This is a genomic window from Cupriavidus sp. 05N40 (assembly GCF_056397305.1).
This window is the reverse complement of sequence record NZ_JBFTND010000020.1, coordinates 1-49,250: the sequence shown is the minus strand read 5'-3', so window position 1 is coordinate 49,250 and position 49,250 is coordinate 1. Positions and strand designations below refer to the sequence as shown.

Below are 49,250 nucleotides of genomic sequence, written 5' to 3'. Positions count from 1 at the left end.
GCCTTGAGGTCGCTGCCGGTACCCGGCTCGGTCATGCCGATGGCCAGGATGGCTTCGCCCGAGCACACCTTGGGCAGCCAGCGCTGCTTTTGCTCGTCGCTGCCCAGGCGGTTGATGTACGGGGCAATGATGTCGGAATGCACGCCGAAGCCCAGGCCGCTGACGCCGGCGCGCGCCAGTTCTTCGTTGTAGATCGCGCAATGGCCGAAGTCGCCGCCGCCGCCGCCGTACTCGGTCGGCAGCGTGATGCACAGCAGGCCTTCGCGGCCGGCCTTGAGCCAGGTTTCGCGGTCGACCACGCCGGCCTTGTCCCATTTGGCCTGGTGGGGAACGCACTCGCGTTCGAGGAAGCGGCGCACCGTGGTGCGGAACATTTCGTGGTCGTCGCGGAAGACGGTACGGGTGACTTGCATGGAAAGCTCCGGGAAGATGGGGTAAGGGGCTCGATACGGTGTCAGCGCACGCAGGCGATGTGCGCCGCGGGTTCGGGGTGGAACAGTTGTTCGACGAGATGGGCGCGGCGCGCGCGGGTGGCGGCCTGGTTGACATAGCCTTTGTCGGCGATCTCGTTGGCATCCATCGAAGGCGGCTCGGCCATCAGCATCAGGCGCTGCACGCTCAGGCTGCTGGCGCCGCCGCCCTGGGCGCGCAGCCGCTCGCTGAGCGTGTTCACCACCAGCGGGTGGCGCACCAGCGCTTCGGCGTCCAGGTCGGCCAGTGCCGGGTCAAGCTCGCGGCAGGCCGCGAGGTTGGGCCAGGCCAGCGCGGCCAGGTAGTCGTGATCGTGGCCGCAGACGACGGCATCGCTCAGCAGCGGCGCGCATTTGTCGACCAGTGCCAGGCGCACCGCGCCGGTCCGCACCCAGGTGCCGTTGGTCAGCTTGAAATCCTCGACCACGCGGCCGGCGAACGTCAGGCCGCGGGCCGGATCGGCGGGATCGGCCAGGCGCACGGCGTCGCCCAGGCAGAAGTAGCCTTCCTCGTCGAAGGCCGCGGCAGTGAGGTCGGGACGATTGACATAGCCGGCAAAGACGAAGGGGCCGCGCATGCGGATCTCGTAACGTCCGTCGCCGCCGTCGAGCGGCACCAGCTTGACTTCGGCGCCCGGCATCGGCACGCCGACATTGCCGACGCCGTCGGTGGCCCAGCTGCAATACACGCCCATGCCGGTGGTCTCGGTGGAGCCCAGGCCGGAGCAAAAGACAATGCGCTCGCCCACGGTCTGTTCGGCCGCGCGCTGGATGCGTTGCCACACGTCGCGCGGCAGGCTGGCGCCGCCATAGCTGAACATCACCGCGTTGGCGAACAGGCTGCGCGCGAGCGCCGGGTCGCGTTCGATCTCGGCGACCAGCACGGCCCAGGCGGACGGCACGCTGGTGAACACGGTGGGCGAGACCTCGCGCAGGTTGCGCACGGTGCGCTGGAACAAGCCGGGCACGGGGCGCCCGTCGTCGATATGGTGGGTGGCGCCCAAGGCAACGGCGCGCGTGAAATTGAGCACGCCGCCCAGGCCATGGTGCCAGGGCAGCCAGTCGAGGAACACCGGCTGCCGCTCGACGAGGGCGGCGAGGTTGTTCGCGTAGTAGGCGGTCACGGCCGCGAGATTGCTGTAGGCGATGGCAACCCCCTTGGGTACGCCGGTGGAGCCCGAGGTGAACAGCACGCGCACGGTGTCGGCGGGGCGAATGGCGGCGCGGGCGCTGGCCAGCGCGGCCAGCCGCGCGGGCGTCAGCTCGGTGGCGGTCAACGTGCTCCAGGCAAGCTGGCCGGCCGCCGCGCCCTCCACCGCGATGACCTGCGCCTCGGGGCGTTCGAGGGCTGCGATGGCGCGCTCGAAGGGCGCGGCTGCCTGGACGAAGAACGCCGCCGGCGGCACCAGCCCGGCAATGCCTTTGAGGCGCGCGAAATCGCGGCTGATGGTGGCATAGGCGGGCGACACCGCGGCGGCGGGCACGCCCACGTATTCGGCGGCCAGCAGCAGGACCGCCTGCTCGATGGAGTTGCCTGACAGCAGCATCAGCGGCCGGTCTTGCCCGAGGCCGAGCTCGAGCAGGGCGGCTGCCACGGCCTGGACCTGGTGCCACAGTTCGGTCCAGCTGATCGAGCGCCAGGCCCCCTGCGCATCGCGCTCGCGGAAGGCGGCATTGGCGCCGCGCTGGTCCGCCCATTGGGGCAGGAAGTCGGCCAGGCCTTGCTGCGGGATGACGGCGGGCGGGGTCGCGCAGCGCAGCAGCAGCGTGCCGTCGTCGCGGCGCTCGACCAGCGTGGGGCGCTCGGGAAGCCCGGCGGGCCGGTAGACGGGAACGACGGGACGGTCGGCGGCAGCCGGCGCGTGCGCGGCCATTGGAGTGTTCATTGCACCTGTCTCCTGGGCTGGATGCGCGGGTGCGCGCCAGCCGTTTGTTCTTGCTCTGTGTGTTCCCGGGGCCAGCTATCGATGCGGATTCGCGATGCGGATTCGCGCGATTGCAGCGGGTATTGGCATGTCGCTAAGTTACCGCCAAGGGGGGGCGCGCCATAACCACCCGCGTCAGGTGGTTCCGCCTGCGGCCCGGGTGGCCCTGGGCACGGCAACGGGACGATCGCCGACGGGCCGGGCCGCCGCGCGGGGCGTCAGGGCATGCCAGCGCGGGCCATGCGCGGGCACGCGCCGCCGGCTGGCCGACGGCGGCGCCCGGCGGCCAGGAGGAGAAGGAAAGAGAAGGAAAGGAGCGGGGAAAGGGGAAGGGAACGGCGCGGGGCCGGGGCGCCGCGCGCGGCAGGCTCAGCCGCCCTGGCCAGGCAGGTCGGCGTCCGGGTCCGCATCCAGTGCCATGTCGCGCACGCGCGCCACGGCCTCGTCGCGGCTGCTGACACCGAGCTTGCGGAAAATGTTCCGCAGGTGCCATTTCACGGTTTCCGGCGACAGGCCCAGCGTGCGCGCGATCTTCTTGTTGGGCAGCGCTTGCCCGAGCAGCCGCACCACATCGGCCTCGCGCTCGCTAAGCGCTTCCGCGCCGGTAGCGGCCAGCCCGCCGGCGCCGGCTACCGCAGGTGCGGCGGGTGCGGCAGGCGCGGCGGGCATGCCGGCCGCCTGTGCTGCCTGCGCGGAGGACAGGCGCTCGACGTAGAAGGCCAGCAAGGGATCGAGCGCCTGGTCCTGCATGATCGCGCCGAGCAGGTCGAGTGCCGCCGGCTCCGCATCGAGCAGGCTGCGTACCAGGCCGAGACGATGGCCCCGGCGCAAGGCCGCCAGCAGCTTGTCGCGCGCGGGCTCGGGCATGCCCAGGCGGAAGTCCACCACCGCGCCCTGCCATTGCAGCTGGGCCACGTGGCGCTGCCAGCCACGCGCGTCGCACAAGGCGATCAGCGGCGCCAGGCGCTGCGCCGCGCCCGCCAGGTCGTCGTGCGCCAGGCATAGCTGGATGCGCGCGCGCTCGGCCACCACGCGGATCTCATCGAGTGCGCTTGGCTGCGTGTGGGGGTGGCGTGCGTCGATGACATCGAGCCGCGCCAGCGCGGCATGCGCGGCATCCGGGTCGCCATTCGACAGGTGTCGCCGGACTTGTTCGCCGAGGCTATGGGCCAGCAGGCGGTCCAGGCCCAGTTGTGCGGCGTACTCCTCCAGCCGCTCCAGGTAGGCCGATGCATCGAGCCGGTGGCCGGCGGCCCAGTGGCATGCCGACAACACCATCAGCACGCGCAGCACCGAGTCCGGAATCGAAACCCGCTCGAGCACATCCACGCGGTCTTCCAGCAGCCGGCGCGCGCCAGCGATGTCGTTTTGTTCGTAGAGCACTTCGCCGAGCAGCGCGGCGGCGAAGCAGCCGGGCTCGGCCGCCGCGCTGCCGGCCCTGTCCGCTTCGTACAGGACGTCACGGCAGATGCGCTCGACCTGGATCATCTTGCCTTCCAGGGCGAAGCTGAAGCCCACCACGCAGCGCCCGTTCAGGCTGCCGGAGGCGGTGCCCAGCAGCGGCGTGCCTTCGACCAGCAGCGGCGGCGCTTCGGCCTGGATGCGGCGCGCGCGCTCGTACTCGCCCAGGTGCATGTACAGCCACGACAGCAGGTTGTTGCGCCCGCCCACGGTGGCCGGCTCGACACCGGCGGGCGTCTGCAGCATCTCCGGCAGCAGGGACATCGCGCTGTCGGTGTCGTCGCGCTGCACCGCCAGCCCGAAGCGCAGCATGGTGAGGCGGTAGCGGGCGAGCAGGTCGTCTGGCGCAATGTCGGCAAGCAGGCGTTCGATGCTGGCCGCGGCTGCGTCCAGCTCGCGTGCGAAGGTCTGCATCTGCAGGGTCAGCAGGCGCAGCTTGATGCGGGCCTGGATTTCCTCGGGCGGCAACAGGCGCATCAGCCTGATCAGCTTGCGCTGTTCGCCCCTCGCGCCGAGCGTGCCGGCATGTTCCTGCACCAGGTCGGCGGCCGCGGCGGTCYCGCCCGCCAGCACGGCGTGGCGCACCGCCTCCTCCAGCAGGCGATGGGCGCGGAACCAGTGCCAGGCAGCCGTGTGCACGGCACGCTGCTGGCCTTCGCTGCGCGCGCGGAAGCGCTCCAGCAAGGTCTCGCGCAGCAGCGGGTGCAGGCGGTACCAGGTCTCGCGATCCGGCCCGTCGACCGGGGCGATAAAGAGGTTGTCGCTGTCGAGCCGCGCCAGTAGCGCGACCGCATCGGCCGAGGTTTGCGACTGGTCGCCCAGCGCCACGCACAGCGAGGCGCTGAAGCGCTGGCACGCGGCCGCGCGCACCAGCAGCTCGGCTTCGGCCGGCGCCAGGCGGGCCAGCACTTCGCGCTCGAAATAGTCGGCGAAGGCACCGGCGTCCTGCACATTGGCGCGCACGAAGGCGTCGGCCGACGATACGCCATCGATGAGCTGCTTGCGCCGCTTCCAGCGCGTGGCAAACAACTGCAGCCCGGCCACCCAGCCATCGGTCAGCTCGTGCATCAGGCGCGCGTCGCGCGTGGTGATGTCGCTCAGCTGCGCCTTCAGGAAGCGCTCGGACTCCGCCAGCGTGAAGCGCAGGTCGCGCTGGTCCAGCTCCAGCACCAGGCCCTGGTCACGCAGGCGGCCGAGCGAGAGCGGCACGGTGCCGCGCGATGCCAGCGCGATATGCAGGTTGGCGGGCGCGTAGTCGAACAGCCACTGCAGTGCCTCATGGACCCGCGCGTCGGCAAGATGCTGCAGTTCGTCGAGTACCAGGACCAGTTCGCGCGGATGCGCGGCGATGCCCTGCACGAGCGCTAGCACGGTGCGCTCGACCGCTTCGGGGTCCACGCCGCGCCCGCCCAGCAGCGCCGCTTCGCGCACGATCGCGGGATCRACCCGGGCCAGGCTGCCCAGCAGGGCATCGAGCAAGCGCGCCAGGTCGTTGTCGTCGGCGGACAGGGTCAGCCATGCCACGTCGAAGCCAAGCGTCAGCAAGGCCTGGCGCCACGCCAGCAGCGTCGCGGTCTTGCCGCAGCCGGCCGGGCCTTGCAGCACGATCGCGCGCCGGCGCCGCGCCTCGGTCAGCTGGGCCAGCAGGCGTTCGCGCGCCAGCACCCTGACCGTGTCGCGCGGCGGCTGCAGCTTGGCCTGGCCGGTGGYGTCCGGTGCCGCGCCGGGAAGTGGGCTTGCGCCGGGGGTGGAGGGACTTTGCGGCATAGGTAACCGGTGCCTTCTTGCTGGCCTGGCGCAGGCCATGCCGGCAAGCGCCAGGCGCAGATGAAATGGTGCATTGTACAGCGCACCTGCCGCGGCCCGGGCCTTGCCGGGGCCGGCGCGCACCGCTTTTTTGCGCGGGATTCGCCGCGCTTGCGCGTGGCCTGCGCGCGCGGCCACGGGGGCCACCCGGATCAGGTGGGGGAGCCGGGACAGGGGCTCGCGCAATGCCACCCTAGTATATATTTCGCGCAATCGGCGAAGGTGCGCGTTCTCCCCGGTTACGCGCACCTTCGGGACGCCCGACCTTCACCGGGGCAAGCCGGCCGTACCTTCGCGTGCCGCCCGACGGTCTTGCCGAGAGCCGAAATCCGATGCAACGGTATCATCCTGTTCCCCCTGCCGAAGTGGCGCCGCCACGCCTTGGCAAGCGCCTGATCGTGCGCGAAGCCTTGCTCGCCAGCCTGCACGACGCGCGCCAGCGCAAGCTCGTGCTGATCACCGCCGGTGCCGGCTTCGGCAAGACAACCCTGATGGCGCAGTGGCGCCAGAAGCTGATCCGCGAAGGCGCCAGCGTGGCGTGGCTGTCGCCATGCGCCGGCGAGGATGCGCCGCAGGCATTGTGGGCAGGCCTGCGCGCCGCCTTGCTTCATGCGGCAGGCCCCGGCGCCCAGGCGGCATGTCCGGACGATGCGCAGGCCGCGCCGCAACGCCTGGCTGCTGGCCTGGTCCGGGCGCTGGCCACCGCGCGCGAAGAACTGTACGTAATGATCGACGAGTTCGACCGCGTCGGCGACCCCGCCAGCCGGGCCTTGCTGCAGGCCATCCTCGAAGCGCGGCTGCCCAACCTGCACCTCGTCATCGCATCGCGCAAGGCGCCGGCGCTGTTGCTGGGCCGGCTGCGCGCGCTGGGCGAACTGGGCGAGTTGGGCGGCGCCGACCTGGCATTCTCGTATCCGGAAACACTCGCCTTCCTGAAATTGCATCGCGACGCACGCGTGGACCTGGATGCCGCCACGCGCCTGCACTCGCTCAGCGACGGCTGGCCTGCCGGGCTGCAACTGCTGTCGGCCTCGCTCAAGCAGGGGCAGCGCCATCCCGCTCGCCTGCGCGCACTGGCGCCCCATGCCGATCGCCTGCATGCCTACTTGCTGGAGGATGTGCTTGCCGGCCTGCCGGGCGAGTTGCTCGCCTTCATGCAGTCGGTCTCGGTGCTGCCGCGCTTCAATGCGGCGCTGGCCGCCTTTGTCACGGGCGCCGGCCACGCCGCGGCGCTGATCGAGGCGATCGACGCGCACGGCTCGTTCCTGCTGCCCGCGCACGCGCACACGTGCTCGCCCACGGATGAGGCGGGCGACTGGTACCGCTTCCATCCGATGTTTACCGCATTCCTGGCGCAGCGCCTGGCAGCCGGCCAGGAGGACGTGGCCGCGCTGCATCGCCGTGCCGCCGCATGGTTCGTGCGGCAAGGGGACTTCGCCGAGGCGGTGCCGCACGCGCTGCTGGGCAAGGATTTCGATGCTGTCGCCGGCCTGGTGGAGCGCGCGCTGCCGGCCCTGCCCAGCCTGAGCCAGCTGCGGGCCTTCCGCCAATGGATCGAAGCCGTGCCGTGCGAACGGCTGGCGCCGCATCCGCGCCTGCTGCTGCTTGCCGGCTGGGCCAGCGCCGTGACGGCGCGGCCCGCCGAGGCCGAGGCATGGATGACGTTACTCGAGGCGGCCCGCCCCGGCGCTGGCGTCTCGCGGCATGGCCGGCTGCTGCGTGGCGTGATCGCCCTGCAGCGCGATGACATGGCGCAACTGGAAGCGATCCTGGCCACGCTGGATCACGTCCCGCTGGGCCTGGCGGCGCTGGAGCACATCCGGCTCGGCCTGACCCTGCGCTGCCTGGCCGCGCGCGGGCGCCACGCGGACGTGCGCGATCTGCTTGCCTCGGCCGCGGCAAGCGCGGCGCGCAACGGCACCGGCGAACTGGCGCTGATGGCCCGGGCGACCACGGCCGGCGCGCTGCTGCTCGAAGGCTATGCCGTGCAGGCCGAACGCCTGAGTACGGAGGCCCTGGCCGATGCGGAGCGCCGTCATGGCCGCCGTTCGGTCGGGGCCTGCTTCTGCGCGGCGACGGCGGCGGTGGTCCTGTATGAGCGGGACGACACCGAGGCGGCGCGGCTGGCCCTGGCCGACCGGCTCGACATGCTCAAGCTGTCGTCGCCCGATGTCGTGCTGCGGGCCGCGCGGTGCCATGCCCGCCTGGAAGCGCTGGCCGGGCTGCCGCACGACGCCGTGGCCTACCTGATCGACATGGAAGCGCATTTCCGCGGGCGCGGCATTGCGCGCGGGGTCGCGCACATGGTGTCCGAGCGGCAGCGCATCGTGCTCGCGGGAGGCGACTGGCGGCACGCGCAGTCGCTGCAGGCCGCGCTCGACCTGCTGGCCCAGGGCCATGCGGGCGAGACCATGATCATGGCCGCGCTGGCGCGCGCGCGGCTCGCGCTGGCCATGGGCGAGGCGCAGGGCGCGCTGCTGGCGCTCGAACCGGCGCGCGCTGCGATCACGGGGCTGGGCAGGGAGGCGATGATGGTCACCTCCGATGTCCTGCAGGCCCTGGCGCTGGATGCGCTGGGGTGCCACGTCGAGGCTACCGCTTGCCTGGAGTCGGCGGTGGCCACGGCGTATCGCCTGGGCCTGGTGCGCACGCTGCTCGATGAAGGCGAGCGTGTGGGCGGCTTGCTGGGGCGCCTGGGTCGGCGGGGCGATGCCACGCAGCAAGCCTATCTCGCCAGATTGCAGGGCTTGCCGCCCGCCATGTCCGCTACGTCCGCCACATCAGGGACATCCGCGACCTCCGCAACAGGCGGCGAGCGCGTCGGCACCGCGACGCACGCGCCGGGCAAGACAGGGCTGCCGGGCCTGACCCGCCGCGAGCAGGAGATCCTCGGGCTGCTGGAGCAGTCGATGTCGAACAAGCGCATCGCGCTGGCGCTCAATATCAGCGAGCTGACGGTGAAGTGGAATCTCAGGCAGATCTTCGCCAAGCTCGGCGTGTCGCGGCGCTACGATGCCATCGTTGCCGCGCGCCGGCAGGGCCAGCATACGGGGGCCGGCTGACGGCACCGGCGTGTGCCCGGCGTGTCGGGTATGTCGGGCCGCAGAGGCCCGCGCCGGCTGTCTTGTGGCCAGCCGGCGCGGACGCGGCGCTTGAGTACCGGTCCAGGTCAGGCGCTCACGATAAGCGCTCACGGCGAGCGCTCCGGTCAGGCGTTCAGGTCAGGCGCTCAGAAGATATGGCGCACGCCCATCGTGACGCCGACCATGCCTTTCTGCCCCGTCATCTGCGGATAGTTGAACGCGTAGGCCGTGGTCGCGCTGTCGAAGCTCAGGCCGCCATTGCGCGCATAGCCCGCCGACAGGTAGACGTCCGTGCGCTTGCTGAAGTTGTAGTCGGCGATAAAGCTGTACTGCTGCATATTGGGCGGATTGGTCGACGCCGAGGTCGCCGTGGCGCGCTGCGACTTGACGTCCGCATAGAAGTAGGCGAGCGACAAGCCAAGCGCCGGCGTGGCCTGGTAGTTGACGCCGGCCCAGTAGTAGTCGTCACGCAGGAGCGTGCCGCCACTGGCGAAGTCGGCCTTGTTCCAGCGGTAGCCGCCCGTGAACTTGAGCGGGCCGGTGGTGTAGCTGAGGGCGCCGGCGGCCTTGCGGACCGTGCCTGGCTGCCCGACGTTGACCGCGGGCCGCCATTCGTCGTAGGCAAGCGACGCGCCGAAGCCATTGCTCAGGTACATCAGCGAGCCGCCGAAGGCCGTGTTGTCGCTGAAGTGTCCCGGCGTCTCGCCGGCGCCGCCGTTGGCCAGGGCCGTGCTGGCATTGAGCACCGAGACGCCGGTGCCGAACGAGTAATGCGCCACGGCCTGGAGCCCGCCGAACTGGCCCGTGTACTTGACCATATTGCTTTCGCGGTAGTTCAGGCCCAGCCACCAGATACCGGGCTCATAGGTGGCCGCGAAGCGCAGCGGCGAGAAGTTGGCGAGGCCGTCGAAGAAGCTGGTGTACTGGCGGCCCAGCGTGATCTTGCCGTAGGTGTTGTTCTGCAGCCCGACGAAGGACTGGCGCGAGAACAGCGTGTTCGATTGCAGCGCGCCGGTATCGGGCTGGAAGCCGCTTTCGAGCACGAACAGCGCCTGGTTGCCGCCGCCGAGGTCTTCCACGCCGCGCAGGCCCCAGCGCGATGCGGACAGGCCGCCCACGCTCGGCTGCGCGAAGCGGCTGCCGCCGACCGTCGGGGTCGCGGGCGAGGCGGCCACCCGGTTGACGTACTCCACGGATGCGTCGATCACGCCGTAGAGGGTGACGCCCGACTGTGCAGATGCCGCGCCGCTCACTGCGCTCAATGCCGCCATGGCGACGAGTGTTCTTTTCATGCTGAGTCCTCTCCTTATCGTTGTATGCAGGGCACCGGGCACCTTCCTCCACTGCCGTGCCCGTGATGGCATTAGAGCGTGGGGCTCTTTTTCCGAACCCACCCAAAAAGGAGTGAATCGCGGTGATCGTGGTTTTATTCCCGCTGGAAATCGGCCAGGCGGTCAGTCCCTATTGACGCGCGGCCGCAGACGGGCGGCGGATCAGTCGGCCTTGACGCCGGTCGACCTGATGAGGCGCCCCATCACCGGTTCGAAGGTCTCGAAGTCGCGCTTGAATTCCTGCGCGGTGCTGCCCACCGGCTCCAGCGCGAGCGACTCGAAGCGTTCCTTCATCGGCGCGGAATTGACCGAGGCGCGTGCCTCGGCTTCCAGGCGGGCGAGCACCGGCGCGGGGGTGCCGGCGCGCGCCACCAGGCCGACCCAGCCCGGCGTGGTCAGCTCCTGGTCCTTCAGGCCGGCCTCGAGCAGGGTCGGCACGTTCGGCAGTTCCTTGACCCGGTGCTTGCCGACGATCGCCAGCGGGCGCAGCCGCCCGCTCTGGATCTGCGGGCCCAGCGTGCTGACCGAGCCGATGGCCCAGGCGACGTTGCCGCCGAGCATGTCCTGCACCATCGGCGCTTCGCCCTTGTAGGCGATGTGCGTCATGTCGAGTCCGCGCGACTGGTTCAGGTAGGTGCCCAGCAGATGCGGCATGCTCCCGACCCCGTACGAGCCGTAGCTGACCTTGCCCTTGTTCTGCGCGGCCCAGTCAAGGAACTCCTGCATGTTCTTCACCGGGACCTTGTTGTTGACCACCAGCACGATCTGGCCGATGCAGATCTCGGAGACGAAGGCGAGATCGCGGCGCACGTCGTAGGGCACGTGCGAGTAGAGGTACGGCGTGTTCATGAGCGGCGTGGAGTGCGTGACCAGCAGCGTGTAGCCGTCCGGCGCCGCGCGCGTCAGCGTCTGCACGGCCAGCATGCCGGCGGCGCCAGGCTTGTTGTCGACGATGATGGTCTGTCCCAGCCGCTTGCCCATGTCTTCGGCCAGCGTGCGGGCAATGACGTCGGTCGCGCCGCCGGGCGGCCCGGGCACGACGAAGGTGATGGTGCGCGTGGGGTAGGCTTGCGCGCCGCAGACGGCGCTCCAGGCAAGAAGGGCAGCGGCAAGCAGGGTTTTCTTACGCATCTGGCATGACCTCGCAATTGAGTTGGGCTGAGTGGATTCCGCCCGGATTCCGCCCGGGTTCCGGCCAGTGCGGGCGCGCTGGCCGGGCCCGGTCAGGAGGGCTTCCCGAGTGCGACGTTAGGGGATGCGGCGAGGGCTGTAACCCACCCGTGTCGGCGGGGCGGGATTCCACTATCCGGGTCAACCCGGCGGGCCGTGCGCGATGGCGCGCGACGGTGCGCGATGGTGCGCGACGGTGCGCGGTGCCGTGGAAACGCCGGCGCTTGGGAAAGGAAAAGGATCTCCGCCCGTCAGGCCGGAGATCGAAAACCTCGCCGGCATCGAGGCACCGGCAAAGTGGAGACAAGCTGAGAGGCCGCTGGGCGATGCGCCGCGGCGCGCTTCACGATCCCGGTGGGCGCAACACAAGCCTACGGAAGATCAGGCACGCACGCCCCCGCCAGAAGGGAGGGGGTGCCGGATCGCAACGGCGATTCCGCTGTGCCGCACCGGGTCAGGACGGAGCGCGGACCGGCGGCGGGATGCCTGCCGCCGGCTCGGGGCGGCTGTCGCTTCTGCCTAGGTAGAACACGCCCGCCGCGTGCAGAGCGGTGCGCTCCCCGACCATGACCCGGCAGTTCACATTGGCGACGCGCGCGCCTTGCTTGAGCAGGTCGACGTGCGCTTCGACCCAGTCGCCGGCATGGACCGGGCCGAGATAGTCCACGCTCAGGTGCAGCGTGCGCGCCGGCGGCGTGCCGAGCCGGCGCACCATGACGATGCCGAAGGCACTGTCGGCCAGCATGGCCAGGAAGCCGCCGTGCGCGATGTCCATGTTGTTGAGGTGCTCTGCGGCGATGCGCACGCCCACCACGGGCCGCTGTGCGTGCAGGTAGAAGCCGCCGCAAAGCCGCGCGAAGCCCCTGGCGCCGCCGACCGGCTCGAAGCCGGCTGGCACGTCGTGGTCCTGCGCGGGTGGCTGCGCCAACGTTGAGGGGCACTGCGCGATGGCGGCGGAAGATTGCGTCTGAGGCATGGTTTTGATTCTCCGGTCAGGACGGCTTGCGCCTGCGTTCAGGCATCCGGCAGGAAGCCGAGCCCCAGTTCCTGCAAGCGCGCCACGGCCGGTGCATCGAAGCCCCAGTCGCGCAGCGCGGCGGCGCCGTGCTCGCCACGCGCGGGGGCGGGGCGGTTGATTTCCGATGGCGTGCCGAGGAATCGCGGCGCGGGCCCCGGCTGCACCACGCCAGCCACTTCCACGAAGCTGCCGCGTGCGCGGTGTTGCGGATGGTCGGGGGCTTCGGAGAAGGCCAGCACCGGCGCCACGCAGGCGTCGCTGCCTTCGAACACCGCGCACCACGCGTCGCGCGTGCGGGTCAGGAAGACCGCCTCGAAATGCTGCCGCAGGAGCGGCCAGCCGCCGCGGTCGTGTTGCCCGGGCAGGCCCTTGTCGGCCAGCCCGAGCTTGTCCAGCAACTCGGCGTAGAAGCGCGACTCGACCGCGCCCACCGCCATGTAGTGGCCGTCGCTGGTGCGGTAGCTGTCGTACCAGGGGGTGCCGCCGTCGAGCAGGTTGCTGGCGCGTTGCTCGCGCCAGTTGCCCGAGGCCAGCAGGCCCCACACCACCGCGCCGAGCTGCGCCGCGCCTTCGATCATGGCGGCATCGACCACCTGGCCCGCGCCGCCGCGCTGCACATTGAGCAGGGCCGCCACCACGCCCAGCGCGAGCAGCATGCCGCCGCCGCCGTAGTCGCCCACCAGGTTCAGCGGCGGCACCGGTGCCTCGCCCGCGCGGCCGATGCCCGACAGCACACCCGACAGGGCGATGTAGTTCAGGTCGTGCCCGGCGCGGTCGGCGAGCGGCCCGGTCTGGCCCCAGCCGGTCATGCGGCCATAGACCAGGCGCGGGTTGCGCGCCAGCGCCACCTCCGGCCCGAGGCCCAGGCGCTCCATGGTGCCGGGGCGGAAGCCCTCGATCACCACGTCGGCGCGCTCGATCAGCGCCAGCGCGGCATTGCGCGCCTCGGGCTGCTTGAGGTCGAGCGTGACCGAGCGCCGGCCGCGCCCGGTCACGTCCACGCGCTTGCCGGTGGCCGACCTGGGACCGAGATCGGACGGCGCGACCGGGCGGTCGATGCGCAGCACGTCGGAGCCCATGTCGGCCAGCAGCATGGCCCCGAACRGGCCGGGCCCGATTGCCTCGAATTCCACTACGCGAATGCCGCTGAGTACACCCATTGCTGATCCTTGCGAACGGTGCGCAGGGCGCTACATGGCGTCCTGCCGGTATTGGTCGGGGCCGGACGAGGAAAGCGCCCGGCGTCTGCAGCAAAGTAGAACAAATCACGGGCGCGGGCGGACCTACCCGGGTCGGGTAGGCGGCCTGGCGGGCGCCATCCGGCTCCAGGCCATGCGCCGGGCCATCGCGGCCCCCACTCCATCGGGGTGGCTCCATTTTTGCCGCACTGCAACCAGAATGCTGTCGCAAGGGCAGCGATCCCGCCTGCTGCCGCCATCCGACCCACGAGGAGCATCCGGTGAATGCCAAGAGCAGCGTCCAGCGCGAAGACCATGACATGCGGCGCAGCCCCGCGCGGCTGCTGCCGGTGCTCGACGAACTCCGGCGGCAGGTGCGCGAGCGCAGCCGGCTCGCGCGCAAGCTGACGCTCAAGCGCGCAGGGGACGGTACGGAAGACCATGGCCGGCGCCTTGCCGACTTGTTCGATGGCTGGATCGAGCGTGGCGATCCCCGCACGAAGGTGATCTGCTTTGCCTCCGCGACGGAGTTCGGCATGGCCATGCAGCATCACGCTGAACGGTGCCGGGCCGCGGCGCAGGATGAAGGCTCCGAGGCGCTGCGCGCGCTGTTCTGGGCGGCCCTGCGGCGGATCCAGGCGCGGCGCGGCTATGTTCCTGAAATGGGTGCGCGCGCGCCGGTGCCGGCGCCTGCCAGTTCCGCCGCCGGTCCTGTCGCGGACAGGGCGGCGGACAGGGCGGCGGACACGACCGGAGACACCGCGGCGGCGCCGTCCTTGCAGGACCTCTGCCAGCGCTGCGAAAGCCTGCGGCACGATGTGATGTGCGCGGATGGCCATGCTTCGCTGCGCCCGCTCGGCGAGGTCCGCTGGCGCAGTTTCGGCGCGGGTGTGGTCTGCCAGACCCGGGAGCACCAGTGCCGTGCATGCCTCGCGCGCTGGACCCGGCGCTGGAGCGTCTCGGATCCGTTCACGGGCTGGACCATGACCGGGGGCGTCGCCCCGGCGACGCACGACCGAAGCCTCGGGGGCAAGGCGGGCGGCTAGCCGCCAGAGGCGCCGGGCGCGTCCGGCAGGCTGGCGCGGCGATCCGGCGCGGGCCGGTTCAGCCCGTCACCGACTTGCACTCGAGGAACTCGGCCAGGCCTTCGGCACCATACTCGCGGCCGTTGCCGGAGGTCTTGTAGCCGCCGAAGGGCACCGTGATGTCCAGCATGGCGCCGTTGATCCGCACCGAGCCGACCCGCAGGCGCGCGGCCACGCGGCGCGCGCGCTCGGGATTGCCGCTGGCGATATAGCCAGCCAGGCCGAACACGCTGTCGTTGGCGATCGCGATGGCGTCTTCCTCGCCGTCGTACGGGATCATGGCCAGCACGGGCCCGAAGATCTCCTCGCGCGCGATCRCCATATCGTTGCGCACGTCGGCGAAGATGGTCGGCCTGGCAAAGAAGCCGCGCTCCAGTCCTGGCGGGCGGCCTGGGCCGCCGGCCACCAGGCGTGCGCCTTCCTCGATGCCGATGCCGATCATGCGCTGGACCTTCTCGTACTGGCCGCGGTTGGAGATCGGGCCCATCTTCGTGGCCGGATCCGCCGGGTCGCCCACGGTCACCTCGCTGGCGGCGGCAGCGGCGATGGCGACGGCCTCTTCATAGCGCTCGCGCGGCACCAGCATGCGCGTGGGCGCCACGCAGGTCTGGCCGGAGTTGGCCATGCACTGCGCCACGCCGCTGCGCACGGCCGCTTGCAGATCGGCGTCGTCCAGGATCAGCAGGGCGGACTTGCCGCCCAGTTCCTGGGCCACGCGCTTGACCGTGGGCGCGGCGCTGACCGCCACTTCCACGCCGGCGCGCGTCGATCCGGTGATCGATACCATGTCCACGCCCGCATGGGAGGCGAGCGTGGCGCCCACGGTGCGGCCTTCGCCGAAGATCATGTTGAAGACGCCGGGCGGCGTGCCGGCCTCGTGCATGATCTCGGCGAAGATCATCGCATCGAGCGGCGCGATCTCGGACGGCTTGAGCACGACCGTGCAGCCCGCGGCAAGCGCGGGCGCCACCTTGGCGGCGATCTGGTTCAGCGGCCAGTTCCAGGGCGTGATCAGCGCCGCGACGCCGATGGCCTCGCGCCGCACATAGCTCTTGGCATGGCTGGTCTCGAACTCGAAATGGCGCAGCGTCTCCACCGCGGCCTGGAGCTGCGCCAGCCCGATCGGGGCCTGCAGGTTCTTGCACAGCGTGACGGGGGCGCCGATTTCGGCGCGCACGGCCTCGGCGATGTCGTCGAGGCGGGCGCGGTAGCGCTCGATCACGCGTTCGAGCAGGGTGATGCGGTCTTCGCGGCTGGATTCCGACCAGGCCGGGAACGCGGCCCGCGCCGCCGCGACAGCGGCGTCGGCATCCGCCGCGGTGCCCATCGCGAGCTTGCCGAGCGGCGCCTCGGTGGCGGGGTCGATGATGTCCGCCAGCGTGCTGCCGGCCGACGGCGCGACCCACTGGCCATTGATATAGAAAGTGTTCAGCATCTTCACAGGTGTTCTCCTGGTGTTCCGGGTGTTCCGGGTGTTCCGGGTGTGCGGGTGTGCGGGTGGGGCGCGGGGACCGGGGACCGGGGACCGGGGACCGGGGACCGGTTCAGAACGGGCGGTCGCCGACGACGGTGGCCCGCATCATCCGGCGCACCGCCGGGAAATAGTCCTGGACGGCGTAGTGGTGGGTGGCGCGGTTATCCCAGAAGGCGATGGTGTTCGGCTCCCACTTCAGGCGCACCTGGTACTCCGGCGCCGCGGCCTGGCGGTAGAGGTACTGCAGCAGGTCCAGCTCGCCGAGCCGGAAGTCCGAGCCGATGCGAAAGCCGATCAGCTGGCTGTAGTTGGCCAGGTGCGTCACGAACGCTTCGTTGACGTAGAGGATCTTCTCGCCGCTCTCCGGGTGCGTGCGCACCACCGGATGGGTGACCGGGGGGAACTGCTTGCGGATTTCGTCGCGCTTCTCGGGCGCGATGGCGGTGCTGAAGGTGGGCAGGATGTCATGCACGGCCTGCAGCTCTGCGATGCGCGCCTTCACGTCCTCGGGCAGGTTGGCGTAAGCCTGCGCCATATTGACCCAGATGGTGTCGCCGCCGACCTCGGGACACTCCACGCAGCGCAGGACAGAGCCCATCGCCGGGATCTCGCGCCAGGACACGTCGCTGTGATAGATGTTCTCGCGCCCGCGGTTCTCGCCGGACTTGTCGAACAGCACCAGTTCGGGGTGGTCGGGGTGCTGGCGGAACACCGGATGGATCTCCAGCTCGCCGAAGCGCCGGGCGAAGGCGACATGCTGGGCCGGCGTGACGTCCTGGTCGCGGAAGAACAGGACCTTGAACTGCACCAGCGCGCGGCGCAGGGCGAGGTAGGTGTCGTCGTCCAGCGGCTGGCGCAGGTCGATCCCGCCGATCTCCGCGCCGATGCTCGGCGTGGAGCGCTTGACGGTGAAGGGCCAGTTCCCTGCACCGGCCGCCCTGATGGCGTCGGCCTGGATGGCGGGTGCTTCGGGTGCGGTATCGGCAATAGCAGCGTGCATCTCGTGTCTCCTCTTTCTTGGGGCTGCCAGCAGCCACCACAGGCACAGGCTTTCCGGCAGTTGCAAACTGGCTGACGCGATCTTGCGTCAGCCGGATTCCTTGGCGAGTCGCTTCCGGGCGGAAGGCGGGTCAGTCGCGCCGGGCGCTCGGCCGAACACTTGCTGGCAGCGATACTGACATGACCTGTTATAACAGGTCAAGAGGGAAAATGGTGCCCTGTCATGATAGGTATAATGCGGAGAAGGCCGGAGACGGCGGCAACGCCGGCCGCGCCGAAGCGAACGAAACAGGAGGATTCCGCACCTTGACCTCGACTCCACCCCCGAGCCCGAGCCAGCCCAGATTCAGGCAAATCGAAGACGTGCTGCGCCAGCGCATCGTCGACAACGAGCTGGGGCCGGGCGCCAAGCTACCGTCCGAGGCGGAGCTGATGGCGGAGTTCGCCGTCAGCCGTATCACGGTCAGGCAGTCGCTGGCCGGCCTGCATGCCAGCGGCCTGATCGAGAAAGTCAACGGCAAGGGCAGTTTCGTCACCCGTCCGGCGCAGACCTCGGACCTGGGGCCGCTGACCGGCTTCTACGAATCCGCGCGGGCGCGCGGGCGGCTTGCCTACGGAAAGCTGGTGTCGGTGCGCAAGATCAAGGCGCCGGCGTTTGCGGCGCAGGCCCTGGGCCTGGACAGCGCGGACACGCTGCTCTGCGCCACCACGCTGCGGATGTGGGATGACGAGGCCATCGCCCTGTTCATGATCATGGGCGACGAAACGCTGATCCGTGCGTTGGTGAAGGAGGATCTCGAAACCAACGACGTGATGTCGATCTTCGAGAGCCGGCTGGGTTACCGTCTCACCGAGGTGGCTACCGAGAGCGCCGCGATCCCGGCGGCGGGCGATGTGGCGCGCCGGCTCGGGGTCCCCGAAGGGGCGCCGCTGCTGCGGCTGCGATGCACGCCGTACGACATCCGCGGCAATGCGCTTTGCTGCGCGGAATTGCTGTTCCGCGGCGACCGCTATGCCTACAAGGCCAGGGTCAGGCGCTAGCGATTGCCGCGGCGGCGGGTGCCGCATGGCTCATTCGAGCTTGATCTGGCACTCCTTGACGACCTGCGCCCACTGCGGCGCGTCGCGCGACATCATGGCCGCAAGCTCGACCGACGTGCTGCCCACGCCCAGCATGCCGATATCCGCCAGGCGCTTGCCCAGGTCCGCTCCCTGGACCTGCGCGGCGATTTCCCGCGACAGCTTCTGCACGACCGGGGCCGGCGTGCTCGCCGGCACGAACATCGCCATGAAGCCGTTCGGCTCGAAACCCGTGTAGCCGAGTTCGGCGAAGGTGGGCAGCTTGGGCAGGGGCTTGAACCGCTGGGTGCCGGTCAGCGCCAGGAAGCGCAGCTTTGGGCTGGCCAGTTGCGCGTTGGCGGTCGACTGGTCGACGAATGCAACGTCGATCTGGCCGGCCAGGAGGTCGGAGAGCATCGGCGCCGCGCCCTTGTACGGCACGTGGATCAGGTCGATGCCGGCACGCTTGTTGAGCAGCTCCGCGTGCAGGTGCGCGGACGTGCCGTTGCCATAGGAGCCGATCGTCAGCTTGCCCGGGCTCGCCTTGGCCAGCCTGACGAGATCGCCGACGGAGCTGACCGGCAGCTTCGACGAGACCGCCAGCAGGTCGGAGCCGATGGCCAGCAGCGAGACCGGGGCGAAGTCCCTGGCGAAGTTGACCTGTATCGCCGGCATCAGCGCCGGCAGCTGGATCATCGAGGTAAAGCCGAGATACATGGTGTAGCCATCGTGCGGGGCGGACAGCACCGACTGGGCGGCGATGATCCCTGATGCCCCCGGCCGGTTGTCGACCACGACAGGCTGCCCGAGCTTCCTGCCCAGGCCCGCGCCAAGCGCGCGCGCGAGCATGTCGGTGCCGCCACCGGCCGGACCGGGCACCACGATGCGAAGCGGCTTGTCCGGGAAGCCGGCCTGTGCCTGCGCAAGGGCCGGGGCGGCGCCCGCCGCCGGCAGGCAGGCGGCGGCAATGAGGAGGGCAGCGCGCAGCCAGGCCGCGCGGCGAATCGAATCCATGGAAGTCTCCGGTTTTCTTGTGTCCCTGCGTTCGTGTCCTGGCGCTTGCGCCGTGCGCTGGCCGGCTAGGCCCGCAGGTGGCAGCGGCGCGCCCTGCATCTCCTGGTCCTGCAGCTCGCGCCAGGCGATCTTGCCGGTGGCGGAGCGCGGCAGGCGGTCGACGAACTGGACGATGCGCGGGGCCTTGTAGGTCGCCATGTTTGTCCGGCACCAGGCGAGGATGTCCTCCATGCCGACGTCCCGCACCCCGGCCTTCAGCACGATGACCGCCTTCACGGTTTCGCCGCGATGCGCGTCGCGCGCCGCGATCACGCAGGCCTCCTGGATCGCCGGGTGGGTGTGCAGCATGGCTTCCACCTCGGCCGGCCAGACCTTGTAGCCGGAGGCGTTGACCATGCGCTTGAGCCGGTCGCGCATGACAAAATAGCCGGCTTCGTCGACGCTGCCGAGGTCGCCGGTGCGGAAGAATCGCTTGCCGTCGATGGCGATGAAGCTCTGGGCGTCGGCCTCGGGCTTGTGCCAGTAGCCCAGCATCACCTGCGCGCCATGCACCACGATCTCGCCGGTTTCCCCCATGGGCAGCTCGGCCAGCGTCGCGGGGTCGACGATACGGGCATCCACGCCATAGGTGCGCACGCCAAGGTGCCCGGAGCGCGGCGCGTGCAGCGGGTTGGCGAGCAGGAACGAGGCGGTCTCCGTCAGGCCGTAGCCCTCGACGAACTGCAGGCCATAGCGCTCCTTCATCAGCCGCGCCGTGCCCTCCGGCACCGCGGCGCCACCGCCCACCACCACCGCCAGGCTGCGCAGGTCATACGCGCCGAGATCGGGCTGGGCGAAGAACTCGACCAGCATCGGCGGCGGGGCCGCCCAGAAGGACACGCGATGGCGCTCGATCAGCCGGGCCGCCGTCTTGCTGTCCCAGCGCGCCAGCAGCACGATGGTGCCGCCGACGTAGACCGGCCCGTTGATGCCGTTCTGCAGCCCGAGCAGGTGGAACATCGGTGCCACCGCCAGGAAGCTTGATTCCGCGTGGGTGCGGCGCCATAGCTGCGAACCGGCCACGGAGGTCATCACCGTGCGGTTGGTGTGCATGCAGGCCTTGGGCGCGCCGGTGGTGCCGGACGTGTAGGGCAGCATGCACAGGTCGTCCGGGCCGCTCAGGTGTGGCGTGGGCAGGTGGCCGGGGGCAAGCGCGTCCGCCCAGCGCACGGCGCCGCCGAAGGGCGGGGCCTCGGGGCTGCGTGCGCGTAGCCAGTCGGGGATGGCCAGGCCCGCGTCGTCGCCGCACAGCGCATCGCCGTAGGCGTGGACAATCACATGCCTGAGCGAGGTGGTGCCGGCCAGCGGCGCCAGTTGCCCCGCCAGTTCGTGCGCGGCGAACGCCGCCACCGCGCCGCTGTCGGTGACGATGTGCCGCAGTTCGTCCTCCAGCAGCATGGCGTTGACCGGGACCACCACCGCGTCGGCGCGCAGGATGGCGAAATAGGCGGCGATGAGCTGCGGGCAGTTCTGGCTGAACAGCAGCACGCGGTCGCCGCGCTGGATGCGGCAGTTGTGCTGCAGGTAGCCCGCCATGTGCTCGGCCTCGCGCAGCAGGGCGGCGTAGCTCACGCTGGCGCCGTAGAACTGGATGGCCGCCTTGTGCGGAAATCGCTTTGCCGCGATTTCCAGGTTCTGGAACAGGCTGGTGTGCGGTACGTGCAGGCAATCGGGCACGCCATCGCGCGCCAATGCCTTGTCGATGCAGAGCGGGTCGGACGGGCGTTCGGTCACGTCGCGGCTTGCGGGGCGGTCGGTTGCCATCGCTTTGTCTCCTGGAGGGGGTTTCCCTCGTTGTTCCTTGTGTGTTCCTTGTGTGTCCTTGTGTTCCGGGCGTTTGCCCGTGGCGGCGGGCCTCAGAAGGCCATGTCGCCTTCGAGCAGGCGGCGCGCGATGGTGCGGCGCTGGATCTCGGAAGTGCCGTCCGGGATGCGCATGGTGCGCGCGAAGCGGTAGCCTTCTTCGAGGCGCAGTTCGTTGGTCAGGCCCATGCCGCCATGGACCTGGATCGCGCGGTCCATCACGCGGCCCACCATCTCGGTGGACGAGGCCTTGATGATCGAGACTTCCTTGGTGGCGGGCAGGCCCTCGTCCACCAGCCAGGCGCAGTGGCGGATCATTGACTTTGAAGCGTAGATGTCCATGGCGCATTCGGCCAGCATGAACTGGACTGCCTGGTAGTCGGCGATCGGCTGGCCGAAGGTCTTGCGCACCTGTGAATAGGCCACCGCCTGCTCCAGTGCCCACTGGGCGAGGCCCAGGCAGGACGCCGCCATGCTCAGGCGGCCGGCATTCACGCCGTCGAGCGCCACGGACAGGCCGCGGTCGACCGGGCCGAGCCGGTGGCTGTCCGGGACGCGCACGTTGTCCAGCGCGACGATGCCGATGTCCGCGCCGAGGTGCCCCATGGTCGGGATCACGCTGGGCACCGAGAAGCCGGGCGTATCGGTGGGCAGGAAGAAGCCGGTGATGCCGCCGCGGTGGGCGCGCGCCTTTTCCTCGTCGGTGACGGCGAAGACCATGGCGTAGTCGGCATAGGGCGCGTTGGTGATCCACTGCTTGGTGCCGTTGAGGATCCAGCCGTCGCCGTCGCGCACGGCGCGGGTGCGCATGCCGAACACATCGGAGCCGGCGTCCGGCTCGCTCAGGCCGAAGCACATGGTCTTGTCGCCGCTGGCGAGCGCTTCGCGGTACTGGTCCAGGACGGCGGGGTCGAGATGCCTGAGCACCGGCGACAGGCCGTTGGTGAACGGCGAGGGCAGCACCACGGTCTGCACCAGGTGGCGCCCCGGCCCGCAGTGCGCGTTGAGGCGCTCCTGGATATACGCCGCCGCCTGCGCTCCCAGGCCGCCGCCGCCGAGCGATTCGGCGCTCAGCGCGGTATAGAAGCCCAGTTCCGCCGAACGCATCCGCACCTGGCGGCGCAGGGCGAGGATCTCCTGGCAATAGCGGCCGTCTTGCTGGTAGATGGTGCGCTCGCTGGCAAGCAGCGCGCGATGTTCATGTTCGAGCGCCGCTACCTCGCGGTCGATGAACTTGATCAGGGCGTCGCCGAACTCGACCCATTCTCCGGGTATGTGGAAATTCATCTGGTTGTCTCCGTGCGTCGTTGTCTTGGTTGCCGCGCAATGCCTGCGCGGCCTGGTGCAATGCGGTGTCCGCCCGGCACAATCACTGACCGATGCAGACATGCTAATTAATTCGCCGTCAACCGACACCCGCCTGAGACGGGTGGGCGGGCGGCGCCTGGCGCCTTGGCGCGCACATCAGGCGGAGGTTTCAATATCGATCACGGCGTCGGCGGCGAACGCGCCTTGTCCTTGCGGCATGGCGAACACCGGGTTGAGGTCGACCGCCTGCAGCCGCGGGCCGGCGGCCACCGCGAACGCGGACAGCCTGGACAGCGTGCGTGCCAGCGCGGCAATGTCGGCGGGCGGTGTGCCGCGCGCACCCGTCAGCAGCGGCGCCCCGCGAATCGAGCGGATCAGCGCCTGCGCCACGTCTTCGCCGAACGGGCAGCGGTGGAATACCACGTCTTTCAGGACTTCGACGAACACGCCGCCCAGGCCGAACATGGCGATCGGGCCAAAGACGGGGTCGCGCTTGATCCCCATGATGCACTCCACGCCGCCACTGACCTGGCTGGCGACCAGCACGCCCTCGATGCGCGCGTGCGGCGCCGCCTGGCGGGCACGGGCCAGCAAGGTGGCATGGCCGGCGCGCACCGCGTCTTCGTCGCGCACGTTGAGCAGGACGCCACCGATCTCCGACTTGTGCAGGATGTCCGGCGACAGGATCTTCATCACCACGGGAAAGCCGATCTCGCGCGCAGCCAGGACGGCGCCTTCGGCAAGCTCGCAGGCGCGCTCCGGCACGCTGGCGATGCCGGCCGTGGCAAGCAAGGCCTTGGCCTGCGCTTCGGTGGGCGTAGCCGCCGGCAGTGCCACCGGGGCGATGACGGGCGCGGGTGCCGGTGCAGGCGCCGCGAACGCACGGCCGAACCTGCCCATCGCGGCGATCGCCACCACCGCGCGGGTCGGGTCCTCGAAGACGGTGAAGCCGGCTTCCTCGTAGCCGCGCAGGACCTCGTGCGGCCCCAGCAGCACCAGCACATAGAGCCGGTCCGGATGGCGCGCGCGCACCTGCGCGAGCTGCTCCATCAGCCGCGGCGCCACTGCCGGCGTGCTGCCGGCATAGGTAAAGAAGCCCAGTACCGACCGGTAGCCGCCGTCGCCCACCATCGACTCCGTGAACGGCTCGATCAGCGACAGGTCGTTGACGAACTGGGCGGTGGTGTCGACCGGGTTGCGCGGCGAGCAGATCGGCAGCAGGCTGAGCAGCCTGGCCTGCGCCTCGGGCGGCATCTCCGGCATGGGCAGCCCGTGGTCTTCGGCGGCATCGGAGATGATCACGCCGGCGCCGCCGCTTACCGTGATCACGCCCAGTGTGTTGTGTTCCGGGTAGATGCCGCGCGTGGCCAGCCGCACGATGTCGAGCATTTCCTCGGTGGTGCGCGCGCGCACCACGCCCAGCTCCGCCAGCACGGCGTCGACGATGGCATCGTCGCCGGCGATGGAGGCGGTATGCGAGCGCGCCGCCGCGCTGCCAACCTCGCTGCGGCCGACCTTCATCATCACCACCGGCTTGCGGGCAGCGCGCGCGGCCTGCAGCGCCGCGACCAGGCCGTCGCCGTCCCGGATGCCCTCGGAGTAGAGCGCGATCACCCTGGTGTGCGGGTCGTCGACCAGCAGCCGGACCGCGTCGCCCAGCGTCAGGTCGGCTTCGTTGCCGGTCATGACGATGGTGGACAGGCCGATGTCCGCGGCCTGCGCCGCGCACACCAGGTGGCCGCCGTAGGCGCCCGACTGGCTGGCGATGCCCACGCCGCCGCGCCGCATGGTGCCCAGCGTGAGGCTGGAGGCGAAGCTGCCGACAAAGCCGCTGTGGACATTGATCAGTCCCAGCGCGTTGGGCCCGAGCAGACGCATGCCGGTGCGGCGCGCGGCGGCCACCAGCTCCGCTTCCATGACGATGCCCTGGCCGCCGGTTTCGGCAAAGCCTGCGCTGAAGAGGATGGCCGCGCCGACGCCGCGCTCGCCCAGCGCCCTGACCGTGTCCAGCACCTGGCTGGCGGGCACCGCCACGATGGCGACATCCGGCACTTCCGGCAGCTCGGCGATCGAGGCATAGGCCGGCAGGCCCTGTACTTCGCGCCGGTTCGGGTTGACGGGCAGGATGCGCCCGGCGAATTCCAGCTTGCGCATGGCCGCGATCGGCCTGCCGCCGATGCGCGCGGGATCGTCAGATGCGCCGATGATGGCGACGGAGCGCGGATTGAGCAGGCGGAGCAGGGAAGCAGTCGAGTTCATGGATCGGTGTGGTGTCTGGTCGTCGTTGTCGGGGAAGGCAGCATGGGGTCCGGCCGACGGGCCGGTCCGCTGCTCAGGCTGGCGCGAAGGCCGGCACCGGCGCGCCGTCTTCGCTCGGTGCGAATCTGACCTGGACTGCCTGGCCGATGTGCACCGTGTCGAGGTCGCAATCGATGATGTTGGTCATCATCGAGACGCCTTCCTCCAGCGTCACGTAGGCGATGCAGAAGGGCGTGGGGCCGGCGCGGCGGGTGACGCTGAACGCATAGATGGTGCCGCGGCCCGAAGCCTGCTTCCATTGCGTGTCGCCCATGCAGAACGGGCACAGCGTGCGCGGATACCAGTGCGGCTTGCCGCAGGACTTGCAGTGCCGCACCAGCAGGCGGTGCGCGCGCGCGGCCTGCCAAAACTCTGCGTTGTCCGGCAGTTCGGCCGGCGCCTTGAACAGGGCGTGGGTGTAGGGGGTCGTCATCTTATTGCTCTCGTTCCAGGATCAGGGTGGCGCTGCCGTGGCGCGAGCCGAGGTAGCCGCCGGTGCCCTGGGCCAGCGCCAGGCTGCAGTTCTTCACCTGCACGGCGGGATGCGCTTCGCCGCGCAGCTGCCTGACCGCTTCGATTACCTTGGTGATGCCGCCGCGGTTGGCCGGGTGGTTATTGCACAGGCCGCCGCCGTCGGTATTGAAGGGCAGCTTGCCCACGCCGGAGATCAGGTTGCCGTCGGCCACGAACCTGCCGCCTGCGCCCTTCTCGCAGAAGCCCAGGTCTTCGAGTTGCATCAGCACGGTGATGGTGAAGCTGTCGTAGATCGAGGCGTACTGGATGTCCGCCGGGGTTACGCCAGCTTCGGCAAAGGCGATCGGTCCCGAGACGGCTGCGGCCGACCAGCTCAGGTCCACCTCGCCGCCGAGCTGCCCCTTGAGCGCCTCGCCGGCGCCACGGATCTTCACGGCCGGGCGCTTGAGGGTGGCGGCGATCTCGGGGCGCGCCACGATCAGCGCGCCGCCGCCGTCACTCACCACGCAGCAGTCCAGTTTGCGCAGCGGGTCCGAGATCAGCGGCGAGGCCAGCACGTCCTCGACGCTCACCAGTTCGCGCAGCATGGCGTTCGGGTTGTGCTGCGCGTGGTGTGACGCGGCTACCTTGATCCATGCCAGTTGCTCGCTGGTGGTGCCGTACTGGTGCATATGCCGCATGGCCACCATCGCGTACAGGTTCACCGTCAGCGGGTTGAAGTGTGCCTCGAAGGGCAGGTCGGGCGCATCCTTGCCCCAGTTGCGCGCCTGCGTGCCGCTCGAGCCTTCCGAGCGCGGGCGCCCGGCCAGGGTGATCAGCGCGACATTGCACTTGCCGGCCGCGATGGCCTGGGCCGCGTGGGAGACGTGAGCCAGGTAGGCCGAGCCACCGGTATCGGTGGAGTCCACGTGCCGTACCTTGAGGCCAAGGTAGTCGGCCATGTTGACCATGCCTAGGCCGGGCGCGTCGCCGGCGCAGAAGTAGCCGTCGACGTCGCGCAGCGACAGCCCCGCGTCGGCGAGCGCGCCGCGCGCGCATTCGGCGTGGAGTTGCGCCACGGTCTTGTCCGGGGCCTTGCGGGTCGGGTGCTCGTACGCGCCGACGATGTATGCCTTGCCGTTGATGCTCATGCTATTGGTCTCGATGCGTCAGGCCTGGGTGGCCGGTGCCGTTGCATTGGTGGGTCAGATCCGGCCTCAGATCGGATCCCAGTTGATGACATCGGGCGAGCGCTCCAGCTTGAAGAAACTGTTGCGCATGGCCGGCATGGCGATCTCGCCGATGGCTTCGGGTGTCCAGCCTTCGCCCATGTGCACCGAGCGCGTGGGACGGGACTGGCTCATCAGCATCAGTTCGTTGGCGCGCACGGCAAAGACTTGGCCGCTGACCTCGCGCCCGGCATCGCTGGCGAGGAATACCGCCATCGGCGCGATCTTGCCGGGCTCCATGCGCTGCAGCCTGGCCACGCGGGCCTTCTCATCGGGCGTTTCCGCCGGAATGGAGTTGGTCATGCGGCTCCAGGCGAACGGCGCGATGCAGTTGGAGCGCACATTGAAGCGCGCCATGTCCAGCGCGATCGACTTGGACAGCGCGACGATGCCGAGCTTGGCCGCAGCGTAGTTGGCCTGGCCGAGGTTGCCGATCAGCCCCGAGGTGGAGGTCATGTGCACGTAGGCGCCGCTCTCCTGGTCCTTGAAGTGGTTGGCGGCGGCACGGCTGATAAAGAACGTGCCGTGCAGGTGCACGTCGATGACCGAGCGCCATTCTTCCTCGTTCATCTTGAAGAACATGCGGTCGCGCAGGTTGCCGGCGTTGTTGACGACGGCATCGATGCGGCCGAAATGGTCCAGCGCGCACTGGACCACGGCATGGGCGCCTTGCCAGGTGGATACGCTGTCGGTGTTGGCCACGGCCTCGCCGCCGGCGGCGCGGATCTCTTCGGCAACGCGCTGCGCGGGGCCGGCATCGCCGCCGTCGCCGGACATCGTCACGCCCAGGTCGTTCACCACCACCCGGGCCCCCGCCGCGGCCATCGCCAGCGCGACGCCGCGCCCGATCCCGCCGCCCGCGCCGGTCACCAGCGCCACCTTGCCTTGCATCAATCCGCTCATTGTTTCGCTCCTCTGATTTGATCGTCCGAATACCCGCGCCGGTCGCGGCGGGGCAGCTTGTCCTGCGTCCTGCGGCCCTACTGGGGCTGGATGCCGGCTGTCTTCACCACGCCGCGCCACAGCGCCAGGTCCTTGACGATGCGCTCGCTCAGCGCGGCAGGTCCCGCGATCAGCGGCTCGTAGCCGGCTTGCCGCAGGCTGGTCTGGAAGGCCGCGTCCCGGGCCAGCGCCAGGTGCGCCTTGACCAGCGCGTCGACGACATCCGCGGGCAGCTTCGGTGGCCCGATCACGGCAAACCAGCCGCTCATCCGGTAGTCCTTGATGCCCGCCTCAGCCATCGTCGGGACGTCGGGGAGGGCCGGGCTGCGCTGTGCCGAGGTCACGGCCAGCRGGCGCACGTTGCCGCCGCGGATCTGGCTGATGGCGGTGCCGGTGGCGTCGAACATGTAGTCGATCTTGCCGCCGATCAGGTCGGTCATCGCCTGTGCGTTGCCCTTGTAGGGAACGTGGAGCATCGGCGTGCCGCTCATCTGCGCCAGCAGTTCGGCGCACAGGTGGTTCGAGGCGCCGATGCCGGCGGAGCCATAGGTGACGCCGCCCGCGTGCGTGGCGGCGTAGCGGGTCAGGTCCGTCAGGTTCCTGACGGGAGATGCCTTGCTGACCAGCAATACGTTGGCGTAGTCGCTGACCAGCCCGACCGGCGTGAATCCCTTGACGGGGTCGTAGCCGGCCGACTTCTGCACCACCGGCACCATCGTCATCATCGGGCTGGTGACGAAGTCGAGCGTATAGCCGTCGGGCTCGGCACGCGCCGTCATGTTCGCCGCGATGGCGCCGGCGGCGCCGGCGCGGTTGTCCACCACCACGGGCTGCCCCAGCAGCTGGCCGAGCCGGCTGGCGTARGCGCGGGCGGCGACGTCGGTGGGGCCGCCGGCGGCAAAGCCGACCAGCAGACGGATCGGGCGCGACGGGTAGCGCTCGGCCCAGCACGCGGCGGAGGTGGCGGCCAGCAGCGCGCCGGCGATCAGGTATCGGAACTTCATCTTGTCTCCATCTCTGTTTCGTTTTCGATTTCGTGTTTGCGTGGGTTTGCTGCAGGGCTGCGCTAGCCGATCGCGCCGGCATCGCGCAGCCGCTCGATCTCCGGCAGCGCATAGCCGGCCCCGAGCAGGATGTCTTGCGTGTGTTCCCCCAGCAGCGGGGCGCGGCGCCGCACCGCGCCCGGCGTGGCGCTCAGCTTGATCGGCACGCCGGCGATGCTGACCGGGCTGGCGGAGCCTGGCTGCTCGACCTCGACCAGCATTTCGCGGACCCGGTAGTGCGGGTCTTCGAACACCTCGGCCGAGGTGTAGACCGGCCCGAACGGCACGCGCCCGCCCAGGCACTGCGCCAGTTCTTCCTTGCTGCGCAGCGAGGTGAAGGCCTCGATGGCCTCGATGACCAGCCCGGCGTGCTTCACGCGCGCCGCGTTGGTGGCGAAGGCTTCGTCGGTGACCAGTTCAGGCCGGCCGATCGCCAGCGCGAGCTTTTCCCAGAAGGCGTCGTGCGCGCAGGCGATCGATACCCAGCCGTCGCGGGCGCGGAACAGGCCGAACGGGCAAAGCAGCGGGTGGCGGTTGCCTTCGGGGGCGGGCACGGCGCCGGTGTAGGAGGTCTGGTAGACGATGCGCTCGCACAGGGCCAGCACGCAGTCGGTCATGGCCACATCCACGAACTGGCCCTGGCCGCTCTCGCGCGCCCGGTGCACGGCGGCGAGGATGCCGATGCAGAGCATCAGCGCCGGCACGGTGTCGCCCACGCCGGGGCCGATCTTGGTTGGCGTGTCGCGGTCCGGCCCGGTGATGCCCATCATGCCGCCCATGGCCTGCGAGACCACGTCGTAGGCGGGCCAGTGGGCGTAGGGGCTGGCCCCGCTGCGGGGGTCGCCGAAGCCGCGCACGGTGCCGTAGACCAGGCGGGGGTTGGTCTCGCGCAGGATCTCGTAGGACAGGCCGAGCCGCTCCATCACGCCGGAGCGGAAGTTCTCCACCACGATGTCCGCGCTGTCGATCAGCCGGTGGACGACCGCCCGGCCCCCGGCTGTCTTCAGGTCGACCGCGATCGAGCTCTTGTTGCGGTTGACGCTCTGGAAGTAGCCGCCGAAATCGCGCAGCGTGTCGTCGTCCCGGAACGGGCCGGTGATGCGCGTGCCGTCGCCTCCCATGGCTTCGACCTTGATCACCTCCGCGCCATGGTCGGCGAGGATCTGCGTGCAGAACGGTCCTGCCAGCATCTGGGTCAGGTCGATCACGCGAAGGCCCGAAAGGGCGCCCGGGCCGTGGCCGGGCCGCTGTGCGGGGTTTTCCATGCTGTGTTCCGGTGATTTCCAACTTGTTTGGCCGCGCGCCGGGCTGCCGGCGTCGCAGGCATGGCCAGGCGCTCGCGCCGGCCACCAGTGCGGGGATGCCTGCGCGGGCTATGCCGCCATCTTTCCAAGCAGCGCATCGGAGATGATGCGCATCTGGATCTCGGACGTGCCCTCGAAGATCTTGGTCAGGCGGGCATCGCGCCAGTAGCGTTCCGCGGCGAAATGCGTGGTGTATCCGGCGCCTCCGTGGATCTGCAGGCCTTCGCTGGTGACGCGCTCCGACATCTCGCTGGCGAAGAGCTTCACCATGGCGGCCTCGGTGTCGCAGCGCATGCCCTCATCGATCTTTTCGCAGACCGAGTAGAGCAGGGCGCGCGAGGCTTCGATCTGCGTGGCCATATCGGCCAGCTTGAAGCGGATCGCCTGGAAATGCCCGATGGGCGAGCCGAACTGCGCGCGGTCGCGGGCGTATTGCAGCGCATCGTCCAGGCTGCCCTGGGCCAGGCCGATCGAGCGCGCGGCGGTGTGGGCGCGGGCGGTTTCCAGCCCGGCGGTGGTGAGGTAGAAGGCCTTGCCTTGCTCGCCCACCATCTTCGAGGCGGGCACGCGGCAGCCGTCGAAGGCCAGTTCCCACGTGGTCCAGCCGTGGTAGCCGATCTTGGGGATCACGCTGCCCTTGACGCCCTCCGGCAGTTGCCCGCGCGGCTTCTCCACCATGAAGGCGCTCAGTCCGCGGTGGCGGGCCCTGGCGTCGATCACGGGGTCGGTGCGGCAGACCACGAGGATGAAATCGGCCTCGTCGGCGAAGGTGCACCAGTACTTGCTGCCGGTGATGAGCCAATCGTCGCCATCACGCACGGCGCGGCAGGAAATGTTGGCCACGTCGGAGCCGGCATTGGGCTCGGACAGCGAGAAGGCGCCCAGGAACTCGCCGCGCGCCATGCGCGGCAGATACTCCGCCTTCTTCTCGGGCGGCAGGCCCTTCAGGGCACCGATCAGGCCGTTGCCGCGGGCGATCAGGCTGCCCACGCTCATCCATCCCCGCGAGAGCTGCTCAGCCACCAGGCAGTACTCGTAGGCGCCGAGGCCCAGGCCGCCGTATTCCTCCGGGATCAGGATGCCGAAGTAGCCCAGTYCGGCCATCTCGTCGATCAGTTCGCGCGGGATCTGCCCTTTGTCGGGGTCCAGCTTGTTGGCGACAGGCAGCACGCGCTCCATCGTGAATTGATGTGCGGCTTCCTTGATCATGCGCCGCTCTTCAGTCAGTCGTTGCACCTTGCGCTCCTTCGGTAAGTTCGTTTCGCCGTGGTCGATGGCGTTTATGTGCGTACATAGTAGCTGAGAAACCATGGCGGCTGGCAAGCCGAAAGAACACCACCCACCCATCCCGGGTGGGTCGGCGGCTTAATTTCGAGGAAGTATGGCGATAATTTCGCCTCGCCCCCGCGGCCGGACATGCCTCGCCCGAGGTTGACAACACGTTTGTTATGGGCGACTATGTACGTACAAAGATTTTTGTGTGCAACGGAAGCGACGGATTGCGACGTGGAGAGAACAATGGGAAAAGGCAGGGCGGGAAATTACTTCGAGGACTTCCGGCTGGGCATGACGATGCGGCACGCCACGCCGCGCACACTGACGGACGGCGAGCGCAGCCTCTATGTCGGGCTGACCGGGAGCCGCGCCGCGCTATACACCGCGCAGACCAATGCCAGGCTGGCGGGACTGGAGCGCCTTCCGCTGGAAGACCTGCTGGTCTTCAATACGGCATTCGGCAAGACCGTGCCGGATATCTCCCTGAATGCGGTGGCGAACCTCGGCTACGCGGATGTCCGCTTTCTCTCTCATGTCTATGCGGGCGACACGCTGTTCGTGGAAAGCGAGGTCATCGGCCTGAAAGAGAACTCGAACCGCAAGAGCGGGGTGGTCTATGTGCGTTCCTCGGCGAGGAACCAGGCCGGCAAGGAAGTCCTGAGCTGGATCCGCTGGGTCATGGTGCACAAGCGTGACCCGGCCGCGCCGTGCGGCGAACCGGTGATCCCGCAACTGGATGCCGTGGTGGCGCCGTCGCGCCTGGCGCGGCCCGGCTACTGCGCGGGCGCCCGCGATATCTGCATGGCCACCGGCGTACAGGACCTGTGGGAAGACTATGAAGCCGGCGAACGGATCGACCACGGCGGTGCCATGACGATCAACGACAGCGACCACAGCATTGCCACGCGCCTCTACCAGAATACGGCCAAGGCCCATTTCGATGGCTTCTCCATGGCGGCCAGGCCGGGCGGGCAGCGCCTGGTCTATGGCGGGCACATCATCTCTATCTGCAAGGCGTTGTCTTACGATGGTCTTGAGAACGCCTTGTCCATCCTGGCCGTCAACGGCGGCAGCCACGTCAATCCCAGCCATGCCGGCGACACCATCGCCTGCGCCACCGTGGTGCTGGACAAGCTGGACCTGTGCAGCCCCCATGTAGGCGGGCTGCGGCTGCGCACGATCGGCGCAAAGAACATCCGCAGTGCCGCCGACATCAGCTTCCCCGCCCCGGACGGGGGCAAGACCGAATACCCCTCGAACGTGGTGCTCGACCTCGACTACACCATCGCCATCCCGCGCAAGGCGCGCTAAAGAACACAGCTACAGGAGACTCTCATGACGACTGCAACCCATCCCAGGCTCGCGCTGTTTGCCGGCGAGAAAGTATTCCCCGCCTTGTCTGCCTGCGAACACTTCGCCGGCAGCGAGAAGCTGATCGGCAAGGCAATGGACCTGCAGGTCGAGTACGGCCCGGTATTCGACATCACCTGCGACTGCGAGGACGGCGCCGCGGCCGGCCAGGAAACGGAGCACGCGGCCATGGTCGTGCGCATGATCAATTCCGAGCGCAACCGCTACGACAAGGCGGGCGTGCGCATCCATGACCCTGCGCATCCGGCCTGGCGGCAGGACGTGGACATCGTGATCGGGCAGGCCGCGAGCCGGGTGGCGTACATCACCATTCCGAAGGCAACCAGCCACGAACAGGTGCGCGAGGTCATCGACTACATCGGCCGCAAGACGCGCGAGGCCGGCGTGAACCGGGTGGTACCGGTCCACGTCCTGATCGAGACGCACGGCGCGCTGCGGGACATCTTCCATATCGCGGCGCTGCCGCACATCGAAGTGCTGGATTTCGGCCTGATGGACTTCGTCAGCGGCCATCACGGCGCCATCCCGGCCGCGGCCATGCGCAGCCCGGGGCAGTTCGAGCACGCCTTGCTGGTCCGCGCCAAGGCGGATATGGTGGCCGCCGCGCTCGCCAACGGCGTGGTGCCGGCGCACAACGTGTGCCTGAACCTGAAAGATGCCGAAGTGATCGCCGCCGACGCCGCTCGGGCGCGCACGCAATTCGGCTTCCTGCGCATGTGGAGCATCTACCCCGCCCAGATCCAGCCCATCGTCAATGCCATGCGGCCGGATTTCACCGAGGTGGCCGACGCGAGCGCGATCCTGCTCGCGGCGCAGGATGCGGACTGGGGACCGATCCAGTACAAGGGCGAACTGCATGATCGCGCTACCTACCGCTATTTCTGGAGCGTGCTGGAGAAGGCCCGGATCACCGGCATGTCGCTGCCGCCGGAGGCCGAGTCGCGCTTCTTCGGGCAAGACGCGCGCGCGTGAGGCCCGCAGCCTGGAGGCATCGCCGGTGCTTGCCGTGATCTGACCCGGGCACGTCGGCCGGGCCGCCTTCTTGCCGTGCCACCCGGATCGCCGAGTGCGGCTGCCTAGGCACGGGCGGCGCGGGAAACCGCAAAGCTGTCCTCGATCATCCGGAAGTCGACGATCTCTCTCTCGGAGACGGTCAGGATAAGCGTGAAGGCGGTTTCGATGTCCTTGCCGGTATGCCTCACGCGTGAAGCGAGTTCGCCGATGAGGACCGCGCGGCTATCGTTTGTCAGGATGTCGTGGATATCGAACCGCAGCGGCTCCAGCAGCCTTCGTGAATCGCGGAAGAATTCAGTCGCAGCGTGGCGGCCAACGCGCCTTCCGATCCAGGGCAGGACACCGACGTCACCCGCGATCTCGAAGCGCAAGTCCTTGCTGAAGAGTGCTGCGATCACCTCGGGGTCCGCGCCGGCGCTCAGCCTGGCGAGAAATTCGCTCGCAATGCGGTTGGTTTCCAGAATACCCATGCTGTTTATCCTTGGTTTGCGGAGCCTGTCCCCGATCCCGCTGCGCAGGCGCTCGCGTTGATTGCCTGGCGCTGACGGAACGCAATGCTGGCGCCGAATGCCCAGACGTGCGTCTTAGTTCGGTTGCGTGGCCGCAGCCGGCTGGGCGTTCTTTGCGTCGGCAGCCACAACAACGGTCTTCTGGGTGGCTTGTGCGGCGTGGACGTCCGCTCTGGCGGCCGCGCGTGCCTTTTCGATGACGTACCAGTCTGGCCCCGCATGCGCCGAAATCGATGTGAGAAACGCCACGGCGGTGACGGAAGCCAGCATCGCGATCTTGAGCAGGGCCAGCCGTGGCAGTGACTGGGTTTGTTGGCGGAGTCGAGCGTTGGTCATCATGATTCCTTTGGCGGGATGGCGTACCAGCAAGCAAGTGCGTGCCTGGTCTCGGTACCGGAAACATGCGGATGGCCAGATGCTTGAGGACCGATGGATGAAGGATGGTCCAGGAATGCGATCACGTCCAAGACCCATATCCCATCGACGCGATAGGCAAATTGAATAGTGGCGTGGAGCGGTTGGCGCGCCTGGCGAGATAGAGCCCTGGAGGTTCTTGCCCGCAAAGGAGGCGGCGGAAAGTGCATGCCGCGGCTGGATGGATGTTCGCCGGCGGCATGTGCGTTCTCCCCGAAGTGCTCAAATGGCCGCGTACCGCAGCCGATGCCTGGCGCCCGGGGGCCGAACTTCCGTGCCGTTTCGGATCGGTTGCCATCCCGGCGTTCACCCGATGGCGATGTGGTCGCGGGGCAAGCCTCAAGGGGGCCCGATCGCGATGGTGCCCGGCGACGGTGATGGCCAGAAATGAGCAGGATATGTCCCCAAACCGTCACAGTTAGAGCCTCAGTGAAAACCCGTAGAACGTAGACTGGTCTCACCAGCGGTCAGAAGATTGCTGATCCTGGCGGGCACAGGGACCTGGTGGCAGAAGTCACGGGGTTTTGCACAAGTTGACGCGGACTGGATGGCACTGAGTGTTGCCTCTTTTCGCAGATGAATCTTTGTCTTCGTGTACCTGTGGAAGCATAGGCTTGGCCGGGGCGGCGGCAGGTGCTGCCTTGGTTTGTGACAGATACCGGGCGCGAGCCCGACTGAGGACAGAGTCATCATGATGATGCGGAATCGGAATACCTCCTTCCTATTTGGAGGCAATGCTCCCTACGTCGAGGAACAATACGAAGCGTACCTTGCCGACCCGAACACGGTGTCGGAGGAGTGGCGCGGGTATTTTGACGCGTTGCAGGGGGTGCCGGCGGTTGATGGCTCGGACGCAGGCGACGTCGCACACGCGCCGGTGGTGTCTCGCTTCGTCGCGTTGGTCAAGCAGCCGCGGACCGGAGGGCGCTCGGAGAACGACGTACTGAGTTTCGCCCGCAAGCAGGTCGCCGTACAGGCCTTGATTTCGGCCTATCGCATGGTCGGTACCCGCAATGCCCATCTGGATCCGCTGAGCTGGACGGCGCCGGTGCCGGTGCCTGAATTGAACCCGAGCTACTACGATCTGTCGCAAGCGGACATGAACACGAAGTTCAGCATGTCGGGCGCCCATTTCTCGGACGAGGATGCAACGCTTGGCGATCTGGTGCAGGCGCTGACAGAGACGTATTGCGGGACGCTGGGCGCCGAGTTCATGCATCTGGCCGATCCGGATCAGCGTAACTGGTGGTCGATGCGTCTCGAGTCTTCGCGCTCGAAAGCTACCCTGGACAGGGGTGACAAGCTGCATATCCTCGAACGGCTGACGGCCGCCGAGGGTCTCGAAAAATACCTGCATGCCCGCTATGTCGGCCAGAAGCGCTTTTCGCTTGAAGGTGGCGAAGCGCTCATCGTCCTGCTGGATGAGTTGGTCGCATACGGTGCCACCAAGGGAATCAAGAGCTCAATTCTCGGCATGGCACACCGGGGGCGTCTGAACGTCCTCGTCAATATCGTCGGGAAGCCGCCGGCTGCGTTGTTCGACGAGTTCGAGGGGAAAACCGCGAGTCTTCTTCCGGCGGGCGACGTCAAATATCACAAGGGCTTTACCGGCTTGCTCCCGACGGCAACCGGGCCGGCGGAAGTCACGCTCGCGTTTAACCCGTCGCACCTTGAAATCGTCAACCCGGTTGTTCAAGGTATCGCTCGCGCGCGCGCCGAAGTACTGGGGCAAGGTGCGGGCGCTGTCCTGCCGGTGGAGATCCACGGGGACGCCGCGATCTCGGGGCAGGGCATTGTCATGGAGACGATGAACCTGGCGAATACCAGGGGCTACGGCACGGGCGGCACGATCCATGTGGTTGTGAATAACCAGGTTGGCTTCACCACTTCCGACCCGAGAGATGTCCGCTCGTCGTTCTATTGCACCGACATCGCCAAGATGATCGAGGCACCGGTCCTGCATGTGAACGGCGACGACCCCGAGGCGGTCATTGCCGCAACGCGCCTGGCAATCGATTTTCGTGCGACGTTCAAGAAGAGCGTCGTGATCGAACTGGTCTGCTTCCGCCGCCATGGCCACCAGGAACAGGACACGCCGAGCATCACGCAGCCGTTGATGTATCGCTCCATCGCGGGCCACCCGGGTGCCCGCACCCTCTATGCAACGAAGCTTGTGGACGAGCGGATTCTGACGGAGGAAGACGTGGAGAGGTACGTCCATGACTACCGCGAGCGTCTTGACGCTGCGCAAACCGCGGAAGAGAGGAAGCCGGCCGGCCAGAAGGACGAAGAGGTGAGCTGGCCGCAGCTGCTCGATGGCAACGTCGACCGCATCTATTACGCGCCGCCCTTGCCGGACCTCGTTCAAAAGCTCGCACTCAAGATCACCAGCGTTCCCGAGCATTACGCGCTGCATCCGCTGGTTGGCAGGGTGATATCCGCTCGTCGCGAGATGGCGCAAGGCAAGCGTCCGCTGGACTGGGGCATGGCCGAGCACATGGCCTTTGCCTCGCTTCTCGCCGCTGGCATCGACGTGCGCCTGAGCGGTCAGGACAGTGAGCGCGGTACGTTCAGCCATCGTCATGCGGTACTCCACGATCAGAAACGGTCGATTCGGGGAGTGGGCACATATGTCCCGCTGCACCATGTGTCGGATGACCAAGGGCGGTTCTCGGTCACCAACTCGGTTCTGTCGGAGGCGGCGGTTCTAGGCTTCGAGTACGGATACTCGATTGTCCGGCAAAACGCGCTCGTATTGTGGGAGGCGCAGTTCGGCGACTTCGCGAACGGGGCGCAGGTTGTCATCGACAATTTTCTGTCTGCGGGCGCTGCGAAGTGGGGGCAGCATAGCGGTGTCACGATGCTGCTTCCGCACGGTCAGGAAGGGGAAGGCCCGGAACACGCGTCCGCGCGCCTCGAGCGCTACCTGCAACTGTGTGCGCAGGAGAACATGCGGGTCTGTCAGCCCACGACGCCGGCTCAGATTTTCCATCTGCTGCGCATGCAGGCCGTGCAGCGCGATCGCGTGCCGCTTATCGTGATGACGCCAAAATCGCTTCTGCGGCACCCGGAGGCTGTCAGCAGCCTCGATGATCTCGCCGCGGGCCGGTTCAACGAGATTCTTGCCGAATCGCCTACGGAGGAAGCGGCGTCCAAGGTCGATCGGGTCATCCTGTGTTCGGGCAAGGTCTACTTCGAACTTCTGGAGCGTCGGCGCAAGGCCGAAAAGGACAATATCGCGCTGATTCGCGTTGAACAGTTGTATCCGTTCCCCGCGAAGCAGATCAGTGCAGAACTGGAACGCTATCCGAATCTGAAGAGTGTGGTCTGGTGTCAGGAAGAGTCAAAGAACCAGGGTTCGTGGAATTTCGTCATGGAACAGTTGCTGGACATCGTGAAGGCACCTGCAGCGCTGCGCTATATCGGCCCCGAGGCAGCCGCATCGACCGCACCGGGTTACCGGTCGATGCACGTTGCGCGTCAGGAAAAGTACCTGCACGCAGCGATTGACGAGTAAAGGCAGCAGGGGCGAGTCGGAGACGATGTCACTGATTCGCCTTCCTCGTCTCGATCCGCTGCGCTGGACCGTGCCAGCGCCGGCGCCTGAATCAGACCCGCGCTACCACGATCTGTCCCAAGCGTGTCCAGTGCGGGTATTCGAAACCTGAGTCACCGCGTACATCGGCGTCGACCGGAGCCACCGGCCCGATCGGCGTTGAAGCCAAACCACTCGTTTTCGGGGTAAAGCATGAGCACATCACAAAAGGTTGTCGTCGTTACCGGCGCATCGCAAGGTATCGGCGCCGAAGTCGTCAAGGCATTTCGAAAGCTCGACTACCGCATTGTTGCGACCGCACGTTCGATCAAGCCGTCGGACGACCCGGACATCCTGACGGTAGCCGGTGATATCGGTGATCCGGCGACCGCCCGACGTGTCATCTCGGAAGGTGTCGCGCGATTTGGCCGGATTGACACGCTGGTGAACAACGCCGGCATCTACATCGGGAAGCCTTTCACCCAATACACCGCCGAAGACTACGCTGCCGTGATGAATGTGAATGTCGCGGGCTTCTACTACGTCACGCAACTCGCAATCGCCGAAATGGAGAAGCATTCGAGCGGCCATGTGGTCAGCGTGACCACCAGCATCGTTGACCATGCGATCAGCGGCTTGTATTCGGTACTGGCAGCCCTGACGAAAGGTGGTCTGAACGCCGCCACGAAGTCGCTGGCGATCGAGTACGCCAAGAAAGGTATTCGCGTGAATGCCGTCGCGCCGGGGGTCATCAGGTCGCCGATGCACGCGCCGGAAACCCACAAGGCGCTGGATGCGCTCCATCCGATGGGACGCATGGGCGAGATGAGCGATATCGTCGACGCTATCCTGTTCCTCGATTCGGCACCGTTCGTCACGGGAGAAATCCTGCACGTCGACGGCGGCCAGAGTGCTGGTCACTAAGAGGCGCCGCCAAGGTCCCCTTTGCAGTTGCCGCCGGCAGACAAGACCGCGGGCAATTTTCATGAGCCCCTCGTGGAGGATAACGAGGGATTCAAAGCCAACACGCAGTAACGCATCCGGCCTCATCGAGCCATCGCCCGGCACCTGGGCGCCACGCTCCCGATGACGGATGCGCATCACGCCTAATCCAAGGACGAACGGGAATGCCCCAGACCCAATTCACAAGTGCCAAAGACGAACTTGTCGCCCGCTTTATCCCCTTTTTGCAAGAGGTCAAGGACATGACCACGAGCACTGAGGTCGAGCAATGGCTGAATACGAAGCATGGCGTTGAAAGCGAGTTGTACAAGGACTTGTCGCGACTGATTACCCTCGGTGTGCGGGAGGGGTGGGCGGCCGATGTCGAAATCGCGGGACCGCGCTACCGCCGCTCGCGACTCGGCCTGCCCTGCGCGGAGACGCTCTTCTTCAGCATCACGGCGGTGCTGATGGACAGCACCGATAATGCCCAGGACAACCCCGAAGGCAGCTTCCGTGGCGACTATCACTCGCACCCGTATGGCGAGTTCAATCTCGTGGTGCCGCTCAATGAAGGCGCCGCGCTCGCGGGTCCGAACGGCTGGTGTTATGGCGGCTGGACGGCACCGGCGCCGGGAAGCCACCACTACCCGGAAGCCAAGGGCGGCGCTGTCATCTCGCTTACGTTCCTGCCCGCGGGACGGATTGCGTTCGACGTCGAGCCGCCGCAGCATTGAAGCGCTCAGGGATGTGCGATGGGCTGACCTGGCAGACGCCCGGGCCCGGTCAGATCAATATGCGCGCGGTTCGCGAGCGGGCGTGGTTGCAACGCCGTCGGCTGCGTACTCGACGCGATTCCTGCCAAGCTCCTTGCTTCGGTACAGGGCCTCGTCAGCACGCGAGATCATGCCGTGAATGGTATCCCCATCCTGCACGCAGGCCACGCCGAGGCTTGCGGTCATCCGTCCCGTCACAGAGAAGTCGCGCGCCGAGACCGCATTGCGCAGCCTTTGGGCAAACAGAACGGCGTCCCGCAGGCCGGTATCGGAGCAGATCAGCAGGAACTCTTCGCCGCCCCAGCGGCCGATGGTATCCGTCGCCCGCTTGACTTCGAGGATGCAGCGCGCCATTTCGACAAGCACCCGGTCGCCAACCTGGTGACCGTGGGTGTCGTTGACGGATTTGAAGCGGTCTACGTCGATCAGGATGATCGAGAACAGGCTGCCATCGCGTCGGGTGCGTTCCAGCGCGCTGGTCAGCACTTCATTCAAGTGCCGCCGGTTGAATACGCCAGTGAGCTGGTCGGTCTTGGAAAGCGCTTCGAGCTGCCGGTTCTTCTCGAGCAGTTCCGCCTGGGTAGCCTGGATTTGCGCGAAGGCTTCGGCGCTGATCTGAATGGCCTCGCGCGCGGCCATTTCCGCTTCCGTGCGCTGCGCAATGATCAACTTCAACCTGCGCAGTACCTGGTTGAAGCCGTTGATGACGCTGTCGAACTCGGTGCGGCCCAGCCCGGCAAGCTCGTCAAGATGGTCGCCGTGGCTGGAGGCAAGCTCGAACAGGGCTGCCCGCAGATGCTCGAGTGGCCGGAAGACCATGCGCAGCCCGAAGGTCAGCAAGAGCACCAGCGCGACGTCGATGGCGGCCACCTCGGTTACCCCCTGGACCATCGCCGCGCGCAAGGCCTTGTGCATATTGTCGCGGGTGAAATGGATGACGGCCTTGCCGATCGCCTGGTTCCTGCGCGCCGGATCGATGTCGTCCGGCGGGTAGAGCGTCACCTCGCCCAGGGCGTCGCGCCCACTGGCCTCGGCGCAGGATAGCGCGCCTGGCGCGGGAACCTGGCCCGCGGCCATCGCGCGGCGGACTTCCGCATAGACCTCCTGGCGGTCGGGGGAGAAAATGCAGGCTTCGGTGACCTCCGGATGGATCAGGGTTGACTCGAGCCTGGTACGCAGGATCCCTACGTTCAGCGCCCAGGTCGGCTCCGCCAGGCTCTGCCCGAGTCCTTCCAGGACTTCCGCGCGTGTCCGCTCGAAACGCTGCTCGAGGTCCTGCCGCAGCAGCCATTGCCGATGCACGGCAAAGGCGCCCAGCGTTGTCGTCGTGGCAACGATAAGCAGCACGATCATCCTGTTCCGGATCGAATGAACCGGTGGCGGCAGTGGCATGAAATGCGCGATCTCGGGTAATCAGGGAAACATTCTATTCGTCTGCCGCCTTGTCGAACAATTGCCGGAACCTGGCGAGTTCCGGATGCGATTCCTCGTACTTCTTGCTGAATCCGATGTGGACGGTTTCGCTCTTGATGGTCATGGCGCGCCTGGACTTGTAGCGCATGCGCTCCGGGAGGCCCTGGGCTTCCAGTGTGACCAAGGCCTCGTTGATGACGACACTGGGGTTGACCACGCAGTCGATCTCCCGCACCAGCATCTTCTTGACCAGATCCTGGAATTCATGTCCCTCGACGATGCCGATCTTGCCTTCGCTGGCAAGCTGGAAAAAACGCTTGCCGGGCGCCAGGTAGCCACGCTGGTTGCCGAATTTCAGGCCGGCGAAATCGTCCGGAAAGGTATTGAACGTGCGGCCTTCAATCGAATCGCGGTTGCAATGGACCGCGACATCTTCGGTGTAGAAAGGCTTGGAATGATTCAGGAACGGCCGCTCCTGGGGGCGGTAATACACGCCCAGCACGCCCGCGCTGTTGCCGTTCTTTGCTTCCTCGACGGTGCGCGCCCACGACGCAAACCGGATCTGCACCTTGTATTCCGGGATCCGTTTGAGGACGCGCTRCAGGTTTTCGACATAGGACCCTTTGGGCATGCCGTTCTCTTCGTAGGATTGCGGCCGTTGGCCGGCCTCGGAGTACAGCAGAATGGTTGTCTGCGCCAGGGCGAGAGGGGCAGTCCAGAACACGCAAGCTGCGCAGATGATCCGGCAAGGACGGGAGAGATGCATGGCGTCAGGTGATGCAATGGAAGGTACAATGCCCGGCCCCTGCGCGGCCGTGCGTTGTCCCGCGAGCCGGCGCAGCGTGGGCCCCTGCGACCATAACGGCAATTTCTCCAAATGGTTTAGCTCTTTAAAGGGGGGGCGTGGGGCCCGCCGCTGGCTGCGCTTCCGCCGTTTGAGCGATGAGTGCCGAAGCCTGGGTCAGGAAGCATTGTGTTGGAGTCATTCTCGTCGCCCACGAGGCCGCCCTCCGGTGGGGACTACAATCCAGATCACCATGGGTATCGCACCGCGCGATCACGCCGTGGCATCACCACAACGACCACCATGCGCATCCCACCATTGAAGGCGATCATCGCCTTCGAAAGCGTCGCGAGAACCAAGAGCGTGAGCCGCGCCTCGGAGGAACTGGGGCTCACCGCCTCCGCGGTGAGCCACCAGATCAGCAACCTCGAAGCAGTCATTGGCCAGCCGCTGTTCTTCCGCCAGGGCCGGGGCCTGGTCATGACGCCGCTTGGCGAGCAGTACCTGCGCGAGGTGACGGGCGCGCTGGCGGACCTCAACCGTGCCACCGAGCGCGCATCGAGCCAGGCGAACGTGGAAATCCTCCGTGTCCACACCAGCCCGAGCTTCGGGCTGATGTGGCTGTTGCCGCGGCTGACATCGTTTCATGCCGACAATGGCGATATCCGGCTGAACCTGTCGTGTTCGTACGAGGACGTGTCGTTCACCAGCGGATACTACGACGTGGACATCCGCTACGGCTACGCTCACTGGCGGGACCTCCAGGTCAAGACGCTGCGCAACGAGTCCATCACTCCGCTGGCGTCCGAAGCCTATCTTCGCGCGCATCCGGTCCATGCGCCGGCCGACCTCCTGGGAGAGCGCCTGATCTGCTCCGAGACGCCGCTGGTCCAGTGGCAGCAATGGTTTGCCCGATTTGGCGTGGCCCACGTCCACAAGACATTCGACTTCTCGTTCGACCGCTCATACATGTCGCTGGAGGCCGCCGCGCTCGGGCACGGCATCGCGCTGGAAAGCACGCTGCTTGCATCGGTGCTGATCCGCAACGGGCGCCTCGTGCCGGTCTTCGACGCGTCGCACGGCGTGGAGGTCGGCGGCCATCATGTCGTCTATCCGACGCAGAATGCGGATCTCCCGCGCGTGGCGCGGTTCCTGGCATGGATGGACCGGGAGATGCAGGCAGGGGCCAGCCGCTTGCCGCAAGTGCTGATTGATCCGCCTTTCTCGCCGCCCGTCCGTTGATTCATCTGAAAATTTCTCAGCCATAGCTGAGGCGTATCGCGTTGATCGGTGCCGGGCCAGGCACCACACTGAAGCCATCATTTCAACAGTCAGGAGACAGAAATGCTGGTTGATAAAAAAGTCGTCATCGTCACAGGCGCCGCCTCCGCGCGCGGCATCGGCAAGGCCACCGCGAAGGCGCTGGCCGCGCAGGGTGCGCTGGTCGTGATCCTCGATCTTCGCCTTGAAGACGCCCAGGCCGCGGCCGGGGACCTGGGCGACCAACACCTGGGGCTGGCCTGCGACGTGACCGACAAGGGCGCCTGCGAGCGCGCGGCACAGGCGGTCATCGCGCGCTATGGCCGGATCGATGCGCTGATCAATAATGCCGGCATCACGCAGCCGCTGCGCACGCTCGATATCCAGGGCGGCAATTTCGATGCGGTGGTGGACGTCAACCTGCGCGGCACGCTCTATATGTCGCAGGCCGTGCTGCCCCAGATGAAGACGCAGAAGGGCGGCAGCATCGTGTGCATGTCTTCCGTTTCCGCGCAACGCGGCGGCGGCATCTTCGGCGGCCCGCACTACAGCGCAGCGAAGGCCGGGGTGCTGGGCCTGGCGCGCGCGATGGCGCGCGAGTTCGGCCCCGACAGCATCCGCGTCAACTCCATCACGCCCGGACTGATCCAGACCGACATCACCGGCGACAAGCTCACCCCCGACCTGCGCGCCGACATCATCAAGGGCATCCCCCTGGGACGCCTGGGCGATGCCGCCGACGTCGCAAACGCGTGCCTGTTCCTGGTGAGCGACCTGTCCACCTACCTGACCGGCATCACGCTCGACGTCAACGGCGGCATGCTGATCCACTAGTTTTCCCCTCATAGCCGCCCGCAGAGGCGGTCATACCGCAAGCCCGTGCACCCGGACCTACCGGGGCACATGGCAGGAGACACACATGAAAACCAAGTATGCGGCTTCGCCCCTGGCGGGCGATGCGCCCCCGCGCACCGATGCGGCCACCTTCGAATCCCGGACCTACGCCAAGGTGGTCCGCCGGCTGATCCCCTTCCTGATGCTGTGCTACCTCGGTGCCTACCTGGACCGGGTCAATGTGGGTTTTGCCAAGCTGCAGATGCTCAGCGACCTGCATTTCAGCGAAACCATCTACGGACTGGGCGCCGGCATCTTCTTCCTTGGCTATTTCCTCTTCGAAGTGCCCAGCAACGTCATCCTCCACAGGGTCGGTGCCAAGCGCTGGCTTGCCCGGATCATGCTCACCTGGGCGGTGATCTCCGCGAGCTTCGCGTTCGTCAGCACGCCCACCTCCTTCTACGTGCTGCGCTTCTTGCTCGGCGTGGCCGAAGCGGGCTTCGCACCGGGCGTGATCCTGTACATGACGTACTGGTTCCCGTCGGCGCGGCGCGCCAAGGCCCTGTCGATGTTCTTCATGGCGATTCCGCTGGCGGGGATCGTGGGGGGGCCGCTGTCCGGCTACATCATGCATGCGTTCCACGGTACCGCGGGGCTGGCCGGCTGGAAGTGGTTGTTCATGATGGAAGCGCTGCCGTCCCTGGTCCTCGGCGTTGCCATCCTGCTCTATCTCGACAACGGCATCCAGGCCGCGAAGTGGCTCACCGATGCCGAGAAGGCGCTGCTGGCACGCAACGTCGAAGCCGACAACGCCCACAAGGTGGACCATATCTCGATCCGTTCCTTCCTGGCCGACCGCAGGCTGTGGCTGATGGCGGCCATCTACTTCTGCGTGGTGCTCGGCCAGTACGGGCTGACGTTCTGGCTGCCGACGATCATCCGCAAGTCCGGCGTGGCCGACCCGCTGTGGGTGGGCATCTTCACCGCGCTGCCGTACCTGTGCGCCATCGTGGCATTGCCGCTCGTCGGCATGAGCGCCGACCGCCACCGCGAGCGCCGCTTCCACCTGATCGTCCCGATGATCGTGGCCGCAGCCGGCTTCGCCACGCTGCCGATGCTCAACGGCGTGGCCGCATCGCTGATCTGCCTGTGCATCGCCGCGGCCGGCATCCTGGCCTCGTCCTCGCAGTTCTGGTCGCTGCCCACGGCGCTGCTGGGCGGCATGTCGGCAGCGGCCGGCATCGCGGCGGTCAACTGCGTGGCCAACCTGGCCGGCTTCTTCTCGCCCGCCATCGTCGGCTGGCTCAACGACCTGACAGGCAAATCCACTGCCGGGCTGGTGTTTATCTCGGTGACGGTCGTCGCGGGCGCGATGCTGGTACTCCTCGTGCCGGCCAGGATCGTCAACCGCTGAGCGCGCCGCACCGCCATCCTTATTTCATCCTCTGATTCACTGCAGGAGACAACATGAACCACGCAACATCCGACACCGTAGTGCCACTTGCCGAACGCGCCTACCGGATCCGCCGCAACGCCCTCCTGATGGGCGAAGTGCAGGGCCAGGGCTACATCGGGCAGGCCCTGGACATCGCCGATGTGCTCGCCGTCGCCTACTTCGGTGCCATGCGGTACCGCGCGGACGACCCCGAGTGGGAAGGCCGCGACCGCTTCCTCCTCTCGAACGGGCACTACGCGATCGCACTGTACGCGGCGCTGCTCGAGGCCGCTATCCTGCCCCCCGAAGAACTGGAAACCTACGGCAGCGACGACAGCCGCCTGCCAATGTCCGGGATGGCCAGTTACACCCCGGGGATGGAGATGTCCGGCGGGTCCCTGGGGCAGGGCCTGACCATCGCGGTCGGCCGTTGCCTGGGCCTCAAGCGCAAGGCCTCCGACGCGTTCGTCTACACGCTGTTCTCCGACGGCGAGCTGGACGAAGGCGCCATCTGGGAAGGCATCCAGTCGGCGAGCCACTGGAAGCTTGATAACCTGATCGCCATGGTCGACGTCAACAACCAGCAAGCCGACGGCCCGTCGACGCAGATCATGGCCTTCGAGCCGCTGGTCGAGAAGATGGAGGCCTTTGGCTGGTTCACACAGCGCGTGGACGGCARCGACATCGACGCCGTGGCAGCCGCCTTCGACGCCGCGCGGGCCCATCAGGATGCCCGCCCGCGCATGATCATCTGCGATACGCGCATGGGGTGCGGCGTGCCGTTCCTCGAACAGCGCGAGAAGAACCATTTCATCCGCGTGGATGCCCACGAGTGGCAACTCGCACTGCAAGCACTGGAAGCCGGGAGACAAGCATGAGCACCACTACCACCGACAAGCCGAAGCTGAAGACATCGGCCATGATCGCCTCCATCGCCGGCGCAGGACAGGCCGCCCGCTCCGCCCCGTTCGGGCATGCACTGGTGGAACTGGCGCGCAGGAAAGCCAACGTGATCGGCATGACCGCCGACCTGGGCAAGTACACGGACCTGCATATCCTTGCGCAAGCCCTGCCCGAGCGCTACTACCAGATGGGCATGGCCGAGCAGTTGCTGATGGGCGCGGCGGCCGGCTTCGCGCACGAAGGCGCCCAGCCGTTCGTCACCACGTACGCGGTATTCGCCACGCGCCGCGCCTACGACTTCATCCACCAGGCCATCGCCGAAGACAATCTCGATGTGAAGATCGTCTGCGCTCTGCCCGGCCTCACCACGGGATACGGGCCCAGCCACCAGGCGGCCGAGGACCTTGCGCTGATGCGGGCAATGCCGAACATGACCGTCATCGACCCGTGCGATGCGCTCGACATCGAGCAGATGGTGCCGGCCATCGCCGCGCACAAGGGCCCGGTCTACGCGCGCCTGCTGCGCGGCAACGTGCCGGCGGTGCTTGACGAGTACGACTACAAGTTCGAACTCGGCAAGGCCAAGCTGCTGCGCGACGGCGCCGACGTGCTGGTCATCTCCTCGGGCATCATGACCATGCGCGCGCTCGAAGTGGCCAAGGCGCTGGAGGCCGACCGCGTCGGCGTGGCGGTGCTGCACGTGCCCACCATCAAGCCGCTGGACACGGCGACGATCCTGCGCGAAGCCCGGCGCTCCGGACGGCTGGTGGTGGTGGCCGAGAATCACACCGTGATCGGCGGCCTGGGCGAGGGCGTGGCCGCGGCAATGATGCGGGCGGGCGTGCATGCGCCATTCCGCCAGATCGGCCTGCCCGATGCGTTCCTCGCTGCCGGCGCGCTGCCGACACTGCATGACCGCTACGGGATCTCCGCCGGCGTGATGGCGACCACCATCAAGGGCTGGCTGGGGTGAGGGCGATGGCCGCCGGACGCCGCGGCGTTTGCCGGCTGAGCGGGGCGGCGGTCATTGTCCCGCTGCCGGCGTTCTTGATGAAAGGCCGCCGGCAGAAGCACCGGGTAATGCATAGCCAATCATGAACAGCGCGGCTTCCAGCGCCTGTAATTGGTTGCGCCGGGCTCCGAGCCGCATGAACTGGCTGACCTTCGCACCGGAATGGTCGAGGACGGCGGCGAGCAAGCGACTTGCGCGCAGATTCCATTCGGCATGCAGCGGACCGGATTTCAGCCGGGGAAAGGCAAGCGATCCTTCACTGGGATTTCGACGCTTCGGGTTGCTTTCCTTGACGGCCTCCTTGGCTGGCGCCCAGGGGAAACCAAGTCCGGCGGGCACCGCGCTTTTTCCTTCGGCCTGGCAGAATTTCGTCACCGCCCACCCTAGTGCCGCAGCGACCCGGCTGTCGTAGATGACAAGCTCGTCGCAGACGAGTGAATAGACTTTCGTCATGCCCGCATTGAAGCGCAGTTCGCGTGCCGTGAGAAGCGGATGACGCATGTCGCCTCTGTTCAACGCATTACGCACATCGATAATCAATTGTGCCAGGCCTGCTTCGTTCATATTCAACCACTGGACGTTGCCGCCAGTCACGCCACCCCACTTCATGACATCGGCCGCGGCGAGGCAAACGCCGGCGTCATCGGCGGGCGTGCCGAGGGACTCAGTCAAATCTTGTCGAAGTGCTTCCCGCGCGGCGAGGTTCGATTGAAACGTTCGACCAGCATCCACGCCGAGGCGCGCAATGGCCGGGTGGCTCCATTTGTACTTGGCAAACGCATCGTACAAGCTGTCGCATTGCCAATGCCGTCCGGATTGTCGGTCGGTGTACTCGTGCCGGAACATATCGGTGTCGAGATGCCGCCCCATCCACGCGACAAAGCTCTGCACGTCGTCCCTGCCTGGCTCCGCCAGCTTCATTTATCGTTTCCTCTTGAAAATCCCGGGCCGACGGCGTGCCACACGGCAGTATCGGCAATCCGCTTCGCGCCTTGAATCCGGGGTGAACTGCGGTACGGGATCGGAGCAAGCACTGCGCCGTGAGCTTTTGACGGCCCCGGATATCTTGTCGCCGAGAATGGAGTCACTAAGCGAGGCGATCATATTGCTGCATCCGGCCCCGGGAGGCCTGCATGGACGTCAGCCAACCTCGACCCGCGTTTCGCCACCGTTCATATGTCTATCTGCGGGGCCTCGAACGCGTTCAACAATGCACGTACCTTGGGCGGTACGAGCCTGCGCGACGGCGTTAGCGCGTATACCTTCAACGGGGACGAAAGAAACGTGGGGAACAAGCGAACAAGCTCCTCTCGCTTGACATGGTCTTCGACGTACGTTGACAGCAATCTCACAACGCCGAGGCCTTCAGTTGCGGCGCGCACCCGAATCCCGACGTTTGGCGTCCTTACGCTCGGGCGTACCGGGATTCGTCCGATCTCGCGCCCATCGTCAAAGATATCCCAGAACGTGTCCTCGCCGTCCACGATCATCGGCCAGGATTCGATATCCTGCAATTGTCGTGGGAGGCCACGCTTGGCAATCAATGCTGGTGCGGCATAAAAGGCGCGGTCCATCGCCATCAGGCGTTTGCTCACCAGCGAACTGTCCGGCAATCCGGCGTCGGTTTTGACGAATGCAATGTCGTATCGTTGTTCGAGGAGATCGGGAATCTCCCGGGTATCGTCGATCTCAACCTTCAAGTCCGGATAAGCCTTGAGCAGTTTCATCAGCGCGGGCGCCAGGTGAAGCCATCCAGTCTCGTATGGCGCCGCCAGCCGCAAGGTGCCCGATACCTGTTGCTGGGTTGACTTCGCGTCGTTGTCCGCTTCACGCAGTTCATTGAGCAGCGGCGCGATCCGGGCATAGAGCATTTCGCCCAGATCCGTCACCCGGACCTTGCGTGTGGTCCGGTCAAGCAATCGATTGCCCAGCCGCGCTTCCAGGCGGGTAAGCGAAATACTGATCGATTGCTTTGGAATGCCGGCACGATCGCCGGCGGCCGTAAAGCTACCGGCCTCCACGACCCTGCAGAAATTTTCCCAATCTCTCCAGTCCGCGGTCTCATCATGTCTCTTGTGCAACATAGTCCTACGCGGCACCTAAGGCCGCTCGAAAGTCAGATCATTGGCGAACCGGACCGCGCCTTTCCAGCCGAAGCCGACGTTGGCGCCCGAACAAGACGAAGCATCAGGCGCGCGTCTTCCAGCTCCGCGCCGTCGTGTCAACGATCGACGTATTGTCTGGCGTAGGTCGACTCCCAGCCGCCACCGAGTACCTTGCAT

The 49,250-nt window shown here is 67.4% G+C and carries 37 protein-coding genes and 2 pseudogenes; 14 read left to right on the top strand and 25 right to left on the bottom strand.

What is annotated here, in order from left to right:
• Window positions 1–374 (bottom strand): acyl-CoA dehydrogenase family protein (locus AC1DO7_RS07250; protein ID WP_477115942.1); only part of this gene is annotated, 374 nt, incomplete at its 3' end.
• Between AC1DO7_RS07250 and AC1DO7_RS07245 the strand changes: the two are divergent.
• Window positions 276–551 (top strand): annotated as a pseudogene (locus AC1DO7_RS07245) (hypothetical protein); the annotation flags it as partial. The gene AC1DO7_RS07250 and the pseudogene AC1DO7_RS07245 sit on opposite strands and share 99 nt — an antisense overlap.
• On the opposite strand, the gene AC1DO7_RS07240 reads toward AC1DO7_RS07245, so the two are convergent.
• Together AC1DO7_RS07240 and AC1DO7_RS07235 are read right to left on the bottom strand one after the other, a co-directional pair.
• The gene (locus AC1DO7_RS07240; protein ID WP_441614835.1) at window positions 455–2,356 is read right to left on the bottom strand and encodes a feruloyl-CoA synthase; all 1,902 of its coding nucleotides are present in this window, start codon (window positions 2,354–2,356) and stop codon (window positions 455–457) included. The pseudogene AC1DO7_RS07245 and the gene AC1DO7_RS07240 overlap by 97 nt on opposite strands.
• Before the next feature lie 408 nt (window positions 2,357–2,764).
• Complete coding sequence (locus AC1DO7_RS07235) at window positions 2,765–5,623, bottom strand: winged helix-turn-helix domain-containing protein (RefSeq protein WP_477115940.1); 2,859 nt, start codon at window positions 5,621–5,623, stop codon at window positions 2,765–2,767.
• Window positions 5,624–5,994: 371 nt separating this feature from the next.
• Here AC1DO7_RS07235 and AC1DO7_RS07230 point away from each other — a divergent pair, with 371 nt between their 5' ends.
• Window positions 5,995–8,724, top strand: coding sequence for a winged helix-turn-helix domain-containing protein (locus tag AC1DO7_RS07230; RefSeq protein ID WP_441614831.1), 2,730 nt, complete (start codon window positions 5,995–5,997; stop codon window positions 8,722–8,724).
• A 167-nt stretch (window positions 8,725–8,891) separates the two neighbouring features.
• Here AC1DO7_RS07230 and AC1DO7_RS07225 read toward each other — a convergent pair whose 3' ends face one another.
• The 4 genes from AC1DO7_RS07225 to AC1DO7_RS07210 form a co-directional block, all read right to left on the bottom strand.
• Window positions 8,892–10,037, bottom strand: coding sequence for a porin (locus tag AC1DO7_RS07225; RefSeq protein ID WP_441643276.1), 1,146 nt, complete (start codon window positions 10,035–10,037; stop codon window positions 8,892–8,894).
• 201 nt (window positions 10,038–10,238) lie between these two features.
• Window positions 10,239–11,207 carry a Bug family tripartite tricarboxylate transporter substrate binding protein gene (locus AC1DO7_RS07220; protein WP_441614827.1) on the bottom strand — a complete coding sequence of 323 codons (969 nt, stop codon included), beginning with the start codon at window positions 11,205–11,207 and terminating at the stop codon, window positions 10,239–10,241.
• A gap of 493 nt (window positions 11,208–11,700) precedes the next feature.
• A complete protein-coding gene (locus tag AC1DO7_RS07215; RefSeq protein WP_441614825.1) occupies window positions 11,701–12,222 on the bottom strand; it encodes a PaaI family thioesterase in 522 nt (173 codons plus the stop codon).
• A 38-nt stretch (window positions 12,223–12,260) separates the two neighbouring features.
• Complete coding sequence (locus AC1DO7_RS07210; protein ID WP_477115939.1) at window positions 12,261–13,424, bottom strand: CaiB/BaiF CoA transferase family protein; 1,164 nt, start codon at window positions 13,422–13,424, stop codon at window positions 12,261–12,263.
• Between the two features lie 299 nt (window positions 13,425–13,723).
• Between AC1DO7_RS07210 and AC1DO7_RS07205 the strand changes: the two genes are divergently transcribed.
• Window positions 13,724–14,488, top strand: a complete 765-nt coding sequence (locus AC1DO7_RS07205) for a hypothetical protein (RefSeq protein WP_441614823.1) — start codon at window positions 13,724–13,726, stop codon at window positions 14,486–14,488.
• Between the two features lie 58 nt (window positions 14,489–14,546).
• Here AC1DO7_RS07205 and AC1DO7_RS07200 read toward each other — a convergent pair whose 3' ends face one another.
• Window positions 14,547–15,968, bottom strand: coding sequence for an aldehyde dehydrogenase family protein (locus AC1DO7_RS07200; RefSeq protein ID WP_477115938.1), 1,422 nt, complete (start codon window positions 15,966–15,968; stop codon window positions 14,547–14,549).
• Window positions 15,969–16,071: 103 nt separating this feature from the next.
• On the bottom strand, window positions 16,072–17,001 hold the full coding sequence (locus AC1DO7_RS07195; protein WP_441614819.1) for a TauD/TfdA dioxygenase family protein: 930 nt from the start codon (window positions 16,999–17,001) through the stop codon (window positions 16,072–16,074).
• 305 nt (window positions 17,002–17,306) lie between these two features.
• Here AC1DO7_RS07195 and AC1DO7_RS07190 point away from each other — a divergent pair, with 305 nt between their 5' ends.
• The gene (locus AC1DO7_RS07190) at window positions 17,307–18,041 is read left to right on the top strand and encodes a GntR family transcriptional regulator (RefSeq protein ID WP_441614817.1); all 735 of its coding nucleotides are present in this window, start codon (window positions 17,307–17,309) and stop codon (window positions 18,039–18,041) included.
• 30 nt (window positions 18,042–18,071) lie between these two features.
• Here the strand turns inward: AC1DO7_RS07190 and AC1DO7_RS07185 are convergent, their stop codons facing one another.
• The 10 genes and pseudogenes from AC1DO7_RS07185 to AC1DO7_RS07140 form a co-directional block, all read right to left on the bottom strand.
• Window positions 18,072–18,908, bottom strand: coding sequence for a tripartite tricarboxylate transporter substrate-binding protein (locus AC1DO7_RS07185; RefSeq protein ID WP_477115941.1), 837 nt, complete (start codon window positions 18,906–18,908; stop codon window positions 18,072–18,074).
• Window positions 18,909–19,166: 258 nt separating this feature from the next.
• Window positions 19,167–20,876: pseudogene (locus AC1DO7_RS07180) on the bottom strand (long-chain fatty acid--CoA ligase); the annotation flags it as partial.
• 92 nt (window positions 20,877–20,968) lie between these two features.
• Window positions 20,969–22,201 (bottom strand): acyl-CoA dehydrogenase family protein, encoded by a 1,233-nt coding sequence (locus tag AC1DO7_RS07175; RefSeq protein WP_441614812.1) that lies wholly within the window; start codon window positions 22,199–22,201, stop codon window positions 20,969–20,971.
• A gap of 177 nt (window positions 22,202–22,378) precedes the next feature.
• Window positions 22,379–24,481: an acetate--CoA ligase family protein gene (locus tag AC1DO7_RS07170; RefSeq protein WP_441649670.1), complete on the bottom strand. Its 2,103-nt coding sequence runs from the start codon at window positions 24,479–24,481 to the stop codon at window positions 22,379–22,381.
• Window positions 24,482–24,554: 73 nt separating this feature from the next.
• Window positions 24,555–24,953, bottom strand: a complete 399-nt coding sequence (locus tag AC1DO7_RS07165; RefSeq protein ID WP_441614809.1) for a Zn-ribbon domain-containing OB-fold protein — start codon at window positions 24,951–24,953, stop codon at window positions 24,555–24,557.
• A gap of 1 nt (window position 24,954) precedes the next feature.
• A complete protein-coding gene (locus AC1DO7_RS07160) occupies window positions 24,955–26,124 on the bottom strand; it encodes a thiolase domain-containing protein (RefSeq protein WP_441614807.1) in 1,170 nt (389 codons plus the stop codon).
• Between the two features lie 66 nt (window positions 26,125–26,190).
• On the bottom strand, window positions 26,191–27,105 hold the full coding sequence (locus AC1DO7_RS07155; protein WP_441614805.1) for an SDR family NAD(P)-dependent oxidoreductase: 915 nt from the start codon (window positions 27,103–27,105) through the stop codon (window positions 26,191–26,193).
• A gap of 77 nt (window positions 27,106–27,182) precedes the next feature.
• Window positions 27,183–28,148 carry a Bug family tripartite tricarboxylate transporter substrate binding protein gene (locus AC1DO7_RS07150; RefSeq protein ID WP_477115937.1) on the bottom strand — a complete coding sequence of 322 codons (966 nt, stop codon included), beginning with the start codon at window positions 28,146–28,148 and terminating at the stop codon, window positions 27,183–27,185.
• A gap of 62 nt (window positions 28,149–28,210) precedes the next feature.
• Complete coding sequence (locus AC1DO7_RS07145) at window positions 28,211–29,452, bottom strand: CaiB/BaiF CoA transferase family protein (protein WP_441614801.1); 1,242 nt, start codon at window positions 29,450–29,452, stop codon at window positions 28,211–28,213.
• A gap of 108 nt (window positions 29,453–29,560) precedes the next feature.
• Entirely contained in the window at window positions 29,561–30,727 is a 1,167-nt protein-coding gene (locus AC1DO7_RS07140; protein WP_477115936.1) for an acyl-CoA dehydrogenase family protein, read from the bottom strand.
• Between the two features lie 282 nt (window positions 30,728–31,009).
• On the opposite strand from AC1DO7_RS07140, the gene AC1DO7_RS07135 reads away from it, so the two are divergent.
• Together AC1DO7_RS07135 and AC1DO7_RS07130 are read left to right on the top strand one after the other, a co-directional pair.
• On the top strand, window positions 31,010–32,077 hold the full coding sequence (locus AC1DO7_RS07135; protein WP_441614797.1) for a MaoC family dehydratase: 1,068 nt from the start codon (window positions 31,010–31,012) through the stop codon (window positions 32,075–32,077).
• A gap of 24 nt (window positions 32,078–32,101) precedes the next feature.
• Window positions 32,102–33,109 (top strand): HpcH/HpaI aldolase/citrate lyase family protein, encoded by a 1,008-nt coding sequence (locus AC1DO7_RS07130; protein WP_441614796.1) that lies wholly within the window; start codon window positions 32,102–32,104, stop codon window positions 33,107–33,109.
• Between the two features lie 104 nt (window positions 33,110–33,213).
• Here AC1DO7_RS07130 and AC1DO7_RS07125 read toward each other — a convergent pair whose 3' ends face one another.
• Window positions 33,214–33,621 (bottom strand): nuclear transport factor 2 family protein, encoded by a 408-nt coding sequence (locus AC1DO7_RS07125; RefSeq protein WP_441614794.1) that lies wholly within the window; start codon window positions 33,619–33,621, stop codon window positions 33,214–33,216.
• A 114-nt stretch (window positions 33,622–33,735) separates the two neighbouring features.
• On the bottom strand, window positions 33,736–33,999 hold the full coding sequence (locus tag AC1DO7_RS07120) for a hypothetical protein (RefSeq protein ID WP_441614792.1): 264 nt from the start codon (window positions 33,997–33,999) through the stop codon (window positions 33,736–33,738).
• Between the two features lie 766 nt (window positions 34,000–34,765).
• Here AC1DO7_RS07120 and AC1DO7_RS07115 point away from each other — a divergent pair.
• The 3 genes from AC1DO7_RS07115 (at window position 34,766) to AC1DO7_RS07105 (ending at window position 39,288) form a co-directional block, all read left to right on the top strand.
• Window positions 34,766–37,591, top strand: a complete 2,826-nt coding sequence (locus AC1DO7_RS07115) for a 2-oxoglutarate dehydrogenase E1 component (RefSeq protein WP_477115935.1) — start codon at window positions 34,766–34,768, stop codon at window positions 37,589–37,591.
• A 231-nt stretch (window positions 37,592–37,822) separates the two neighbouring features.
• Complete coding sequence (locus AC1DO7_RS07110; RefSeq protein WP_441614788.1) at window positions 37,823–38,533, top strand: SDR family NAD(P)-dependent oxidoreductase; 711 nt, start codon at window positions 37,823–37,825, stop codon at window positions 38,531–38,533.
• 203 nt (window positions 38,534–38,736) lie between these two features.
• Window positions 38,737–39,288: a 4-hydroxylaminobenzoate lyase gene (locus tag AC1DO7_RS07105; RefSeq protein ID WP_441614786.1), complete on the top strand. Its 552-nt coding sequence runs from the start codon at window positions 38,737–38,739 to the stop codon at window positions 39,286–39,288.
• Window positions 39,289–39,342: 54 nt separating this feature from the next.
• Here AC1DO7_RS07105 and AC1DO7_RS07100 read toward each other — a convergent pair whose 3' ends face one another.
• Window positions 39,343–40,680: a GGDEF domain-containing protein gene (locus AC1DO7_RS07100; RefSeq protein WP_441614784.1), complete on the bottom strand. Its 1,338-nt coding sequence runs from the start codon at window positions 40,678–40,680 to the stop codon at window positions 39,343–39,345.
• A 73-nt stretch (window positions 40,681–40,753) separates the two neighbouring features.
• Entirely contained in the window at window positions 40,754–41,617 is an 864-nt protein-coding gene (locus AC1DO7_RS07095; protein ID WP_477115934.1) for a hypothetical protein, read from the bottom strand.
• A gap of 210 nt (window positions 41,618–41,827) precedes the next feature.
• On the opposite strand from AC1DO7_RS07095, the gene AC1DO7_RS07090 reads away from it, so the two are divergent.
• The 5 genes from AC1DO7_RS07090 (at window position 41,828) to AC1DO7_RS07070 (ending at window position 46,929) form a co-directional block, all read left to right on the top strand.
• Complete coding sequence (locus AC1DO7_RS07090) at window positions 41,828–42,766, top strand: LysR substrate-binding domain-containing protein (protein ID WP_441614780.1); 939 nt, start codon at window positions 41,828–41,830, stop codon at window positions 42,764–42,766.
• Between the two features lie 102 nt (window positions 42,767–42,868).
• Window positions 42,869–43,618, top strand: a complete 750-nt coding sequence (locus AC1DO7_RS07085; protein WP_441614778.1) for an SDR family NAD(P)-dependent oxidoreductase — start codon at window positions 42,869–42,871, stop codon at window positions 43,616–43,618.
• Window positions 43,619–43,703: 85 nt separating this feature from the next.
• Complete coding sequence (locus tag AC1DO7_RS07080) at window positions 43,704–45,032, top strand: MFS transporter (RefSeq protein ID WP_441614776.1); 1,329 nt, start codon at window positions 43,704–43,706, stop codon at window positions 45,030–45,032.
• A 53-nt stretch (window positions 45,033–45,085) separates the two neighbouring features.
• A complete protein-coding gene (locus tag AC1DO7_RS07075; protein ID WP_477115933.1) occupies window positions 45,086–45,931 on the top strand; it encodes a transketolase in 846 nt (281 codons plus the stop codon).
• Entirely contained in the window at window positions 45,928–46,929 is a 1,002-nt protein-coding gene (locus AC1DO7_RS07070; protein ID WP_441643273.1) for a transketolase family protein, read from the top strand. The genes AC1DO7_RS07075 and AC1DO7_RS07070 overlap by 4 nt, the downstream gene beginning before the upstream one ends.
• A 51-nt stretch (window positions 46,930–46,980) precedes the next feature.
• On the opposite strand, the gene AC1DO7_RS07065 is transcribed toward AC1DO7_RS07070, so the two are convergent.
• Window positions 46,981–47,889, bottom strand: coding sequence for a hypothetical protein (locus AC1DO7_RS07065; protein WP_441614770.1), 909 nt, complete (start codon window positions 47,887–47,889; stop codon window positions 46,981–46,983).
• A 251-nt stretch (window positions 47,890–48,140) separates the two neighbouring features.
• Window positions 48,141–49,052, bottom strand: coding sequence for a LysR family transcriptional regulator (locus tag AC1DO7_RS07060; protein WP_441614768.1), 912 nt, complete (start codon window positions 49,050–49,052; stop codon window positions 48,141–48,143).
• Window positions 49,053–49,250: the final 198 nt, after the last annotated feature.

What these genes read in the sequence shown, in the direction of transcription:
- AC1DO7_RS07125 (WP_441614794.1), bottom strand. Translation starts at nt 33,621, where the DNA reads ATGGGTATTCTGGAAACCAACCGCATTGCGAGCGAATTTCTCGCCAGG.
- AC1DO7_RS07100 (WP_441614784.1), bottom strand. Translation starts at nt 40,680, where the DNA reads ATGATCGTGCTGCTTATCGTTGCCACGACGACAACGCTGGGCGCCTTT.
- AC1DO7_RS07225 (WP_441643276.1), bottom strand. Translation starts at nt 10,037, where the DNA reads ATGAAAAGAACACTCGTCGCCATGGCGGCATTGAGCGCAGTGAGCGGC.
- AC1DO7_RS07240 (WP_441614835.1), bottom strand. Translation starts at nt 2,356, where the DNA reads ATGAACACTCCAATGGCCGCGCACGCGCCGGCTGCCGCCGACCGTCCC.
- AC1DO7_RS07165 (WP_441614809.1), bottom strand. Translation starts at nt 24,953, where the DNA reads ATGACGACCCCCTACACCCACGCCCTGTTCAAGGCGCCGGCCGAACTG.
- AC1DO7_RS07170 (WP_441649670.1), bottom strand. Translation starts at nt 24,481, where the DNA reads ATGAACTCGACTGCTTCCCTGCTCCGCCTGCTCAATCCGCGCTCCGTC.
- AC1DO7_RS07135 (WP_441614797.1), top strand. Translation starts at nt 31,010, where the DNA reads ATGGGAAAAGGCAGGGCGGGAAATTACTTCGAGGACTTCCGGCTGGGC.
- AC1DO7_RS07070 (WP_441643273.1), top strand. Translation starts at nt 45,928, where the DNA reads ATGAGCACCACTACCACCGACAAGCCGAAGCTGAAGACATCGGCCATG.
- AC1DO7_RS07160 (WP_441614807.1), bottom strand. Translation starts at nt 26,124, where the DNA reads ATGAGCATCAACGGCAAGGCATACATCGTCGGCGCGTACGAGCACCCG.
- AC1DO7_RS07105 (WP_441614786.1), top strand. Translation starts at nt 38,737, where the DNA reads ATGCCCCAGACCCAATTCACAAGTGCCAAAGACGAACTTGTCGCCCGC.
- AC1DO7_RS07195 (WP_441614819.1), bottom strand. Translation starts at nt 17,001, where the DNA reads ATGCACGCTGCTATTGCCGATACCGCACCCGAAGCACCCGCCATCCAG.
- AC1DO7_RS07090 (WP_441614780.1), top strand. Translation starts at nt 41,828, where the DNA reads ATGCGCATCCCACCATTGAAGGCGATCATCGCCTTCGAAAGCGTCGCG.
- AC1DO7_RS07220 (WP_441614827.1), bottom strand. Translation starts at nt 11,207, where the DNA reads ATGCGTAAGAAAACCCTGCTTGCCGCTGCCCTTCTTGCCTGGAGCGCC.
- AC1DO7_RS07080 (WP_441614776.1), top strand. Translation starts at nt 43,704, where the DNA reads ATGAAAACCAAGTATGCGGCTTCGCCCCTGGCGGGCGATGCGCCCCCG.
- AC1DO7_RS07185 (WP_477115941.1), bottom strand. Translation starts at nt 18,908, where the DNA reads ATGCTCGCGCGCGCGCTTGGCGCGGGCCTGGGCAGGAAGCTCGGGCAG.
- AC1DO7_RS07230 (WP_441614831.1), top strand. Translation starts at nt 5,995, where the DNA reads ATGCAACGGTATCATCCTGTTCCCCCTGCCGAAGTGGCGCCGCCACGC.
- AC1DO7_RS07065 (WP_441614770.1), bottom strand. Translation starts at nt 47,889, where the DNA reads ATGAAGCTGGCGGAGCCAGGCAGGGACGACGTGCAGAGCTTTGTCGCG.
- AC1DO7_RS07130 (WP_441614796.1), top strand. Translation starts at nt 32,102, where the DNA reads ATGACGACTGCAACCCATCCCAGGCTCGCGCTGTTTGCCGGCGAGAAA.
- AC1DO7_RS07115 (WP_477115935.1), top strand. Translation starts at nt 34,766, where the DNA reads ATGATGATGCGGAATCGGAATACCTCCTTCCTATTTGGAGGCAATGCT.
- AC1DO7_RS07085 (WP_441614778.1), top strand. Translation starts at nt 42,869, where the DNA reads ATGCTGGTTGATAAAAAAGTCGTCATCGTCACAGGCGCCGCCTCCGCG.
- AC1DO7_RS07060 (WP_441614768.1), bottom strand. Translation starts at nt 49,052, where the DNA reads ATGTTGCACAAGAGACATGATGAGACCGCGGACTGGAGAGATTGGGAA.
- AC1DO7_RS07215 (WP_441614825.1), bottom strand. Translation starts at nt 12,222, where the DNA reads ATGCCTCAGACGCAATCTTCCGCCGCCATCGCGCAGTGCCCCTCAACG.
- AC1DO7_RS07145 (WP_441614801.1), bottom strand. Translation starts at nt 29,452, where the DNA reads ATGGAAAACCCCGCACAGCGGCCCGGCCACGGCCCGGGCGCCCTTTCG.
- AC1DO7_RS07110 (WP_441614788.1), top strand. Translation starts at nt 37,823, where the DNA reads ATGAGCACATCACAAAAGGTTGTCGTCGTTACCGGCGCATCGCAAGGT.
- AC1DO7_RS07120 (WP_441614792.1), bottom strand. Translation starts at nt 33,999, where the DNA reads ATGATGACCAACGCTCGACTCCGCCAACAAACCCAGTCACTGCCACGG.
- AC1DO7_RS07155 (WP_441614805.1), bottom strand. Translation starts at nt 27,105, where the DNA reads ATGAGCGGATTGATGCAAGGCAAGGTGGCGCTGGTGACCGGCGCGGGC.
- AC1DO7_RS07175 (WP_441614812.1), bottom strand. Translation starts at nt 22,201, where the DNA reads ATGAATTTCCACATACCCGGAGAATGGGTCGAGTTCGGCGACGCCCTG.